This window comes from Nostoc sp. FACHB-190 (genome assembly GCF_014696905.1).
Classification (GTDB): domain Bacteria; phylum Cyanobacteriota; class Cyanobacteriia; order Cyanobacteriales; family Nostocaceae; genus Nostoc_B.
The window spans coordinates 1-57671 of record NZ_JACJQW010000003.1; the positions used below are offsets into that span (position 1 = coordinate 1).

The window sequence follows — 57671 nt, forward strand, 5'->3', positions numbered from 1 at the left end:
ACGCCAAACGATTCATCAGAGAGTTTTATTTTTTCTGTCATTCTTTTACTGTGGTGAAAGCGTTATTTGAACTAGCAATTCACGGTCAAATTTTTGACTTTCCCAAACTCCATACCTATGGTGTTTTCTCATAACTGATTTAGGATTGCTATACCAATCGGCTATTGTTGAACGGATATTATGCAATTTATCAGCTTGGGAAACTCGCCTGACTTCTGGGGAAGCAGAGCGCATTTTTTCGATATATGCTTGCTTGCGTTGTTGCCAAGGTGGTTTGGGCATAACCTCAGCATCAGTACATCCATTGACAATATTAACTACTCTGTCACCAAATAATTGCCGAATTTCGGCGCGAGTTTTTTCACCGCCTTGGTCTTCTATGGCATCATGTAATAAAGCTGCGATCGCTTCATCCTCATCACCACCATCTTCTAATACTAATGCCGCCACACTCAAGAGGTGACTAATATAAGGTGTGTTGCTACCTTTGCGGAGTTGCGTTGCATGAAGACGACTGGCATAAACTAAAGCTGACTCAAAACGTGAAGTTAATTTGGGTTGTTGATAAGTATTATGACTCATTGTTTTATTGCAGATATTGTGGTTATTAATTGTGATAAAGTTTGGCGGTTGCTTGAATATCTTGGATGATGCGATCGCGTAATGCTATTGGTAGTAACACCTCTACATTTGCGCCCCAAGCCCGTAAACGCATAATCACATTGTTATCATTGACGCGATATTTGGCGGTATAGTAAGCATCTTGAGGATATCGCTGTAGAACTTCTAACAAGTATTTTTCTTGTGCTGAATTACTTGCTGATTTTTTAACTAACTCAATTATTTGCTTGTTTGATTTAACCAAATTGAATGTTTCATGACGAAAGGTATCTTTGATATATGAATCATGAAAATCGCGGTTAAAGCGCAGTAACATTAAACCTGATGGCTGATAAAAATCAAAACCCCAAACTTGTTTAATTGCCTCTTGAACTTCTGCGGGTTTGGGTAGTGTATTGTGATGATATTTATCTAATAAAAACTGTGGAACACGAGCATCTGACCATTCTAAAAAATCTTCTGATTTAATGCGTTCCAGCCGATAGTTATACCATGTCACATTACCATCTGGATTTATGCCATAAGCACAAAGATACTTGGCACGCTGAACGTAGTAAACACAAACAGGATATACTAGACATTCTCTTGTGCCTAAACGCGCACTGTTGTAATTAAATAAAATTGGTTTAATGTCACCCGAACGCCAATTATCTTGAAGTTTCTCTTGTAAATTATCTGCGTCAAATTGAATATCTTCAGGCACAACATAATCAACGTGTAAGAAAACGCGCCGATTTCCAGTAACTTCCAAAGAAAGTTTATCAGCAATAGGAGATAATTTTGGGTCGAGAAAAGCAATCATATCTAAACCCTGGGCTAAATCAGCTAATTCAGTAGGATTTAAATTGATATTATTAGCATCTTGATTTTTGGATTGTGCTGAGTTTTTACTGATGACCCACTCAGGCAACTGCTCAACTTGCCGAATAACATTTTGTCTTTTAGACAAAGAATATTCAAAATCAAGACAACCTTTATCTTTTAAAAAGTTAATATCATTTTGCAGAGTTTTCCGAGTTTTGGCAAATAATCTTTCTTGGAATACCTGCTCCCAAACTTTTGGGGAAACATGAATATTATTTTCTAAATCTTCTTGTAACTGCGTGACAGAAAAACCATATAATGTTAGCCAATCTTTTGTTGTTTTATAACAAAGACATAGAGGGTTATGAGATTTGAGAATATCATCAACTTTTTCTAGTGACCTACCTTGAGGATGATGAGATTCCTGGGGTGGTTGCAACTGAAAAAACGTTTGACACCACTCACTAAATGTTAGACCTTCTTCTGATTGTATTTGCAGGCTTCGTTCGCCATCTTCATAAAACCAGTTAATTAATTGCGATCGCCGCATCGCAGTAATTAAATTTTGGCTTTGGTTAAGCGCACCATCGACTAGATTTTGTAAAAGTCGAAAGTTAGGAAATAAAGGAAAATGTTGCAAGTCAGGCATATAATACTTTTTTAAAGCTGCCATTTTAACTTAACAGCCCTTCGGAAACGGATGTTTCCACAGAAGTGACTCAAATTTTGTAAAGATTGCTGTGGAAAATGTCTAAATTGAGTCAAACTATTGCACCATATACACTTGAAGAAATCAGCAGGCATTTTCACAACTTCATCGACACACCTCGCCAAATCGCCGAAACCCTATATTTTTCGTTGAGGTGCGTCGATTGCTTACAGGGTAAGGGTTTGAGCTATGTGTTTTGGTCAATTTTCGCTGAGGATTTATAATAATTTCAGAGGTGCGTCGATTTGGCGGCTGAAACCCTTACTGGGTAAAGGCTCCTAGACGAACTCCCTACCGATTGGGTTAAATCGGAATTATTGGAAACCCAAGATCCGCACCTGCGGGGTTGGCGTTGGCCCTACCGATTGGGTTAAATCGGAATTATTGGAAACTTGCCATTGCGACATTCGGAAATGTCCTTAATATCAACCCTACCGATTGGGTTAAATCGGAATTATTGGAAACAGCACTTCGTACGGTTCAAGCTCCGAGATTCTCGAACCCTACCGATTGAGTTAAATCGGAATAGTTGGAAACGAGTTGCCATAGGTGCCGTCATCCTGAAGAATCTCACCCTACCGATTGGGTCAAATCGGAATAGTTGGAAATGCTTCATCGAGTGGTTCAGATCCCCGACTTCTTAAAGAAGTCGGGGATCTTTTAGTTTACGAACGATAAGAATGCTATGGCTAAAAACACTTATAAAAAAAATAAACACTGTCCGACCTAAATTTTTAGAAGGTTTGACAGTGTTTATTACTAAGAAATACGAAAGAACAATTAAGAAGCAAGCTTTAAATTTACATAGCGATTCAAGCTAATTTTTTCCTCAGCAGCTTCAATAGCAAGCTTACGATGAAGTTCTGGCGGAATACGAACTTGAAATTTGCCGCTATAGTCTTTTTCTGCAATGGGTTCGGGAATAGACTCGCCGTTAGCTTCCATATCAGCTACTACTGCTTTAACTAAAGATTCAATACCTTGAAATGCAGCTATTTTATCCTCATCAAGATAAGATAAGCTAGGAAATTCGGCGCACAAACCCACGTATTCTTGATCTTCAGACGACCAAGTAACTCTATAAGTGTAGTGGTCATAGTTCTTCATTTTCTATGTCCTCAATCTTATTAGCCGCCTCCAATTTGCTTATCGCCTCCAAAACTTGCCTAACTTGGTAAACCTTAGCTTTTCCATTCTTCTCTTGAATGTTGACGCGCGGATCTCCAGTCCAAGGAGTTTTGTAAATACAGTGACTTCCTTCTTGCCTTGGATTCCTAAAATAATGATTGCAGATTTTAACTAAATCGCTAAAGTTTACATCTTTAGGGTTGTTTTTAATCTGATACCAATTTGAAAAATGATTGCGACAAATGGGTTACTGAAAAGCTCACCAGTAAGCAATTTCCCAATCCAAAATCCAAAATCTAAAATCCAAAATGGTATGAGCAAGAAGTTTTTCAATTTTTGGCATATATCATACCAAATTTATGCCAAATAAGTAAAATTACTTACAAAAATGACATATTACAAAGACAATTTGGATTTTACTTAACCTAATCATAGTATCACTATTAATACTATGTCAATAAAATTATTATCATTTAAGGAAAAAAAATTATTTATACCAATTTAACGCGATGTGCAACTTATTCTTGAAACCCCTCTCCAAACCTCTCCCCTGCAAGGAGAGAGGCTTTGAATCTTGCCCCCCTTCCCTGTCTGCGACACGCTGCGCGAACGTAGGGAAGGGGTTGGGGGTTAGGTTTGAGAGAAAGTTGCACACCACGTAATTTAATATGAAGACGCATATAAAAGCCAATTACCCCCCTTCATCCTCCCGTGGAAAGGCTACGGTGTATACACAAGTCGAAAATAGGCACTATGAAACCCATCCCGCCTAGAACTAAAGTTCCAGGCTGATAGCGAAAGTCCACTCAAGTGGACTGGAAGACATTTTTGGTTGAGTCATCTTCAGATGACTTGCGCTATGAGACTCGGAATTGATTCCGAGGCGGGACAGATGCACTCAACGAACATTTATTTGTGTGTACACCGTAGCCTTTACAAGGGGAGGGGTAAAGTTAGGATAAAACCTGTTAGTCTTTCTATTCCTTAAAAAGGATTTTTATTCACTTCTTCTTCTTTACCATACCGATATAGTATTAACTTACCTTGCTCAGAACGGCAACTAACTCGAATACCTTGAGTCACACGAAAATGGTCAATATTTCCCATATTGGTATACTTATCATACTGCAATCCACCATGTTGTTTAAGGATGCTAGTATCACCATTTGACTCTTGTAAGAGACAAGCAACTTTAGCGAGAGTTTCTTGTAACTTGACTCTTGCTTCTTGCTCTTTTACCTTTTTATAATCAGCCTCAAATGAGTCTTGATAATCTAATCTAGGGAATAGAAGTAAATCTGCCGATAGCAAGTCATTTTTACACTGATTCCAAATTAGCTGTCCCCAAGTTGAGAGTGTGATTTTACCATCAATTTCTGCCAGCATCGCTTCAGAGATTCCCAGCGTTTCAGCTACAGCCAGCCCAACTCCAGTATCTAATAAGACTAATTGTTGTGTATATGGTTTAATTGCTGCAATATCTACAGTAATAGGTAAACGCGGGATAGTGATTAAATCAGATTTTTCACCTTCAAATATATAAATAATTTCATCGGCATAAAACATCCCAATTGTATTGAGATATCCCTGTAAACTCTTGAAACTACCCACTAAATTAAAATAAATTTTGTATTTATCTGCTTTGAGTGGTGGAATATTATCTTGTAACCACACAATTAGTGAGTCAATTCCCCAAGAAAAAGCTTCGGTACTAGCAGTTGATAGCCCAGGTGGAGAGTAAATACTAGTATTGTTTAGTCCTTGCTTTCTGAGAAATTCTGCCACAATTTTAGCAGTGGTTATTCCCTGAATTGTATCAGTTGCAATCAGAAAATGAATGTCTTCTTTCCCTTGAGTTAAATTCTCTTGATAAATGCCATAAATGCCATTTAATTCTGCACTAGCACGACGTATCTGAGCAGTTTTAGCGCCTGCAAGTTGTTCATCGGCTCTTTGTTTGAGAGTTGTAATAATTTCTTTGACATCTGCTGGTGTTTTATCTTCAGTTAAATTTGCTGTATCTCGCAACTGTGTATACCAATCTTTTTCGATTGGATTAGCTCGATTAATTTGATTGGTGAGTAAACTAGTGCCAATAGTGGAAATAATAACGCGACGCATAATAACTGGAAAGGTAGAGTTAGACTGAAACAGGACTTACGCACACAGTTTGTCTGTGGAGACTGGATGAAGGGGTGAAAGGGTATGGGGTACGAGATTAGAGTGAAATATTAGGGTGCGATCGCCCACATAATTTCTCTAACAAAATTTTGTCAAAATTATTCATCATCGTCATCAAAATTATCATCATCATCTGTATCTAATTCTTCATTATCTACTTCAGGTTCAGGACAATCTACTTTTTCAAATGTATAAGCACCTCAAAGAAATTCTTCGGTTTCTCTGTCGCATTGTTCTTCAATGCGTTGTAAGCTTTCTTCGGTGCTAGATTCACGGCTGTAATCAAAACCAAAAGATGTATCGATTTCCATTGTTTATTTCTCACTCATAATAAGTAGAAGGACTAAATTAAACCTAACTTAAATTTACCGGGTTTCGACTGCGCTCAACCCTCGTCTTCTCAAGGATTGAGCATTGAGCGTTCGCGTAGCGTCTCCCTTGGGGAGAAGTCGAAATGCGTCTTCTAAATAATTGTGTCTACCTACTTATTGATGTAAATCTTGCTCTTAAACCTAACCCTCAGCCCCTTCCCTACGTTCGCGCAGCGTGTCGCAGACAGGGAAGGGGAGTAAGATTTAATTCAAAACCCTTGTAGAGATGTTTCATGAAACGTCTCTACATTTAAATTCATACCTCGATTCAAACTATTGACCATTAACCAAAATTAATCTCGCCGTAGCACCCGTTTAATATCTTTATCATCATTGAAGGCTTTTCTAATTTTCTCAGCCACGCCCAAAGCGTTAGGAATAGCTAAAAGGAAAAGTTTAGCATGAGAATAATCACTAGAAAAAATGTGAATATCTCCTAACAACAGTGGTCTTTTACCGCACCAAGTTCTTACTAAATCGTACAACTGGTATAGTAAATTTCTTTCTACTTTAATATCCAGCACTCGATAAAGTTCTAGAAAATTCACCTCTTTTAAAAACACACCATTTTTAGTAATGAGTCGTTGATTAGTTAAGATATAACCTGTGGAACGAACTTGAAGATATTGCCAATAAAAATAAGGCAGGGGTAGAATTGTCCAAATCAGCAGAATGAGCAGCAAGTTCCAGAAAAAATTATCAGCGACTATTTTAAATAAGGAGGGATGAAAGTTTAAAATCCCCTCCTCTGCTGCTGATAAAATCATGTTGCCTTTAGTGACTTTCTTCACCATATATCCTCCAAATTTATGATGACAATTGGAGTATGACATAGCGGTGGAAAGCTGAAATTCCAAGGAATTTATGAAGGCGATCGCGGCCAGAGTTTCTGAAAACCTTTGGCTTGATTTTGCTGGGAATTTAGAAACTTGACAAACTGTTTTGATTCAGGAGAATCATCGGGAAACAGTGTCAGCAGTTCTAAATAGCCGGCGGTGGTTTTGGGCAGTGGTTTATTAGGATTTTTGGGATCTTTGACTAACCGAACAAGCGGGTACATTCGATGCCAAAGTCTACCGATTTGTCCCATCTGCCCGGTAATTGACGAACGGTAAATTGAACCTTCTGGCTGCGTTCTCGAAATTGCTTCTTGGTAAGGGCCATGCAGCCAAAAAATGGCTTCACTGTCTTCTCGGTCGTTGGCTTGTCGTCCCCAGACTTGCACGTTTTGGGGATGCCATGCTTCGCGCCAAGTAGTTGGCTGTTTGGGGTTGGGGGTAATGCCTTGCAACTGCATCCAATCTTGGGCAGTTTGCCGCACTTTATCGATAAATTCGCCCACCTGCTCTAGTTTACGCACTTGCACATCTCGAACAAGCGATCGCTCTCCCAACCATTGCCAGTGACAACCAATTAGCGGTTTGTATCCCTCTTCGTAGTATTCTTCATAAAATAGGCGATGATCTGCCCGTCGCCAAGATTTGCCAAAACCACCTAACACAACAGCGAACCGCGTTAAATCCGCTACTAATTTTTTCAAAGCTTCTTCTTGTTGAGAATCAGCCAGTTGACTAGCCAGTAACCAAACTAATTCACCCTCAACATTATAAGTAGGTTGAGCGTAAGAACCTCTACCAAAGCTGTCTATCTCTAAGTGAGAATCTCGAAAACTCATGCCCAAAAGCCCGATATTTCCCTTACCTTGGACACTACCAAACAGCTGATTGACAATTTGCTCTGTTATGTCTGCATTCGTCAAGCCGCCAAAAATTCGCAAAGCATGACCCCGCAAACCAGCCCGAAAAATATTAGCGCGAAACTCCCCTGTACCATCAATTAACTTCGCTGCTTGTCCCTGGCCTTTAATGCGTCCTTGGTAAAGAATATTGCCCTTGTGTTGTTCTGGTTGTCCGTAGCCAGCACAGACACGACAACCAATCCCTGTAGAAAGTGCCTTTTCCCATATTTCCCAGACTGTCTGCCAATCTACATTTTTAGCGTTACTAGAAATGCCAAATTGCAGTTCTGGTTTATACAAAGAAATCTGAATAAACGCCCCTGATTCTTTATTGCCATTCTTAACTTGCCAATTCTGCTGCGGATGCACAATGTCTACTAAATTTTCCGTCCAGGCGGTATCAGTAGGATAACCACCATGAAAACGTAAAATTCCTGGTTGCAATTCTCCATCAGCCGAAATTGTGCCGCAATACAATGCTGCTTGTTCCTTGGTGCAAGCGCGACGAAAAATCCCCTTCATACTGCTACCGGGATAAAACGGCCAGCCCCTCGCGCCAATCACCGGGCGAATTACACCCTCATCTTGACCGCTATTGGTAATAAATCGCCAAGTTAAAGTGTAAGTCCGAGTTTGAACTTCAGTCCCAGGTTCGGGAAGGTTGGGATAAGCTTTGTCTACCCATTCATCAGCCCAACGTGTAGCGTCTTGTTCTTCCGCACCAGGAATCAGCCTTTGGATTTGGCAACGTCCATTAATCTGCGCCCGAAACATCATCGGCACTTTTTTCGCGGGGTCGGGAATGACAGTCATGATTTTTCCCCTTTATAACGTTGCGTCCACCAAACAATACAGTCACATAGTTGCGTCAGCACTGCTAACGCTACCCGTTGGTCATTGATATCCAATTGCCAGAGTTTATCCGACATTTTTTGAATCTGCTCAACATTATTGAGGTTGACAGGATCGTTAGGAATTGTGACTCCCGCCTTTGCCATAATTTCAGCTAAAGCATTCCAGGTTGCTTTCCAATATTCAGCTTTCTCCGGTTCTTTAGCTTTTAAACGCAGATGTTCTCCCCAAAAACGTTCCAACCCGTAAGCAACAGACATCCGCATTTTGTAAGATTGGTTGAGAGACTTTTCATCTCGCTTTTTAGCATTTATTACCAATTGTTGTGCTATTCGGTCTAGTCCGTAAGATTTCCAACCGTTTTTTTCTTGTTTGTCAGATGTCTCAGTCATTATTTATATGCTCCCCCTAAAGTAACTTGACAACGACCAAAGCCAATTGACTCTAGTCCACCAAAATAAAGTTCATCAGACGCATCATTTCCAAAGGGTTGCCAACCTTTTTGTTTCAAGGCAATTGGGAAAATTAAGATACTTCCTTCTGGTAATGCTTCGACGTTAAAGAATGCACCGCCCTCTACTTTCTTTTCGTTGTCGGCAAGTTTGACTCGGCTTTGGCGGTAAAGTGCCATGTCGTGCAGCATAGCAATATCATTGTTATCAACTACAACTAAGTTGTTTGGATTCAAGTTAGATCCGGTTGGTATCCAATCTGAGAGGTCTTCATCTTTCTGGATTTCGATAAAGCCTAAGTTAAAAAACAAAACTTTACGGTTAGTGTCTACTTGACGACCTTGCAAAGCTTTGGGTGCTGTGTAAGGGTCTGGTAGATTTGCATTGATGCCAGTAATTTGCTTGTAACGTTTGAGTAACCAAGGACAAGTTACCCAAACAATCGGTTGTCCGGGACAGAAAACAGGTAGCCAGACTAAGGAGGCGTATTCAAACTTAACTAAGGCTTCGGTGGTGGTGTTTTCTTCACCTAATACAGCTTCGTGACCATACCATGTTCTTTCTGTACCTTGTTCGTGCGATCGCATATCTGCCCGAAATCTACCACGAATTGAACTACCAGGAATAATCCCAGTTTGGGTAAATTGGTCACGGAAAATTAAGTTCAAATTCCCGGTTTCTTCTCCCGCACTTGCACCAACGTGCAGAGGTGCTAAGGTTTCGATAATGCCGTAGGCTTTTTGGTACATTGATATGACTCCATATTGATAACTGTTAACTGATAACGCTGAAGGTGAAGTTGTAGTGAAGGTGTAGGTTGGGTGGAGGAACGGAACCCAACATTCACGCATACTCTGTTGGGTTATGCTATCGCTACACCCAACCTACTATTCTGATAACTGTTAACTGCTAACTGTTAAAGGGTAGGGCTAGTCCGCTTCCCCAGCGTTTGAAGGAAGGGCCTTCTTTGGGGAACCATTCAAGGTTCCATGTTTGCCAAGCTTTGAGGGGTGTTTTCATGACATAAACGGTTCCCGCCGGAATTGCATAGCGTCCTCGTGATAGGCGTTTGGTTTTGCCTTCACCACCGAGTCGATAGCGGGAAGGGTGGGGACGTTCAGTCAACAGGGTGTCTAAATACAGTTCGCTATCCCACGCCGCAGGGTAACGAGTTGATAGGCGATTTGACCCCCAAATTGCTGGGGTAATTAAGGCGAAACTCTTGCCAACATCCTGTGTGAGCAGATTTTTGATAGATTCATCCAATGGCAGACATCGCACATCTACTATATGTCCCTCACCGCCAAAGCGATACCAACCATCATTAACTTTGTCATTGCAGAGATAAACTAAGCAGTAATCGGGGTCTAGTTGAACTCCGTTTTCTAAAAATAAACTGCCTCTTTCGCTGCCGTCTTCTAGTTTTTCTATCTTGGCGCACCGTTCATCTTCTCTTAGTTGGGGGTGCAATTGTGGAACTGGTTTCCAAGGTACGCGGCGATTCTTCTTTTTGTTAATCCAGACTTTTTTACCTATCCAATTTTTTTCATCCCAGTCTTGAATAGCTAACCAAGTGCCATTTTCAAATTTACCCGATGGTGATTCCCCTTTTTGATTCTGCCATTTCTCTCCATTCCATCTTAATTGATATGCAATTTCTACTTCTCCTTTCTCAACTAAACAATTAAAAGGTGTCGGCACATAAAAGTTTTGTGGAGAATCACTTTTTGCCCAAAAAGGGCCAGCAAAATGTAAAGGTTCAATTTTGGCTTTGCGTTTAGCTTCGTCGGGTTCCTCTTGGGTATAGGTAGCAGAAAATAAACCAGATAAGCTGGCTGTGCTAGGAGGAAAGCTTGTCCCGGAACGTCCTACTAAGTTGTCTGGTGATAAGAATCTGCCAGCACTGCCATATACAAAACCTAATGGTTCAATTACTACCAAATACTTAAAAAGTGATTCTGTTGTTGAATTACTGCTAGAATTGCTATTTGCTATTTCTACTACTGACATAATTGAAATCCTATTTTTGCAAGATTAATAACCCAGTTATTTAGCGATTCAGTAACATCCTTGCAATCAGATTCTTTATTACCAAGAATCCCTGTTTTTTCTTCTACATCCCAAAGGTGTTGTTCTAAAAGATATTTTTGGTTGGGAAAATAAATACCAAATAGTTCTTTGGCTATCTCTGTTTGATTTTTAAAAGCGTGACGAGATTCTAATATTGCCACATCTGTGTAGATATGTCCCCAGTTGGCTTTTTCGTGTGTTTTTTTGTGGCGATCGCAATATCCTTGCAATACTTCTTGCAAACACCACCAAGGACAAACCCAATCTATATAGTTACCTCCATTAAACAAGATGCGAATAGCCAGGCGATCGCGTCCTTGATTTTTGGCGATTTTCTCTACATCTCTGCAATTTTGTAATACCTCTCGCTGCGGAACACCAGGCGCAGCCCAAACAAATCCCACACTCACGCCAATTGGTTGTTTATGTTGTTTCCATAAGGCGTTCTCGTTTGCGGAATTAAAGTTATAAAACCAATCAAGGCATTCTTGAGGTTTAAGTACAGGTTCTCTAAACAATATTTCTGCTTCTTGATGCTTAAGACCTGCGTCTGCTAGTGCTTCTTTTAAAATTCCATCGCTTTTATAATTATCTTTGATAATTTGAGCAAATTCATGTCTAAGTTCAACAGAAAGTTTTACGTCTTTATGTAAACCTCTACTGTCAAATTCTTGTCGGAAAGTAGTTATTTCTTTTGCTAATTTTGGTGCGGATTTTCCTGCTTTATCATTTAAGTATGTCACTAATTTTCCGAGAAATCTTTTGTCAGGAGGAGTGCGATATAAAACACCTAAAAAATCATCACCGCCTGCATAAACTATTCTACCACGACCTGTATTATTCAAGCTTTTTTTTAATATGTTTTCACCCCAAGTTATCATAGCAAGGCTAAAATTATTAGTCTCTATATCTGATAATTTTTTGAGATAGTCTCCGGCTTTATCCCCATCACCTTGAAACCAGCCAGTCCACCGATTGTCAGGTTCTAATTTGTCTTTTTTTCTCTTTGTATTCAGCCGATTTAAATCACGATATGTTTCAGGAATCTCTTGTGTAGGAATGCCTATAGGAGACGCGATCGCCTCTAAAGTAATCAGACGTTTAATCAGTTCAGCAATACTCAATTCCTCATCGGGGTCAATAATACCTGAACCATATTCCCTAATGAGTTCGTCCCGTTCTTGCTGACTAATTTTAGGAAATATTTCTTCAATAAATTTAATAAATCCTTGACCATATCTCTCAACTAACCTGCTATTTATTTCTGGATTCTTTTTCTTGAGTTCATTTCTAATATGCTCAATAAAATCATGACCAACTGCATAACTTAACTGCTGGTAAAACGCTTTAATTTCATTTTTTTGAGTTTCATATTTATAGGTTTTAGGATGATTACTACCCAGACTGGGAATTGCGATCGCATCTGCACCAGATAAGGTTGAACTTTCACCAGTCCAGTTAATCGCTGTCCAATTGCGCCGACGCTTGATTTGATCTAAATTACCTCGCGCGTTAGTAATTGATTCACCTTGTCCCCAAAAAAATTCCCAAGCGTAACTTGACCATAAATTCCATGTTCTTCGCCAATGATATTCACCAGGAACATGATCTTCAATCCATTGGCGACAAGCTTGTATAACTCCATCCCAAGCAGAGTTGAAAATCTCTTCAACCTCTTTTTTGGGAAAGTCACCTTTAATAATTATTTGGTTGGGAGTTCCTTGAGTCAAATTGATAGTAGCTGGAGAAACTACCCAAAATCCTTTTTCTCTGGCTTCACTACAAATGGTACTGGCTAGATAAGACAAGATAAAAGAACTACCGTACAAATCTCGTAACTTTCGAGATTTTTCGATAAACCCCTGAACGGGTGCAAAAGTAATTGCTGTATAGATTGTATCTGTCATTAATGATGATTGTAATTAGTAATGTTTCAGTAACACATAATCTAGCAGGTGGGTGGAAATCACCCTTTCCACCTACCCCTTGTATTGCAGATAATTGACCTTCAGATCCCCGACTTCTCTAAGAAGTCGGGGATCTTTTAATTTACGACAATCTGATTTAAGGCTTGAGCATCTGTTGTATAGATACCCAAATGACAGCAGCAACACCGACAAAGAGAGTAATAACAATATCTTCACCCAATAACTTCCTGAGTTGTTGTGAAGTAATTGTTTTGTGTATTATACTACCGCCTGATATGACTCCAAATGCACTAGTTGTTACATTTATAAACTGTTAAACTCTGTATAAAAGTTTGATTTGAATGATTGTGCTGTTAGGTGATGGCTGCACCAACGTCTTAGACGAACTCGCTACACCAGAACAACTTGAGCGCAAATTATAATTGAGTTCCTGGGAAATCTATGATTGAAGTGACACCACAACAGCAAATTTTTATGCAAGATGATATTCCTACCCGGTTGCATCATCTTGCTGCACACTTGTCACAAATTCAATGTTTATGGACTCAAGCATCATCCCCAGATATGATACTTGCTTTGGTCAATGAAAGCAGATATTTTATTGAGTGGACTGTACCAGATATGGTAAAGGCAGATGATATTAACCGAGCCGCAGAGTTAGTTGATTTAGGTCGTCTTCTGACTCGTTGGCTATTCCATTGGGATGATATCTGGTTTGATACTGAACAAAGGCAATCTGCGGCTATGCAAACCCAAGATTGGTTGCGTCGGGTTTTAGAAATTTCTGGTAGAGAACCGGAGATGAATTAACACTTCGTCAAATGAATTAATACCTCAGCTAAAATCTTTACCATTGGACGAGTTGATAAATTTTCGCCCCGCTTTAAACCATGCACACTACCTGTAAGTAATGGTGCTGTTTCTAACAGCTTATTTGTATTTTATTGCCAATTATGAGCTAGAAAAACTTCGTCCTGTGCTGCATCTAATTGGCTATGAATTTTGGCAATTACTTTTAATCCTAGTTTATGACAAAATTCTTCCCACTCAGCAAATTCGTCTATTTTTCCTGATAAGATAACTGCGTGGGTTGCTGGCTGCATAATTAGCTCATTTTCTGGTGTGATTTTACCACCAACGTCAATAATATTAATTAGCTGATTAGCACTTTTAACCCAATTAGCTGCTTTTTGGGTAAATTCTGGGGTAAAATCGGCTTTATTGATGTATTTGGTAGTTTTAGCTAGTTCTTCATCATTTTCATAAGCTTCTTGATGCCATGAACCTTCGCCATCAGGACAAGCTGTAATTATATATGGATAAGGTGCGCCTAAGTTTCCTAAAATAGTCTTTTTTAGTCCATCTCGCAAACATGATTTACCAGAATTCTGCGGGCCGCACAATACCACTTTGATAGTTGAACGCACGGGTTGGGGTTCTTTAGTTTCGATTAAATCACCAACTTTGTATTCTGTGGAACCGTGAGAAATGGTGACTATATAAGTTTTGTATCCTGGTGTGCCAATTTTGGGATCTAGAACAGCGATCGCCTGATATAAATGTGATAGTTTATGCGCCATCACATAAGCTACAGGTACAGATTGCGGCCCGTCAATTAACAGGCGATTTCCCCCAGGAATTTGCCCAGAGTCTATCATCTGTTCTAATAATTCTAGAGCGTCGCGCACAATGCGATCGCCCTGCGCGGGTAAAACTCGATTAAATCCCACCCGCAAAACTTCGCCTTCTAAACGGATTTGGTAGCTGTGCATAGATAATTGCGATCGTTCAACAACAGTTTTACTATTGCATACCTGTGGAAACAGTGTTTTCCCCAAAAATTCCGGCGCTAAAAATCAGGCGTAATCTTTAATCAAATCCCAAACGCCAAAATAGAGAAATAAAAGAGGTTAGATACTAATATATCTAACCTCTTTTTTAGTTATCAAAACTACAAAATTTAAGCTTCTAGTTTTGAGTTACAAACTATTCCAATTTAACCCAATCGGTAGGGATAATAAAAGAAAATGTAATAAGTTGCATCCTTGTGTTTCCAACTATTCCGATTTAACCCAATCGGTAGGGACAACCAAATTGCGGTAATCGGTGGCGGATTCAGGTTTCCAAATATTCCGATTTAACCCAATCGGTAGGGACTCGTAAACGCCTCATCATTCGTGATGACGGAGAGTTTCCAACTATTCCGATTTGACCCAATCGGTAGGGGGAATTATTGCCCCCAGGGTTAATAATGCAGCGTTTCCAACTATTCCGATTTGACCCAATCGGTAGGGTGTTCGGCGTTACGGCCGACGGCTTCAAGGTCACAATGTTTCCAACTATTCCGATTTGACCCAATCGGTAGGGTCCATCGTAGCATTTGTTTTTCTTCCACTTTATGTGGTTTCCAACTATTCCGATTTGACCCAATCGGTAGGGTATCTGCTACAATAATCCTAAAAAAAGGCGGAACATTCGTTTCCAACTATTCCGATTTGACCCAATCGGTAGGGAGTTCGTCTAGGAGCCTTTACCCAGTAAGGGTTTCAGCCGCCAAATCGACGCATCTCTGAAATTATTATAAATCATCAGTGAAAATTGACCAAAACACATAGCTCAAACCCTTGCCCTGTAAGCAATCGACACACCTCAACGAAAAATATAGGGTTTCAGCGATTTGGCGAGATGCGTCGATGAACAATAAAAAACTCTGTGAAAACGCCTCAAACCTAGTAGTCCACCAACCCAATATTGCTGTGTAGACCCTGTAAGGGAGCAAGGGAGCAGGGGAGCAGGGGAGAATGAAGGTACTCTCCCCTCTGCCCCGAAGCCCCTCTGCCCCGAAGCCTCTTCTCTCTCCTCTGCCCCTCTGCCCCTCTGCCAGCCACCACGCAAAGTTATCTTGGCAGACTACTAGATATAACAGTAATTATACAAAAATTTAGCTAATCTATTTGCGAAACTGCTGCTTGAGAGTAATTCCAATGGGGTTGAAAGAACGTCCTGTTACTTGTCCATCTTGTAATTCGGCTGGGGTGTATTGTAAGGGACTTTGCACAGACAACGAAGCAAGTACCATACCTACACTAGCTTGGGCAGTCATCCCTGTAAAATCTGCGATCGCATCTTCTATTGTCCATCCAGAGGGCAGGCTTTTATAAATCTTTCGCACAACGTGATAAAACTCTAGAGGGTCGTAGATATCGTTAACTACGATTGGTTCAGCAATTGTTAATTTAGAAAAGTCTTGTTTTAATTTTTTGGCAATATCAATTGACTGGGTAGAACAAATCAACCAGCAACATTCTAATTGTGGCAGATGATATTCTAAGGCCTTGCGACAAGGTTCATCTCGGCTGACTAATAACAAGAGTCCTTTGTGCTTTTTGGGTGGTAATTTGCCTAAATCAACTTCAGGCGATCGCATTTTAGCCAATGACTTAGCCAAAAACCACACCGAAAAAATAAAAATCAATACAGAACCCAAAGCAATTCCCACAGAGGCGTTTGTAGTCTCACCAAAAATGTTAAATAAAATTTGGGTGAGTGCATTACCCAGCACAGATAAAAACATTGTGCCGATCTAACTACAGCCTCATTTCCTACCGCAACTGTGCTACCAATTGTTTGGGGTTCCAATAGGCGCGGGTTGTTTGAATTTTGCCGTCTTGGTTAATCTCAAAAATTGTGATTCCTTCAAAGCTGACTGATTTACCAGTTTTACTTACTCCTTGCATTGTCCACTTGACGGCTGCTTCATTAGCAGCGACAAAAATATGTTCAGTTGTTGCGGCTAGTTTCTCAAATACAGCTTGCAATTGCCCGATAAATCGGTGATAATCTTCCCGAATCTTGACTGGGGGTTCACCAACTGGGTCATGACTCACTGCATCTTCAGCAAAGTTCTCGATCCAGCCTTCTGGATTCATGGCGGTAATGTTGCTAAAGTAGTCTGCAATGATGGTTTCAATAGCGGTGCTTGACATGGCTGAGTTTTAGTAATGGAGAGGAGAAACGGATAGTTGACAATGAAAAATAGAGACAAGGGAGAGAGTTTTTCCCCACTTAGGATTGCAATAGATTATACAACCTATTATTTGCTGAACTTTATTCATTCATTAAACGGCAACATCCAGCCAAGTAAGCTGTTAAATTAAATAAAGCAAAGAATTAACGTCTGAAGATGAAGTGTAGAATTTCATCCTTCTGCCTCCCCCATCGACGGGAACCGCCAAGACGGGGACTGCCTCACCTCCTGCCTTCTACTACAACTCTGTGATTAGTGGAATATTACAATACCTGCGAACTGCCTTAACCCGAAATCAAGATTATCGTGACACCTTGACGAAGATTCACTGGTGGCGAATGGTTGTCGTCACTGGTGTGGGAGTTACCGCTTTGGTGTGGGGAATGCGGGAACTGAAGTGGTTACAACCTTGGGAGTTAAAGGCTTATGACCAAATGTTGCGATCGCGCCCTCCAGAACCACCAGATCCGCGACTATTAATAGTTACAATTACTGAAGAGGATTTGGCAAAATTCAAATGGCCATTATCTGATGCCACAATCAATCAGTTATTAACGAAACTTGAATCTTATCAACCCCGCGTTATTGGTTTAAATATTTATCGCTCAGATCAAGAAAATCTAGCGGCTGGAATTGCTAATCAGAAGAATATTGTTGCTACTTGTTTGTTAAGCAGTCAAGGTAGATCAGAAATTTCGCCACCGCCCAATTTTCCTATCGATAATGTTGGTTATAATGATTTACTTTCTGATAACCAGGAAGACCAAATTGTTCGCCGGAGTTTATTATTTGCCGACCCGACTAATAGCAATAAATGTGCAACGCAATTTTCCTTTGCGGGTTTAATGGCAATTATTTATTTAGAAAAACAAGGGATAAATGTAGATTTTGCAGAAAAATATTTCCATCTTGGTAAAACCACTTTCCCTATCCTCACTGCTAATTCTGGTAGTTATGTAGGGACAGATGCGGCTGGTTATCAAACATTATTAAATTATCGCCACCCTAATCACCTAGCGCAAACAGTTACTCTTTCTCAAGTTTTCAACAATCAAATTAATCCCAACTGGGTCAAAGATAAGTTAGTCATTATTGGCACTACTGCTACTAGTATTTATCCTGGGGTATACACTCCCTACAGTGCTTCACCAGACCATCCCACTAGAACATCAAATTTATTTATTCATGCCCAAATAACCAGTCAAATTCTCAGTACGGTGTTAGATGGTAGACCATTAATTTGGTATTGGCCTGAGTGGCTGGAAATAATCTGGGTGTTGGCTTGGTCTTTGCTAGGTAGCTTTTTAGGCTGGCGGTGGGGACATCCCCTAATGCTGTTGGTTGTGGGAGGTGTAATCCTCACTTGTTTAATAGGAATTTGCGGGGGTTTATTTTTAATTGCTGCTTGGATACCCTTAATTCCCCCAGCGACGGCCTTTGTATTTAGTAGTGTGGGGATGTTGGTTTATACAGCGTACAACACCCAAAAGCAAACTAAATTAATTATTCAGCAAGTTGAACAACAACAAGAAGCGATCGCTCAATTAAATATTCTCTTACAAGAAACTACCTCCGCCGCAGAAGCGACTAAAATTATTGACCAACATACCCACGCCGCAGCCACAATTACACAACCCGAAAAAAGAACTGGTGATTTACTGTTGGGTGGACGTTACCAAATTTCCAGAGTGTTGGGCGCTGGTGGATTTGGACGTACTTATTTAGCCAAAGATACTCAACGTCCGGGTAGTCCTACTTGTGTTGTCAAACAATTAATGCCGGCACGCCGAGACCCAAAATTTTTAGAAGTCGCCCGCAGATTATTTAATACCGAAGCTGAAATTTTAGAGGCTTTAGGGAAACATCCGCAAATCCCCGCCTTGCTGGCTTATTTTGAAGACCAACAGGAATTTTATTTAGTCGAAGAATACATTGCTGGACATACACTCCACGAAGAATTAGCACCTGTATATGGCACAAAAACCGAAAATTTTGTGATTGAAATGCTCAAAGGTGTATTAGAAGTTTTAGCATTTGTCCATGAACATCGAGTAATTCACCGAGATATTAAACCCCACAATATTATTAGAAGTAATCAAGATAACCGCTTAGTTTTAATTGATTTTGGTGCAGTGAAATTAATGCAGCCACCAACTAGTGAACAAACAGAATTACCCACAGTTGCTATTGGTACAAGGGGCTATGCGCCACCAGAACAATTTGCCGGACATCCGCGCTTATCTAGTGATATTTATGCTTTGGGGATGATGGCAATTCAGGCGATTACTGGTATTTTGCCCCAAGAATTACAACCAGACCCAGACACAGGTAATATTATGTGGCAACCCAAAGCCCAAATCAGTGCTGAACTCAGAATAATTTTAGATAAAATGGTACGCTATCATTTTAGCGATCGCTATCAATCAGCCGCCGCCGTCCTCCAAGACTTAAACCAAATCACCGACAAATAAACTCTCTGTACCTCTCTGCATGACAGACACTTTGACGGCAGTTGCTTCAAGTCGGGGAACCCGCCCACGCAAGTGTCCTCCTCTGCGCCTCTGCGTCTCTGCGTGAGACAAAAAAATCCTGTTCCACCACCTTATTTTTGAATTAATATTATTTGGTTATATCTAAATTAAATTCACTATGACTCTAGAAAAAGAACCTAAAATAACAGGTATTTATGAAGTATGTATTGGTGTTCCCGACCCAATTTTTGCCATTCAATATTGGGAACAATTTGGTTATCGTATTGGACAAGTTGGTCAATTACCTGCGGCGATAGCCTATCAATTATATGGTGTAAATTCTGCTGTGCGTTCCATTCGCCTGTATCATCAAAATGCAGATCATGGATTGATTCGGTTGATGGTTTGGCAAAATCCCACTAATCAAGGTTTGGGGTTAGCATCCATGAAAACCAAGGGAAATCGTTGGGCAACTACCCTCACCTCTGATATTTTAACAATTTTAAATCATGCCGAAGAAGCCAAAGCGGCTGGTTTCTCAGTGCGTTATAGTATTCCCTACTGGGAAGTAATTTACAACAAAGAACGCAAAAGCCGCCCTTTTATTGACCAAACTGTCGGGGTGCGAGAAATGTTACTACTCCAACCCTTAACTCGACAAGTTTTATTTCAAAGATTTGGTTACACCATCCCAAATTACGGACATATCAACGAAGCATCGGTATTTAAAACCAGCCAGTTTACCCATATAGGGATTATTGTTCAAGACGATAGCAAAACTAGCCTGAAGTTTTATGAGGAAGTTTTAGGTTTGTTGCGTGTGCGCGATGATGTGGAAACTAGCTATGATTCTTCAGCCGCAGGTCGAGATTTATTCGACCTCAAGCCAGGGGAAAAATTTATCGTCACAACCTTTGATGATCCCCGTTCTTCCCAAACTGACTTAATGGCGGCGCGGAGTGGGAGACTTTATATAATTCGCTTTCCCGAAGCGATGAACGTAGAATCACGGTTTGAAGCCGCCCAACCAGGAAGTTTAGGAATGTCGTTGTATACTTACCGTGTGCAGCATATCGATGAATACTGCGATCGCATCAAATCCAGTCAGGTGCTAAACTTTACAAACATCATCGAAAATGAGTTTCGAGAAAAAAGTTTTTCTTTCACCGCACCAGACGGCTATTTCTGGAATTTAGTAGAGAATGTGTAGACAGGGAGTCGGAAAGAAGCCTGTTCTACGTGTACTGATTTTTTTCATAAATCCACTATGAGTTCTAGATGGTTTTTAAAATTACTATGAATTCTGAATTGTTCTTTGTAAAAAAACTGTTTTTTTCCGCCATTTTGGCAACTTGAAACTAGTCAATATTGCTATGCTAATAACAAGAAAAACATCCTAAATTAGAGCAATATTAATTTTTCCTCTGGTGACAACCGTAAAAACCAGGGGATTTTTTATAACAGGTGCAGGTTACATCTTAAAAAATGCTTCCTCCAAACCCGAATTTCTCACGTATGGGTAGCGGGTGTGGAGAGAGGGGAGTGTGGGGAGTGTGGGGGGAAAGATTTTTTCACCATCCTCCCACACTTCCCACCCCTCCCACACCCCTGGATTTCTCTCTTGTGAGAAATCCAGGCAAAGCCTGAGCCTATTTTATTAGCCCAAATTTTTGCCAAGCTTACTTGATTGGGACGTATTCATCCCATTGCTACAGGCTTGGAACCCTCGCAAATTGACAGAGGTATTGCTAATATAAATCATAAAGTATTCAATATCTTCATTCAAGCCAGCCAAATCTAAGTGAAATCAACACAAATGCTGCGCCTGATATCACTAAACATTTTTAAAAGACAGAGCTTCCCACCCGTCCTGTCTAATGAAGTGGAACTATTGAAGGCAGCAATCACTGACGCTAAACAAAGAGGACTCGATCCACAACATACGCCAGAAGTACAGAATATTGTTAGACGTATGATAACCTTGATGCCGTTTGTCGAGAAATTTCGAGAACTAGAACAGGTAGTATGCGTATACTCTTCTCTTAGGGAAACACAGCCATTCGATGCGCCTGAAGTTGAAGCAGCAGGGAAACGAATTAATTTAGTTAACAATGAATTGCTTACCGACAGGCGTTATCGGCGTTTTTACCAATCTCTTCAGTGTTTAGAAATATATGAGCTACCGTTTTCAAGAGAAAATAAGCTATTAAGCACTTAGTTTGCAGTTTAGACCGCAGGGGAGCAGAGGGGCAGAGGGGCAGAGGAGAGAGTTTAAGTCATTTATGTACAATTTCAATAGTGCAGCTTAAATGCTGATTAGCTTACCTCTCAATAATTACTTAAACAAAAATTCCGCCAAAATGTAGGCTAAATTAGCTTTAATAAGCGGCAAATGCTCTTATGTATGCAAGTTCAAAACGGCTACTTATCAGTCTGTACTGTCCAAAAATTTCTGTTACCAAAATTGTTACGAGCGTACAGCAAACTAGTTAGTTACCGTATCATGAGATTTAGTTAAGCTCCTCATACCACACCGAAAGCCGTGCAACTTAGAATTGCATCGGCTTTTTTCTTTTCGTTACACCCTCACACCCAATACGGTTCGGATAAGAAACTTACTTGTGTAGGCAAGCAAGGGTGCAGGGGTGCAGGGGTGAAAGGGGGAACGAAGGTACGCTCTCCCCTGCACCTGAAGCTCCTCCGCCCCCCTGCTCACCTCAACAGATACATTTGTTAACCGAACCGTATTGCCTTCACACCTCTACGTAAGTCTTGTTAACGACGAACACGAAACCCCTGTTGTCCATTAATTGCGTCAAAAAGAACATCGTATCGATCAAAAAATCCAATACCACTATTCACAAATACAGGCTGTTCAGCTTGGGTAGAAATCGCAATATTCCACAAATTAAACCCATCACGGTTGCCTGGAACTAAACTGTAGTCCAAAACTTGAGGAATAGCTATTTTAACAGTATTTTCCGGGCGTAACCTTCCGGGTTTAAGCTTGCCTGAGAGGTTTGGGGACTTCAACTCCACAAAACCACTTGTATTTCTAGAGTCAGTCACCATTCTGCTGTTACAGCTATTTTTCATCGCACTACCAGAGATAGTTAAACAGACGGCGTTAAGTCGAGAGTCCCATCTATTGCCAGGTATACCATCAATTGCAGGTTGCGCCTTCAGGGAAACCATCTTAAAACCTGCGCGATTTTTTTCGGTCAAGCCAAGGGTGAGATTACCACTATTATTAGTACCACCATTACCTGTGACGATCGCTCCGTTACTCAAATTTCCTGGTAATTTTCTCAACGGGTTATAAGGAAGTGACCGTTCAAAATAATTGACACCGATAATACCGGAAAACGCTGTACTACTTTTCGCCGAACAATTTGGTTTTTGGCTAGTACATTTGCGGCTAGTCACAACCTGTACCGGAACAGGTTCTTCAGTAGTCAGAAAACCAATTCGGAAATTGGTATAAACTAATTCTCCTTCTAAGATTGTCCCATCACTCAATACTTCCTTGACAACTTGACCTGTTTTGCGGATGGGAGCATTCCCGAAAAATTCTGGAGGTACTCTTAAACCTGCTGAACCTGTATCTAACAAAACACGTCTCGGTCGCCCGTTGGCTACAGATATTTCTAAAAAATAGCCTCGACTTGCTTGGCTAACAGAACCTTTAGTATATAAAGGGACTGATATCGTATCAAAAGTAGGCTTGCGACGGGTAATTTGAGAAGTATCCCGCAACGCAGGGTTAGCAAAAACTTCTAAAAATCCAGCTTGTCGCTGCGCCACAGGTTCAGGTGCAATATCCCACAGACTTTCATAGTAGAAAAACACAGCACCCAAACCGCGTTGTTGAGCCGCCCGGACTTGAGACTGAATTTGTTGTAGAGAAACTGGGCGATTTCGCAACCCTGTCATAATACCTATGCCAGTAGGTATATATTGTTGTGTTTCGATAATTTCTGGGCGAGTAATTTGGCTGATAAAAGCTTCTAAATCGTTACGGTAAACTTGCATCACTAGCTCGTCTACAATACCCAATCTCACCCAATTCAGCCAGTCTTGCAGTTGAAATTTATAAGCATAATCATAGTAATTCGGCGAAACAGAAATAATTGCATTAGGCTTGATTTGTTTCACCGCTTGATAAAGTTGGAGCATGAATGCTGTAATTTTATCCGCCCGCCATTGCACCCATGCTTGGGCTTGAGAGTTGGGGGGAGGTGGATTGCCAGTTTCTTCGGTATATAGTTTTATCGTGTAACTGTCGTAACCAAAATCCACAGGCAAACTCAGATGGTCATCAAATTGAATCCCATCAGCGTTGTATTTGGTAATGATTTCAACTACAAGGTCAGTAATAAATTTTTGGACTTCGGGATGGAAAGGATTAAACCAAGCTACTTCACCCGCCGCAGTAATTGAAGTTTGAGTTCCATCTTGCTTTTGTGTCAGCCAATTTGGGTGAGCGGATGCTAATTCTGAAGTTAAGGGAACCATAAACCCAAATTCAAACCAAGGTATAGTTACTAATCCTTGACGACGGCCTTGGTTAATAATGTCAGCAATGATATCTTGTCCTTCTGCACCTTTGAAGAAAAAGGGAATACCCTGCTGTTGTGCTACTGCACTGGGATATTTTGTATAACCATCATTCCAGACGACGGGATAGACTGTGTTAAAGTTCAGCCGCCGCAATTGAGCCATTGTATCCTGCACTTTGGCTTGATACTTCATAATATCGAAGTCGTTATTAGTCAGCCAAACACCGCGAATTTGTTGGCGGGGTGACTCAGATATTTGAGCATTTGTCGGTGTCCCATTGCCTAAAAATACCACGATGCTGAATGAGGTGATAAACAAAACTGGTAGAAGAGGCTGAATTGAGCGCCAGTTTAAAAATTGCCTAAATTTAGTCAATAACTGAGCTACCCAAGCATGAATTTTTAAGCTTTGGTATGGGAAAAATTGCAACATTAGTCAGCAGTTGTACTTAAGTTATGAAAGTTATTTATAACATTTAACTTGGATGCAGCAGTCAAATGACTGCACCAGTCAAACTAATGCACATTTGACGTAGTTAACAGTTTTTTTGTTCACGATTTATCTGGAATGGCTGTGGCGGGTAAAATTGCCAAACCCAACAACTTAATTCTTATTAGCAGTAATGATAAAAAGCATCAGTTGATGATTCATTTTTTTAGCTGATAAATTGATGGGTTATGGGCGGAATCAAATGATGATTATTCCTAGAGTATCATCAGCTTACATTTTACAAAATAAGAGTTAAAGTATTATCGATTAACGCCCTAACTGCATCATAATTACTATTCAAAAAAGGAGCAGCAAAATTATATGCGGATATTAATGCTATCGTCTACATTTCCCTACCCGCCCAGTCGTGGAGGAACAGAAATTAGAACTTTTAATTTACTGCGATATCTTCAATATAACCACGACATAACGTTAATTACACAGAGTAACAAGGAAACAACATCAGCCGAGATAGAGGAATTACGGAAATATGTGAGTGAATTGATTGTTTTTCCTTTACCGCCGGAACCCCAAGAAAAAAATGCGATCGCTCGTTTAGTCGGTAAAACAGTCCGGTTTTTAGAGTCGGTACTCAAAGCCACACCGCCAAATGTACTCCATCGCTATTCTCCAGAGATTCAAGCTTGGGTTGATGAATATGTCCGCGCCCGGAAGTGCGATGTAATTACTTGTGAACATAGCGTCAATGAAATTTATATTCAGCCAGACTACCGTCATCTAGTAAATACGGTGGTTGATGTTCACAGTTCTGTTTACGGCTGGATTCGTGATCATTTAGAAATGGGTGCGGCGCAAAATGCAACGCGCGATCGCCTTTATTTGTCTCTGGTTCTCAAACGCTACGAACAGCGTTATTGTAATAAGTTTTCTAACATTGTGGTGACAACCCAAGACGATCGCCAAGAATTTCTCAAACTGCGTCCTGATCTAGAAATTAAAGTGATTCCCAACGGCGTGGATTTAGAATTGTTTCCCTGTCGTCAACAAGACCCAGGCGGACATAAATTAATTTTTGTGGGTGCTATGGATGCTTCACATAATATTGATGCAGCATGTTTTTTTGCTGTTGAAGTTTTACCGCAATTACAAAAACATTATCCAGACACCACTTTTAGTATTGTTGGTGCTAGACCAACTCCCGAAGTTTTAGAGTTAAATAATCTTCCTGGTGTGATTGTGACTGGGCGTGTGGCTTCCATGACAGAATATTTACACCAGTCTACAGTGTGTGTAGTGCCGCTCCGCACTGGTTTTGGCATTAAAAATAAAACCTTGGAAGCAATGGCCGCAGGTGTACCTGTTGTAGCCAGCGATCGCGGTTTGGAAGGATTAGCTGTAGATATTGCAGATCAACCACTACGCGCTTTGAGAGCTAACACTCCAGCAGAATATGTCACAGCTATTAGTCAATTATTTGATCATCCCCAACTGCGTTCAGAATTATCTGAACAAGGTAGACAATTAGTAGAAACAGAATTCACCTGGGATATTGCTGGAAAACGTTATGAACAAGTTCTGCTACAGCAGTCTTAATACAGCGTTTTTCGATTGAGTGCAGGAACGGAACCCAACATTTTCAAGGCTTTGTTGGGTTACGCTATCGCTACACCCAACCTACTATTCTCTTAACTGAACCGTATTGTATTATAAATTAACGCGATGTGCGACTTATTCTTGAAACCCCTCTCCAAACCTCTCACGCCAGTCGCTACAACGGAGGGAACCTCCGCAACGCGCTGGCTCCCCGAAACGGAGAGAGGCTTTGAATCTTGCTCCCCTTCCCTGGTAGGGAAGGGGTTGGGGGTTAGGTTTGAGAGAAAGTCGCACACGGCGTAAATTATGTATAAATAAATAAATCCCCGACTTAATCACAAAGTCGGGGATTTGAGTTAATTAAATTCAACTTTAATTCTACTGCCGCATCGAAGGAGCCGCAAAAATTCTACTGTTGATGGGAACGCGAAATGTCGGCTGAGGCTTGGTAGGATTATTAGTTACCGCAACTGTATTCTCAGCAGTTTCAGATACAGTTGTTGATTTAACACTTGCAGAATTGTCTGCATTATCAACTAGCGATCGCTCATCATTATTCAATAATGTATTTTCAGATGAAACATTGCTATCTAATTCAGTTGCTTTAGCTTCTGTGTTAACTTGAGCGCGACAAGGAATGCAAATAAAACTAGAGACTACACTTAAAAGTAGTGCTAGTAAAGGACAAGTATATTGTTTCATTGCAGTGGTGTAGTGTTGGTTGGACTTCAGATTAGTGTTGCGTTGTGCTATTAAATTTCCGAGTTTTATCTTCATAAATAAGACAGAATAAGTGCTGCTATTTAAAAGCAATCTTTGAAATAAAACTCATCTAAAAAACAATTAGAAAATCAACTGATAGATGCACACTGATATAATAAATATGGGATTGATTCACAACGTGGAGCAACGCAACTATCAGCAATACTAAGAGAATAGCTAGTCATCTCTGAAGAGCAAAATTACGTATTTTACTACGTCTATTAATATTTATCAGGCTGCAATTTATTCGCATATTTAAGGATTGACATGGTATCAATATATAAAGTTTTTATCAATAATTATGTTGATTATGTTATCTACATCAAGTTTTTATTAACCATTAATCAATAGACGTATATCAGCTTGATCAAGTTTGATTAAAAGCAGAAACTTTAAAATTGGATATAAAGTCTTTATATTGAATAGCTAGGGAATAAAATTTACATTTGGCGATCGCAACCGGAGTTGAGTTATAAACATAACATCTGAATCTGCTGATTTAGACTCACAAAATAAATGTCTTTTAGTACTGCAATTTCTATTTATCTAGGAATATATGACATTGAAAAACTTCACAAAAGCCTTTGTTCTGAGTTTGGTGATTGTAAACTTTTGGTCAACCGCCCAAGCACAAACATCAACTAGTGAAACTGCTGCACTATCTCAAGAAGTGACTGTGCTGCGAAAACAGGGAAGCCAGGGATTGCAAAAATTCCTGAATACTCACAAAACTCAACTCAATACAAGTTCTTCCGGTGCAGTTGTGCCAAATCCGCAAATTCGCGCCGCCTTAGATCAACTTTGTCAACAGCGAGATTGCTATGCTTCGCGGTTGTATTGGTACACAGACTTAGAAGCTGCCAAAGCCGCCGCTAAGGCTAGTGGTAAACCTATTTTATCTCTGCGGTTGTTAGGCAGGCTAGATCAAGATTTAAGCTGTGCCAATAGTCGGTTTTTTCGTGTAGCACTATATCCCAATGCGGCAATTTCTCAAGCTTTACAAAATCGTTTTATTTTACATTGGCAATCAGTCAGACCTGTACCCAAAATTACCATTGATTTTGGAGATGGTCGCAAACTAGAGCGAACCATTACAGGCAACAGCATTCACTATATATTAGATGCTTCTGGTCGTCCGATTGATGCCATTCCGGGACTGTACGGCCCCAAAGCTTTTTTACGCCAGCTACAACAAGCTGAAGTTGCAGCCAAAGAATACAGTAAACTTCCTACTGCTCAACGTCAGACTTTTTTAAGGAAATACCATAGCGATCGCCTAAATGCAATCCAAACTCAATGGACTGCTGATTTATCCCGCTTGGGGATTCAAACTCCTCCGAGATTAGTAGATAACCCATCACCCACAGCAGAAGTCGCAGGTTCTTTGGCGGTAACAAAAATGGCCGTCGAAACTCCGATGCTGAGTGCTTTACGTCCTGGTGCGGAAGCAAATCGCAATAACTTAGCAGCAATTACCGACCAAGAAGCTTGGAATAAAATTGCTCAACTTTATGCCACTGATGCCAAACTCGATCAAAATAGCATCGCTTTAATCAGCGCCAAAAAATTCTCATCAACCAAAACTGAATCTGAAAATTTGCAAAAAATCGTCAATCAATTTGAAAATTTGATGGCTTTAGATTCCGTTAGAAATGAATATATGTTGCATAGCCAAATTCATCAATGGTTTACCCAAGAAGCCCAAACTAGTGATGTAGCCGAATTGAACGAGAAAGTTTACGCGCAACTTTTTTTGACTCCTAGTTCTGACCCCTGGTTAGGACTTTTAGCCAACGATAGCTATAGTGCTATTGATAATGATGGTTTACGGTAAGCTATTAAGCACTTAGTTTGCAGTTTAGACCGCAGGGGAGCAGAGGGGCAGAGGAGAGAGTTTAAGTCATTTATGTACAATTTCAATAGTGCAGCTTAAATCCTGATTAGCTTAGTATAAGCTTGGCTATTGGTAAAGCTATACCTGCGGTAGTAGTGTGTTTATTCTTTTGATAGAAGTTAGCGATAAGATTCACAACTATCGTTGAGCTAAAGCAGTTCTACATCATTTGTAAATTACAATCTCCCCGATTTATCCAAAGTCGGGGGATTATTTTAAATATTGAGAAATTATCTTATAGGTAGTAGTGCGATCGCAGTCTCAGTTTAGGCCTATTCTAAACTTTTGTCACAAAAGCAAAAGCAAACACTACTGGTAGGCTGTAAGATAACTTCAGACTGAATCTATATTCATAGATTCTTCTAAAGAGTGAATAATGCTCAATATTAAATATATAGAAGTTCTATCTGATAAAAAGCATCATTATGCAGTTTATCAGACCAACTATTTTTGTTAATAGAACCATTAAATTTTGATGTTTTTTATATATGCAAGCAGATATAGCCTTTCTCATTCTAGTAGCGCGGCAAGCCTTAAATGTTGCATGATAAATTTCTTGTGGGATGGGCTTCTAGCCCGTCCGGTGCGGGCAGGATGCCCACACCACAAGAGTTATTTTTATGCCCTATTTTAGCCTTGCCACGCCACTAGTGAAGTACAAGCAAGAATAATTAACCGCCGATGGACGCGGATGGACGCAGATAAATTTGTACCTCAGCAGACTAGGAAAGGCTACAGCACAATACGGTTCAGATAAGACAACTAAATCACCACCAAACAAAAATAATGACTCAACAAAAAACGAAAGAATAATTTTGGAGGGGGTTTGGGGGACGGTTGCGTCCCCCAATCGGGGGCTTGGGGGAGAATCCCCCAAATCTTGCTCATTATCTAATAGGTAGAGCAGAAATTGAGAAATCAAATCTCATCTCATTAACTGAACCGTATTGGCAAATAGCAGGACGAGAAGATGAATATAAAATTATTTATCAAACGTTTAGAAGCCTTGCACAAACCTCTAGCAGATTTGCACCAAACTGCTAGTATTTTACCTTGGATTCCTGCTGATATGCTACCCCAAGCTTATCAAGAACTTTATAGTAATTCCAAGATGTTACAGTTAGCAGCAAAAGAACTGTATCAGCAAAATGAAGCACTTAAAGAAACACAAATTTTACTGGAAACCGAACGCCAAAATTACCAAAATTTATTTGAGTATGCGCCAGATGGCTCTTTAGTCACTGATAAAGCGGGGATTATTCAAAACGCCAACATAGCTGCAACGAAATTACTGAACATTCCCAAAAAATTTCTCATCGGCAAAGCTATAATTCAATTTGTTTGTTTAGAAGAAAGACAGCACTTTCGCCAAGAACTCCATCAGCTATATCAAGCAGATAGAACAAAAGAGTTAATTATTCGCTTGCAACAACGTCATGGCGAGTATTTTGACGCAGCTTTCACAGTCAGAGTCATCCGTAACCCGGAAGGTAAGGCTATTAACTTACTCTGGTTACTGCGGAATATTAGCGATCGCCAGCAAACAGAATTACAATCAACTGAGAGTTACAGCGAGTTCATCCAAAATCGCCCTCGATACAAATATTCTAAAGGTGAAACGATTCCTCTTAATAACTCAGTGGTTTGGTATGTTGTCCAAGGTTTGGTCAAACTCAGTACATTTTGTGAAACTGGCGAAGAAATCTTGTTAGGATTGGCAAAAACGCAAATGGTGTTTGGTTCTGGGATGACTTCTCTATCCATTTACCAAGCTACTGCTTTATCAGATGTGGAGTTAGTACCAATTTATCTATCAGAATTATCAGTTACACCAGCATTGAGTCATAGTTTGTTACCCAAAATCAATCAACGGTTACAACAAACAGAATCATTTTTAGTCATCTCCAAAAAGCAATTAGTCGAAGAACGTTTACAACATTTATTAGAACTTCTCAAACAGGAAATTGGTGAACCAGTAGAAGAAGGGACTCGCTTAAGCGTCCGCTTGACTCATGAAGATATAGCCAGTGCTTGCGGTACTACCAGAGTCACCATTACAAGATTGTTAGGAAAATTGCAACAACAAGGTTTAATTAGTATTGATGCTAAAAAACATATTATTTTAAAAGTGTAGGGCGTGTACTTATTCAAAACCCTGATACCTTTCGGCTGACGCTCACGGCGACACCCCATACCCCTTTCACCCCCACACCCAGTCTTCATAAACAATCTTTGTGCAGAAGTCCTGTTTGTGATATCCTTACCCAAACAAGACTTCAGACTTCACACTTCATCAGTAACCTTGGATAGTAAATCTCCATCATCAGGCTATATTTTGGCTTTGGACTTGGGTACAACAGGCAACCGTGCTTTTGTGTTTAACAAAGCGGGTCAAATTGTTGGACAAGCATATAAAGAACTTACTCAGTATTATCCGCAGCCGGGTTGGTTAGAACATGACCCGGAAGAAATTTGGCGAGATACCTGCTGGGTAATGCAAAATGCGATCGCTAATGCTGAAATTGCGCCATCAGATATCGTCGCTTTGGGATTAACTGTACAACGGGAAACCTGCTTAATTTGGGATAAAACCACTGGTAAGCCGCTACATAAAGCCATTGTTTGGCAAGACCGCCGCACAGCACCCCTTTGCAATCAATTACAAGCCCAAGGTTACGCCGCCGAAATTTATGACCGCACTGGTTTGGTGATTGATGCTTATTTTTCGGCAACAAAGTTGAGATGGTTATTAGAAAATGTTGCAGAGATTGATTTAGACAATGTTTTGGCAGGCACAATTGATACTTGGGTATTGTGGAAATTAACAGGTGGGAAAGTCCACGCAACCGACCACAGCAACGCCAGCCGCACAATGTTAATGAACCTCAAAACCTGCACCTGGGATGAAACATTACTCGAAATCTTACAAATTCCGGCTCAAATTCTGCCCCAGATTCAACCCAGTTTAGGCAAATTTGGTGTGACTGATCAAACTTTGCTGGGTGTAGAAATTCCGATCACAGCGATTTTAGGCGACCAACAAGCAGCATTATTTGGTCATGGCTGCGATCGCCCTGGGTTAATGAAATGTACTTATGGCACTGGTAGCTTTTTGGTAGCCCATACAGGTGCAGAAATTGTGCGATCGCAACATCAACTCATTTCCACCTTGGCTTGGACACAAGCGCAAGACAACAGTAATTTAAAAATTGGTTACGCCTTAGAAGGCAGTATGTTTACTAGTGGCGCTTGTATCCAATGGTTGCGCGATGGCATCAAATTGATCAAAACTGCCGCCGAAACCGAAGCAATGGCTAACCAAGTGTCAGATAACGGCGGCGTGTATTTTGTCCCTGCCTTTAGTGGACTCGGTGCGCCGCACTGGGATATGAATGCTAGAGGAGCTTTTTTTGGCATTACCGCCAGCGTCCAACCCCAACATTTAGTGCGGGCTGTTTTAGAAGCGATCGCTTACCAAGTTGTGGAAGTTGTTCAAGCCATCAATGCTTGTTCTCCTACGCCAATGAAGCGGTTAATCGTCGATGGCGGTGCTTGTGAAAATAACTTTCTGATGCAATTTCAAGCCGATGTCTTGGGCATCCCCGTAGAACGCCCAAAAATGCGCGATACCACCGTACAAGGAGTAGCATTTGCCGCCGGTTTAGCCGTTGGATTTTGGGACAGCTACACCACATTAGTTAATCAACGGCAAATAGACCACATCTTTGAGCCTAATCCAGCCAGGAATAACGCCTTGGCTAACTTTAGCACTTGGCAAAAAGCAGTTCAGCGTAGTTTAGCCTGGGTAGATTAAGTACGTAGAGAGTAATGAGTGTTGAGTGTTGAGTGTTGAGTGCTGAGTGCTGAGTGCTGAGTGATGAGTGTTGAGTGCTGAGTGCTGAGTGCTGAGTGCTGAGTGCTGAGTGCTGAGTAATGAGTAAAAAAATTTTCCCCTACTCCCCACTCCCTACCCCCTACTCCCTACTCCCCACTCCCTACCCCCTACTCCCCACTCCCCACTCCCCACTCCCCACCCCCTACTCCCCACTCCCCTTACGAACTAACTTTGTATCCCAAGTGTAAAAGCCGACTGTATCAGGCATTCTAGAGAATCTTCCTATGCGATAACCGCGTGAGAGTTCATTTAGTACCTTGCTTTTCACTTCTCGCACTTCTTCTGCGTTCAGATTGCCATAAATTCCCGTGATGACTTCAGCCACGCTAAAAACTTTCCCTGGATGTTGCCTAAAGAAAATAGTTAAAGCATCAATCAAAAATTGTCCTTCATAGGCTTTGAGCATTGGAACAACTTTTGCTTGTGGTACGACAACCGGTTTCTTCTTAGTTTTCCCAGTCTTAGAGTTACTGGTGGTTTGATTGGTGGTGACTAAACTTAAATCTAGGGTGTAACAACCAGGTTCATTCGGTATACCAAACCAAGCTTGTCTTTCTCTACCTTGGGTGAGTGAAGATTGCACTCTACCTTTGACCACTTTAAAGACATGGGGGTCTAAGTCACCATAAAGCGATCGCACAATGAAATCTATGTGGCAAACAGTACCCAGATGTTGTTCTAATAGCTGTTTGATAGCTTCCATCCGAGTTAAAGAGTTATACTCACTCAACATCGGAATATCTACATTGTTCAGCGAGAAATCTCTGTTTGAGAAACTAAAGTCTGTAGCTGGGGACTCGTTGACGTTGGTTGTTGCAGCAGAACTATCTGTTTCTAATGCTTCTGTGTTTGGTTGTGGTGAATCTGGATGCGCCGCTAATTCGCCATCAGATTTTTGAGATGAAGGAGATAAAAGTAAATCTTCTTTAGAGGCCGAAAGCATTTCGTTCACAACTTCAACCGTCAGTAGCTTGTTGTTAGCTTCTGAAAGTGACGACCAACTAGATAACAAACCTTCAACATTATCGAGTTGCGATCGCGCCTGATTGTATAAAGTGCCATATTCTTCAACCAATCGCGCATAGTAGTCTCGTAACTCTAACAAAGGCGTGATTAATGATTGTGGGGGTGGTTCCAATTGCAATTGCGGTTTCATAAAGCGTTACATCAACCCAACGTGGTGTCACTTGTATAAGTCATTGGCCTTGGTTTGGCTTTTTGAGATGGCTGCGGAGATTTGCGTGGTGCTTGTGGGGGACGGCAGCTTTCGCAATATAAAGGACGGGGGCCAAACGTCTCGCGTTTAGTTGTCTGATTGCATTCTTTACAGACAAAGTGAAACACCCTGGTGTGAATTAGTCTTTTATGCGCTCTAACAGTGTATTCCTGCACGTCTATATATTTACTTGCCATAGTCCAGAAACGTGAATTTCAATTCTATCAATATAGCTATTCAAGCAAATGAAATTGAATCAGTGTGTGTTGATTTGTAAGTTTTATTCAAATCCATGATTCATTCTCAAACCTGAAGTTGCAAATATTGCATCAAGGTAAATCAACACTCACCAATTTACTCTCTTCAGACAGAGACATCCGTAATTCATCTAACTTAAATAGCATTGACGCATAAAAATGAACAATCAAGGGTCGAGGAGAGGGTGAAGGGGTGTAAAAGTCAAGGATTCCACACAAAAAATTGTTTGTTAACCCATCAGGTGAGCGATCGAGGAGTTGTTTGAATCTACTTTTTTGGCATCGCCATAAATATATAGGACTCATATTTGATTTGGGAAAAAAACCAGTACACTCAGATCAGGCTTCTGTCCTACTCCCGACTCCCCATTCCCTATTCCCTAACTACACAAATAAATTCAGAAATCAAACCGGATTCCTATAGGTGATGCTTAGAATGATTGATTCATCCGATGATGGTAGAAGTTGATGAAAGCTTACGAAATCCAAAGTGATGCCGGCATTGATGCTTTAAAATTAGTTGAACGCCCCCAACCAGAACCCATAGCCGGACAAGTCCTCATTAAGGTAAGAGCCACATCTTTAAATTACCGTGACTTGTTAGTAGCTGAGGGCAACTACGGTTCTAAATTGACATATCCGCTAATTCCTATGTCTGATGGTGCGGGGGAAGTTGTCGCCGTGGGTGAAGGTGTGACAAGGGTAAAAACAGGCGATCGCGTCGCCGGGATTTTCTTTCAAACTTGGATTGACGACTCCCCAACCAGACAGAAAATGAAGTCTGATTTAGGTGGCAGCATTGACGGAATGCTGGCTGAATACGTTGTGCTAGACCAAAATGGGCTAGTAATCTTACCTGATCACCTCTCCTACACCCAAGCAGCCACTTTACCCTGCGCTGCTGTCACTGCTTGGCACGCCTTAGTTACAAAAGGTCACATTCGCACCAATCACACTATATTATTGCTGGGTACTGGCGGAGTTTCGATATTTGCCCTTCAGTTTGCCAAACTCCACAATGCAAAAGTCATCATTACTTCTAGCAGCGATGAGAAATTAGCCCGCGCCAAACAACTAGGTGCTGATGAAATTATCAATTACAAAACCACACCAAATTGGCAACAGCAAGTTTATGAGTTAACAAATCGCCTTGGTGTAGATCACGTCATCGAAGTGGGTGGTGCAGGTACTTTACCACAATCACTCCAAGCCGCCAGAATTGGAGGACGTGTGAGCTTAATCGGTGTGCTGACAAGAGGCGGTGACATTGATCCTATGCCCATATTAGCTAAAAGTCTTACCTTACAAGGCATTTATGTAGGCAGTCGAGAAATGTTTGAAATGATGAATCAAGCAATATCTCACCATCAAATCTTTCCCATAATTGATTCTGTGTTTCCATTCACCGCCGCCCCAGAAGCATATCGCTACCTCGAAACTGCTGCCCACTTTGGTAAAGTCGTGATTGAAATTTAAATTCACACTACCCTTCTCCCAAAGGGAGACGCTATGCGAACGGGAAGCCGTGCGAAGCGCGTCTACATACTTCACACTTTATATTTCATACTTTCTCTCTCAGGATAAATTCATTTAGGCGATACTTGGTTATATTAGGATGCACAGAGTTGAGTATTCCTGAAAAAACCTAATATCCCGACTTTCATGACTTATTTAGAAACAGCAGCAGAATTTTACCGTGAAGTGGCAGAAACACCCGAAGTAGGACTTTGTTGTGTCCAAAGTTCACCCTTGCAATTCCCTGGCTTAAAAATTCCTTTGCCGATGCAAGAAATGAACTATGGTTGTGGTACAACGGTTCACCCAACAGAACTGATCAACCAACCAACTGTGCTGTATGTTGGCGTGGGCGGTGGATTAGAAGCGTTACAATTCGCTTATTTTTCTCGTTATGCTGGTGCGGTAATTGCTGTTGAACCTGTGGCTGCTATGCGAGAGGCTGCTACACGCAACCTGGAAATTGCCGCCACCGAAAACTCTTGGTTTAATCCTAATTTTGTCGAAATTCGCCCAGGTGATGCTTTTAATTTGCCTGTAGCTGATGCTTCGGTGGATATTGTCGCCCAGAATTGCCTGTTCAACATTTTTGAACCAGAAGATTTAACCAGAGCTTTAACAGAAGCATATCGTGTGCTGAAACCCGGTGGACGTTTGCAAATGAGTGACCCCATTGCAACCAGTCCAATTCCTACCCATCTTCAACAAGATGAGCAACTACGCGCTATGTGTTTGTCAGGCGCAATTACCTACGACGAGTATACTCAGCGCATAATTGATGCTGGTTTCGGACAAATTGAAATTCGCGCCCGTCGCCCTTATCGTTTACTGGATGCTCAAACTTACAACTTAGAAGCAAACCTATTACTAGAAAGTCTTGATTCAGTGGCTTTTAAAGTTGCAATTCCAGAAGATGGCGCTTGTATTTTTACTGGCAAAACAGCCATTTACTTTGGTACAGCAGCTTTATTTGATGATGGCGCAGGACATCTGCTTCAGCGTGGGATTCCCGCCGCAGTCTGTGACAAAACGGCTGCTAAACTGGCGACTTTAGAGCCGCAGCAAATCATAATTACTGATTCAACCTGGCACTATAACGGTGGTGGTTGCTGTTAAAATTAAAACCCAAAATGTTAATTATTAGTTTATTTTTGGCTACGTTATTTCTGGCATACTCTCATGGAGCAAATGATAATTTTAAGGGTGTAGCAACACTGTTTGGTAGTGGCACAACTAGCTACCAAACGGCGATTGTCTGGGCAACTATTATGACCTTTGCTGGTGCAGTTGTTTCGATATTTATGGCTGGTACATTAGTCCAAAACTTTTCGGGACAAGGTATTTTTCCCGATGAAATTGCTAATGTGCCAGAAATTCATTTAGCCGTGGCGATCGCATCTGGTGTTACAGTGTTAATGGCTGCTTTGACAGGGTTTCCAATTTCGACAACTCACAGTTTAACAGGTGGGTTATTAGGGGCGGGATTAGTTGCGATCGGTCTCAAGGTTAATTTTAGTGTATTACTTAGATATTTTGTTTTACCTTTAGTATTGAGTCCCATAATTGCAATTTTATTAGCAGCAGGTCTTTATAAATTATTTGTATATACTGATTCTAAGTTTAACTTATTGTCTAATCAAAAGCTCGTAGATACACTGCATTTTATCAGTGCAGCAGTTGTCAGTTTTGCCAGAGGCTTCAGTCAAACTCCCAAGTTAGTTTCGATTATTCTGATTATTGAATATTTTTCCATTCAAGGTGGAATGTTAACCATTGCAATGGCGATGGGATTAGGTGGGTTACTCAATTCTCAAAGAATTGCTGCCACCATGAGTACAAGACTGGCTACTATAGATTCTACTCAAGGTTTGTCTGCAAATTTCGTGACCGGATTTTTAGCGATCGCAGCAACTTATTTTGGTTTACCTATTTCTACAACTCATGTTGCAGTTAGTTCCATTGTTGGCGCTGGCTTAACCGCAAAACAAGTATATTTACGTGTTTTCTGGCAAATAATTTTTGCTTGGATTTTTACTTTACCCGCCACAGCAATTATTAGTGGTATAGCTTATAGATTATTACAAGGCTAAAGATATTAATAATTCAGAAGTCAGAATCCAGCATGATTAACCAGCTTTGCTGAGGCAAAAATTTTAACTAGTTTAGACTTATGATTTATTAAACCCTGCTCAATTCCGAAGTATAGATTATGTATTCAAAAAAACATTTATCGACAGCGTTTTTCACTCCAATAAGGTACATTCATCTAGTCTCTAGCCCCTATTAACTTGTACTGCACTCAACCGAAAAACGCTGTTAGCTGTATTTTTTCTAGTTTAAATTAGGAATATCAACTCATGCAAACTACCTCAAAATGTACTACCTTTAACCAGAAATTAAATACACCATTAACTAAAAAGCCAATTACTGTTTTGCAAATTAACCTGGGTAAACGTTGCAACCTTGCTTGCAACCATTGTCATGTTGAAGCCAGCCCAAAACGTACAGAAGAACTGTCTCCAGAAATTTGCACACAGTTAATTGAATTAATCCATAAATTTCCCGAAATTGAAATTGTTGATTTGACTGGTGGCGCACCAGAAATGAATTATGGATTTAAATTATTAGTAGAAGCTGCTAGAGCAACTAATAAACAAGTAATCGTCCGCTCTAACTTGACTATTTACTTTGTCGAAGGCTTTGGTGATTTACCAGAATATTTTGCCCAAAATCAAGTGAGAATAGTTGCGTCTCTGCCTTGTTATTTAGCCGATAATGTTGATAAAATGCGCGGCGCTGGTGTTTTTGATGATTCTATCAAAGCTTTGCAGTGGCTGAACCGCGTTGGCTATGGTCATGAACCTAACTTAATTTTAGATTTAGTTTACAATCCCCAGTTACCTACAGGGGAAAAATTTGCTTTAGCACCTGAACAACAGCAGTTGGAGCAAGATTATAAAAAATTTCTAACAGATAATTTTAATATTCAATTTAATAATTTATTTACAATTACAAATCTACCAGTTGGTAGAACTAAGCTGTATTTAGAGCGTAAACAACTCTACATCCCCTATCTCCAATTTTTAGAATCCCATTTTAACGTCGGTACTGTTGAGTATTTAATGTGTCGAAATGAACTTTCGATTGATTATTTAGGAAATGTATATGATTGTGATTTCAACCAAATGATGAATCTACCCGCCAAAAATACCAACGGGGAAAACTTAACAGTAGCTAAATTGTTAGCAGCTAGTAATTTAGACTTAATTTCTGAAGTCCAAACAGCCGCCTATTGCTATGGCTGTACAGCAGGGAGTGGTTCTAGCTGTGGTGGAGCTTTAGTTTAAAATTAACTACAGAAAGCATAAAAAACCTAAGAATTTAGGTTTATGTCATCAAACGATAATCTTGCTGCAAATTTTATTAAGTATGGGTCAATAATCTTCTGATGGGTTATATGATGAGATCAGTTAAGTCTCCTCACACCACACTATAAAACCGTAGAAATTATATTTTTCTACGGTTTTTATTTTGTCTCAAAAGGGTATAGCCTAAATTCATCCTAAGTTGCTTTCAGAAATAGTATTTCTACTCCCACCCAAAGTGGAGGCTTTGAAGCTAAAACAGTTTGCTGATAATACAGCTAAATCCTGATAACAAAGGACTAGTTAATTCATCTTGACTGTATAACGTGGCGACAAGTTTTAAAACTCCCTTTTCTCGTCGGTATACTTCCACCTTCTGCTCCCGACGGTCAAAAATCCAATATTCCAAGACTCCTTGTACTGAATATAACTTGAGTTTTGCTTGGCGATCGCGTTTCTCATTCTTGTCACCATCAGACAACACCTCCACTACCAATTCTGGTGCGGCTGTCAAATGTCCAGCTTCATCTAAAACTTTCGCTAGGCGCTCATGACTTGCCCAAACTACATCAGGAATCACATTATCTGCATCCGCAAAAATAATCCCTGGAGTAATTGCTACTTCTCCCAGCCCACTTTCCTCTGACCAAAGCTTCAGCACTGTGCCGATGTTAATACAAATTGCTTGATGCTTCCAGTGCGGCGCTCTTGTCACAAATAATTCCCCATCAATGATTTCATAGCGATGATTGCGATCGCTCTCAAAGAGTGCTAAATCTGCTATTGTCCATCGCACTTGACTGACTGGTGTGCTGTTCATCAAAATTTTCCAGCAGATAATTATTTAACAGTTCCCAGTGACCAGTGACCAGTTATCAGTTTCTTTTACACCTGGGTTGAAGTCCCCCACCCATTAGTGGAGTGCGTTGGCGGCGGGTTTAAATCCCCCACCATACGCCTAGTAACTGATAGCTGATAACTGATAACTGATTTAATTAGGTACAGCCATTGTCGCCTCATCAGCTATTGGTTGACTTTGATATTCAGCGACAATTTGACGGAATTGTTCTCCTTCAATGGTCTCTTGTTCAATCAAAATCTCTACTAAATGGTCAACTAATGTGCGGTTTTCTTGAATCAGGCGTTTTGCGGTGTCGTAGGATTGATTGACAATTTCCCGCACTTTGCGATCAATTTGGGCGGCAATTTCCTCAGAATATTCGGATTTGTTCATCCAATCACGCCCCAAAAATACCTCACTATTGGGCGCTTCTAAGCAAAATTGCCCAATTTCGGACATACCATACTGTGTGACCATCTGCCGGGCTATGGCTGTCGCTAATTCTAATTTACGGTTTTCGCGCATTCCACCAGTGACTTCTGGTAAACCAAAAATTACTTCTTCGGCGGCTCTACCAGCCAATCTAGCGGTAATTCTGGCTAATAGCTGCGATCGCGACATGAGAAAATGTTCTTCGTCTGGAGTGAACCAAGTTAAACCCCGTGACTGTCCGCGCGGAATCAAAGAGACTTTTTGCACTGGGTCATGGTCTTTAAGCAAGGTGCCAACGATGGCGTAACCAATTTCGTGATAAGCAATTAAGCGTTTGACTTTGCTATCTACTAAGGGTGTACCTTCCATCCCCGCTACTACGCGGTCAACTGCATCATTAATTTCTAAGATGGTGATGGCATCTTTGCGCCTTCTGGCGGTGAGAATGGCGGCTTCGTTGAGTAAGTTGGCTAAATCTGCACCTGTAAAACCCGGTGTCCGCCGGGCGATCGCTTCTAATGACACACTCTCATCAATTTTCTTATTCCGGGCATGAACTTGCAAGATTTCTAATCGCCCTTTTAAATCTGGCGCATCGACAATTACTTGTCTATCAAAACGTCCAGGACGTAACAAGGCTGCGTCTAAAACATCAGGACGGTTGGTAGCCGCAATAATAATGATGCCTGTATTACCTTCAAAACCATCCATTTCGGTCAGCAACTGGTTGAGAGTTTGTTCCCTCTCATCGTTACCGCCACCAATACCCGCACCCCGTTGTCTACCTACCGCGTCGATTTCATCAATAAATATCAAACAAGGGGCATTTTCTTTGGCTTTTTTAAACAAGTCCCGCACACGAGAAGCACCGACACCGACGAACATTTCCACAAATTCCGAGCCGGAAATGCTAAAAAATGGTACGCCCGCTTCCCCGGCGATCGCTTTTGCCAGTAATGTTTTACCTGTACCTGGCGGCCCGACTAACAACACGCCTTTAGGAATGCGTGCGCCGACAGCCGTAAATCTTTCTGGCTGCTTCAAAAAGGTGACAACTTCTTGGAGTTCTTCTTTGGCTTCTTCTACACCTGCCACATCGTCAAATTTTACCCCTGTTTTGGCTTCCATTTGGAAACGCGCTCTGGATTTGCCAAAGTTCATCGCTTGGTTAGAAGCATTGGTGGAGCGACGCAAAAACAGTAACATTAATGCTACTAGTGGCAAAATCCACATCAAGTTGATTAACAACCCAACCGCAGCCCGACTGTTAGCAGAAGAAACTTCCCCAAACTCGACGTTTTTGGCTTTGAGTTTATTAATTAACTCTGTATTTTGATTTAAAAGTCTGACTTGTAGCGGTGGTGTATCTGGACTCTGCCCTTGTAAATATACTTTGGCGGTTTGTTCTGTTTCGTCTAACTCAACTTTTCTAACTTCGCCTTTTTCGGTTTTTTCAATCAACTTGCCATAACTAATTTCGCGATCAGCTCTTTGTGCCAGGGCTGGTGTACCGCCCACAATATTTGGCAACATCATTAAACTGGCGATTAACGCCCCAGACCAAGCCACAGATTTTGGCGTTCGCTTTTGGCGGGTTTTGCTTAACTCTGAGTTGGCCTTAGTTGGTTTGATTATGGGCGATCGCTGTTGCATCAATGCCTGTCTCCTAAAATTTTTCATATCATTTACCCTTTTTTTGCTGGCATGAGCTTCGCGCTGATTTTATGCCTCTTTTTCTAGCAAAAATTGTAATAACTGGAAATCACGGTTTTTTATCTAGTCTAACTTCTACACCAAACTATTCCCTACTCTCTTTACCTATGCTACTCAAGGAATTTTATTTTAGTAGGATAAATTATACTCCTGGTCTGTGGGGAGTGTGGGGGGTGTGGGGAGTTTGGGAGGAGTGGGGGGTGTGGGGAGTGTGGGAGGTGTGGGGAGTGTGGGGGGTGTGGGGAGTGTGGGGGGTGTGGGAGGTGTGGGAGGTGTGGGGAGTGTGGGAGGTGTGGGGAGTTTGGGAAGTGAACCAACCTTGACTGACTATTTGCTTTAGTACAGTTTTTCGTGACTTCTCATATCTACTGCTGCGACAAATTTGACTACAAAACCATAACTCGCTAAGATAAGCATAGTCGTAATGATTATGACTTGTAATCATAAGTCTGTACAAGTAGTTCATCTCATTAATTAAAAGAAGTGGGAGTGGTCAGATCCTCGACTTCTTTAAGAAGTCGGGAATATAGCAGCCTATATAAATTGCTAAAAGCCTATAAACTCTTTCTTCATTTCAGACTTCAGACTTCTTATTTGTAATAGATGAGGAAATTATGGTAAAAATTGTTGGCATTGGTGGTAGTTTAAGACCTAAATCCTATACACAGTTGGCCTTAGAAGTTGCAGCCCAAAGATTACAAGCCATAGGTGCAGATGTAGAAATTTTGGATTTGCGACAATTACAGCTACCATTTTGCAACGGTGAAAAAGAATATCCCGAATATCCTGATGTTAAACGCTTGCGTGATAGTGTCAGTGGTGCAGATGGATTGATTTTGGCAACACCAGAGTATCACGGCGGCGTGAGTGGCGTATTGAAAAACGCTCTAGATTTAATGAGTTTTGAAGAACTATCAGGAAAAGTCACAGGACTTATTAGCGTTTTGGGAGGTCAATCTAATAGCAACGCCCTGAATGATTTACGGATAATTGTGCGCTGGGTACATGGTTGGGTGATTCCAGAACAAATCGCCATCGGCCAAGCCTGGGGTGCTTTTAACCCAGAAGGTAAGTTATTAGATGAAAAACTTTCCCAAAGATTTGATGATTTTGCTCAAAGTTTAGTTGATAGCACTCGCAAACTCAAAGGCATCAATTAAATTTGTAGTGTGGGCAAATATTTGCCCACACTACTGGCTCAATCTTTTTTGTATACCTAAATTGCCTTGTAAACCACCAGTGTGAATTAGGAGAATGCGATCGCCTTTACTAAAAAACCCCTGTTGTAATAAATCCATCACGCCATAAAACATCTTGGCAGTGTATACATAATCTAAAGGTATACCGTGGATTTGCTGAAATTGTTTGCTAAACTTTAGTAATTCATCGTTAACTTTGGCATAACCGCCGAAGTGATAATCACAAATTAATTCCCACGCACCCACAGATTTATTTGATATCGGTAAATCAGCCGCCAGATAATTCTGCAATAGCATTTCGATTTCTTGTTGCAGAAATCCACCATTTTTGAGAACAGGAAAAGCAATTGCTTTTTGTTGTGGAGTGAGAGAAAGTAAAATCCCGGCAAAAGTAGTACCCGTCCCACAAGCAACGCAAACAATATCAAAATTTTTTGCTTGTTGGAGAATTTCTGTACAGCCAAGCACACCATTTAAATTACATCCACCTTCAGGAATAATAAACACTTCACCGTAACGTTCTTGGAGTTCTGCTTGTAATTCTGAAGAATTGCGTTGTTTATAACTATTGCGACTCATGTAGACAAGCTGCATCCCCTGTTCTACAGCAAAACTCAACGTCGGATTTAGTGGTAGCGTTTCTTCACCGCGAATGACACCGATTGTCTGCAAACCAAATAACTTACCTGCGGCGGCGGTGGCAAAAATGTGATTTGAATAAGCACCGCCAAATGTTAACAGTGTGGTGAAATTTCTGGCTTTTGCCTCTAACAAGTTGTATTTCAGCTTATACCACTTATTACCGTTAACCCAAGGGTGCATCATATCAAGACGTAGTACCGATATTTCCACACCAGCACTTTCGATGATATCGCTATGAATTTGTTGTGTCGGTGGAGGAAGAAAGATTGAGGACATGAAGAACTATAAGACACAAGAACATTTAAATGTTTTAATGATTTCTGGCAAGATGGCGGGTATCTTGAGGAAGTTGTATTTCACTAGTACAGGTCGGCGTAAATAAACAGACCATAAGAAATTGCTAAAAAGCTTGTGGTATTAATGTTCTTTCTTTTTACTTTTGCCTTGTTGAACTAACATTCTCCCTCACAGTTTCTCGCAATCGCTCCACATCGCGCATTGGTGGTGCGCCAAACAGCCGCTTATACTCCCGGTTGAAGTGCGACGCATCATCATAACCCACAAGGTAAGCTGCACTGGTAGCGTCTAGGTTTTCCGCCAGCATTAGACGGCGAGCCTCTTGGAGTCGTAGTTGCTTCTGGAACTGCAAGGGACTCATAGCGGTGACAGCCTTGAAGTGATGGTGAAAGCCGGAAACACTCATTCCCAAATCTCGTGCGATGCTTTCAATCTTGATCGGCTCCTTAAAGTCTTTACGAAGTCGCTCGACGGCTCTGGCGATGTTGTGGGTGTAGCCTCCCAGAACAGCAATATGACGGAGCCTATTACCTTGTTCGCCCATCAGGAGCCGATAAACGATTTCCCGCTTAATCAGTGGTGCAAGAACATGAGCTTCAGCTGGGGAATCTAAAAGTCTGACAAGCCGCACCACAGCGTCCAACAGATTTGCATCCAATGGACTGACATCGATCGCTTTCACATCAGCACGGCTACGAGATGAGCCATACCCAGCCTCAACCATAACTGAGCTAACGAGAGTGGGGTCGAGGTCGAGGCGGAGGCTCAGGTGCGGTTTTTCCTTGGATGCTTCCAGAATTTGACTGACAATCGGCAGTTCCACCGTAGCCAGCAGATAATGTATCGGGTCATATAAATAGCGATCGCACCCCAAAAGCACTTCTTTACTGCCTTGGGCAATTACACAAAAGGCAGGAACAGAAAGACCATGAGTACATTCCCCAGGGGCGGAGGAGCGTTTGAAGTGCAATCCTGTCAGTGGCTCAATCATCCCATCCTGATGAATAGCCTGGGCAATCCGCTCAGTCAGTTCGTCTCTGTTGGCTTGCGCTCTATCTGCCTCACGCTTTGCCTGGGAGTCGTTGATTAAATCTAGATCAGACTTTTCTCTAGTTTTGGCAGCGTTCATTTCTAAGTTTGCAGAATTGTACAACGATTTTAGACGATTGTTCTATTGCTTGCCTTTGAGGATTCTTACAATAAAGCTAAAGCAATGAAAAACGATTCCGACTTTTTGTCAACATTCTAGATTTTTATTCAAGATAAAACTCAGTTTTTATGGGGCAATAGACTTTTTACTGGCAAGGCTCATCTTGTTTTTTAAATAATCTCATCTCCACTGTCATAGAGGAGGCAATAAATGTTGAATCTCTACGATTGGGATCAGCAGTATGGAGGAGTATCTGAATGCTTTTGAAATGGTTTCCCATCAAGGGGAAAAACTACCAACAGAAAATGCTGATTTTGGTTCTCGCCCTGGTGATGTCCCTGAGTTACTCAGCCTGTCGTGCCGATAACAGTATGACTAGCAGTGCCTCATCAAAGATGCCGACTGAAATATCAACCAAGCAGGCAGACAGTATGAAGATCAACATCAAGGTTAAAGACAAAGTAATTACAGCTACTTTGATCAACAGCAAAACCACTCAAGATTTTGTTTCCCTACTGCCATTAACGCTGACTTTGGAAGATTACGCGAAAACCGAAAAAATCAGTTATCTGTCAAGAAAATTATCTACAGAAGATGCACCCCCAGGCAGTGATCCGGCTGTTGGAGATATTGCTTATTACGCTCCTTGGGGGAATTTGGCGATGTTTTATCAAGATTCTGGATACGCCAACGGACTAATTATCCTCGGAAAAATGGATGGTGACATCGACGCATTTAATGTCTCTGGCTCTGTAAAAGTGACAATCGAGCTTGGGCGATCGCAATAAATAAATCTGCTGGGTTCTGCAACTCAGAACATTTCGCCTCGTACCCACATATATGGAGAACTCAATGAAATACCTCGTTCTCATACCAACCGTCTTGATTGGTGCAATCTACGCAACGGTGGCATTTTCCCTCGACAAAACACAAGTCTCCCATAAAATTTCCCAAGCATCCGTAAAGCAGTCCACTATCGTCGAGGGGGCGGACAACTTCTACAAGAGCGACAAGGTAACTATGCAGAAAGTTACTTTCAAAAACCAATACAACATGAAGGTTGCGGGAAATCTCTTCATTCCCAAAGCCTTGAATCGGAACACTAAGAATTCCGCAATCATTGTCGGACACCCAATGGGCGCAGTCAAAGAACAAAGTGCAAACCTGTATGCCCAAAAATTAGCTGAACAAGGATTCGTCACCTTGTCCCTCGATTTGTCCTTCTGGGGCGAGAGTGAAGGGCAGCCCCGCAACGTTGTTTCGCCGGATATTTATGCCGAAGATTTCAGTGCGGCGGTAGATTTTCTAGGTACTCAGTCATTCGTTGACAGGAACAGAATCGGCGTGCTGGGGATTTGCGGTAGCGGGAGTTTTGCCATCAGTGCTGCCAAAATCGACCCGCGCTTGAAGGCCATTGCAACGGTCAGTATGTACGATATGGGTGCAGCCAACCGTAACGGTTTGAGAAATTCTACAACCCTCGAACAGAGAAAGAAAGCGATCGCACAGGCGGCGGAACAACGCTATACGGAGTTTACGGGCGGCGAAACCAAATATACAAGCGGAACTGTACATGAACTGAATGAGAACTCCACCCCTATTGAGCGTGAGTTTTATGACTTCTACCGCACTCCCAGAGGCGAGTACACCCCCAAAGGTTCATCCCCGAAACTGACAACTCACCCGACACTTACCAGCAACGTCAAATTCATGAATTTCTACCCGTTCAACGACATTGAGACGATTTCGCCTCGTCCTATGCTGTTCATCACGGGGGCAGATGCACATTCCAGGGAGTTCAGCGAAGATGCTTACAAACGCGCCGCCGAGCCAAAGGATCTTTACATCGTTCCCAACGCGGGACACGTCGATTTGTATGACCGAGTAAATCTGATTCCGTGGGAAAAACTTACATCCTTTTTCCATCAGCATCTCAGCAGTTGACACACTCCCCCATTTAAAAAAGCAATAAAAAAAGGAAGAAGATGATTAAAGACAAAGTTGTAATTATTACTGGCGCATCATCAGGGATTGGTGAAGCAAGTGCGAAATTGCTTGCCAGCAAAGGAGCTAAAGTTGTATTGGGTGCGCGACGTGAGCAGCTACCGAGCGATCGCGCAGCGTCTCCGTCAGGAGAAGTCGAGGTAAGTCGAGGCGCTACTTTAATTTTATTAAACCGCCAAGTCGCCAAGAAATCGTAGAGTCTGCGTAAGTTTTAATGCTATGGGACTAATATTTGATTTCTGAAATGTACGTAGGATGTGTTCTCGGCGAGAGTACGGCATCTACCGCAAAGTTTTCGGTGCGTTACGGCTTACGCCTAACACACCCTACTTGCGTGTCTAGCCTTAAATGTTGCATTAAAAAACCTATTTTATCCGCGTTTATCCGCGTTCATCTGCGGTTAATTTTATACTTTATAATGCACTATTTTAGTCTAGACAGTCCACTACACATACTGAGATTTTTTCAGAAATCGAATTGGATTCCTATATTAAATACCTTACTTCTATCAGAAGTTGGGTATTTTTTCATTCAAAACTAATGATACACATTGATATAAATCAATGGTAAACAAAATTGAGCCATGAATAAAACTTACTAATGAGTGTCTTTAGAAATTGGCATTTTACTAATTGAAGATAACAGTCCAACATAATAGTAAGCAGATTCACTCCAGATAAATTGATTTTTGGAGAAACCCAATGGTTGCACTTACAGAAAATACTTCAATTCTTGCTAATCCATCACGTTTAACTATCCAAACTATTAAAATAGCCACTCAAACTACTGCAATTCGTTGCCTTGATTGGGATAGAGAACGTTTTGATGTTGAATTTGGTTTACGCAACGGAACAACATATAATTCTTTTTTAATTCAAGGTGAAAAAATTGCTTTAGTTGATACTTCTCATCGCAAATTTGAGCAACTGTATCTAGAAATATTAACGGGATTAATTGAGCCAACCAAGATAGATTATTTAGTTATTAGTCACACAGAACCCGACCATAGTGGACTAGTCAGAGATATCTTGCAATTAGCACCAGATATTACGGTTGTGGGTGCAAAGGTGGCGATTCAATTTTTAGAGAATATGGTTCACCAGCCATTTAAATCGATTACGGTTAAAAGTGGCGATCGCTTAGATTTAGGTAATGGTCATGAATTAGAATTTATCTCAGCGCCTAACTTGCATTGGCCGGATACAATCTTTACTTATGACCACAAAACAGGTATTCTCTTTACCTGTGATGTGTTTGGAATGCACTACTGTGATGACCATACCTTTGATGAAAATTTAGCAATCATTGAAGAAGATTTTCATTATTACTATGATTGCTTAATGGGGCCAAATGCTCGCTCAGTTTTGGCAGCATTAAAACGCATTGAAAAATTAGAAATATTTACAATTGCCACAGGTCACGGGCCATTATTAAAGCATCACATTTCTGAATGGCTAGACCGCTATCAAAATTGGAGCTTAGAACAAACGAAAACTGAGCAATTTGTTGCTTTATGCTACACAGAAGATTACGGTGATAGCGAAACGATCGCACGTTACATTGCACATGGCATTACCAGAACTGGAGTAGTAGTTGAGTTAATTCCTCTGAATAACACTGAACCGCAAGAAATTCGGGAATTAGTTTCACAAGCTGCGGGTTTAGTCATTGGAATGCCACCCCAATCTGCTACACTTGCCCAAACAGCATTGAGTACAATATTAGCTGCGGCTCATCATAAACAAGCAATTGGTTTATTTGAGTCGGGTGGTGGGGAAGATGAACCAGTTTATCCATTGCGTAACAAGTTTCAAGAAATTGGCTTAACTGAAGCTTTTCCACCAATTTTAATTAAAGAAACTCCCACCAGAGTGACAGAACAATTGTGTGATGAAGCGGGAACAGATATCGGACTTTGGTTAAACCGCGATCGCGCCATCAAACAAATCAAATCCATCAACACTGATTTAGAAAAAGCTCTCGGACGCATTAGCACAGGCTTATATATCATCACCGCCAAAAAAGCAGAAATTCAAAGCGCCATGTTTGCGTCTTGGGTGACACAAGCCAGCGCCAGTCCGTTTGGTGTAGCTATTGCTGTGGCGAAAGAACGCGCCATTGAATCCTTAATGCACGTAGGCGATCGCTTTGTGTTAAACGTCCTGGAAGAAGGGAAGTACCAAGGCTATATGAAACACTTCCTCAAGCGTTTCCCTCCTGGTGGCGATCGCTTTGCTGGCGTGAAAACCTATCCTGCGGCTAATGATTGTCCAATTCTGGCTGACGCTTTAGCTTACATGGAATGTGAAATCACCAGCCGCATGGATTGTGGTGATCATTGGGTGATTTACAGCACTGTGAAAACTGGAAGAGTCGCAAACATCAACGGACTCACCGCCGTTCATCACCGCAAAATTGGTAATCACTACTAAATCAAGTCAAAAGTAAAAAGGTAAAAGGCAAAAGTATAAAGAAAAGATTCTTTTACCTTTTTACTTAATTAATACCCACTCCACAAAAGAAGTCATGTATAAGCCTGTTGATAATAACCCAATTACTACCTACGAACTCAATCGGGGTCGCATTGTTCGCAGTCTAGAACTTATTCAAGATGTAATTGTAATTTCTCTATGTATTGGCTTATTTAGCTTCATGGTGATTCAGGTAAGAGATATGTTTCTCTCCTTACTTCCCCCTCTGAATTTCCAAGTTGTTACCGCCGATATTTTATTTCTGCTGATTTTGGTTGAGTTGTTCCGACTGCTGATTATTTACTTACAAGAACAACGCATATCTATTGGGGTAGCAGTAGAAGTTTCGATTGTTTCTGCCTTGCGAGAAGTGATTGTTAAAGGCGTACTTGAAACTAATTGGACTCAAGTTTTAGCGACTTGTGCATTCTTATTAGTTCTAGGAATATTATTAGTCTTGCGAGTTTGGCTACCCCCAACCTTTGAAGGCATTGATCCAGAACAACAAGTATCACAACGCTACAAACAAATGCACAAATAAAAAGGAAAAAGGCAAGAAAAAGGGTTTGTTGTAAATAGTAAATTCATTTACACCATGCTGTACTAAAAACTTTAAAAGATAAATTTTCAGACTCCAGACTTTTTTTAAGAGGTTATTATGTCTACTGCTACTATCACACCCAGCCGTCCTAGAGATGTCCAGGTTGCTGAAATTGGACAAAATACAATTATTTTGCGATCGCGCACATGGGACAGACTAAAATTTGAGGTTGAATATTCCCGCCAAAAAGGCACTACAGCCAACTCTTATCTAATTCAAGCTGATAAAAAAGCTGTAATTGACCCGCCTGGTGAATCGTTTACCGAAATCTACATTCACGAATTAACACAACATTTAGATTTAGCAACCTTAGATTACATCATTCTCCACCACGTCAACCCCAACCGCCGCGCTACCCTGAAAGTATTGCTATCTCATGCACCACAAGCAACAATAATTTGTTCTCGTCCGGCGGTTAATGCTTTAAAATCCACCTTTCCCGAATTAGAGTCACACATTCAAGCAGTACGTTCAGAAGATACTTTAGATTTGGGACAAGGCCATTTGTTGTCATTCGTGACTGTACCGACTCCCCGTTGGGCAGATGGACTCTGTACTTATGATTCTGCCAGTAAAATTCTGTATACAGACAAATTTTTTGGCGCACATATCTGCGAAGACACCTTTTTTGACGAAGACTGGAAAAAATTAGACGCAGAACGCCGTTACTATTTTGAATGTCTTCATGCACCCCAAGCTAAACAAGTCGAAGTTGCTTTAGATAAATTGGCTACATTAGGTGCAAGATATTATGCACCAGCACATGGCCCGGTTGTGCGTTACAGTTTGAGCCGCTTTACTTATGATTACCGCCAATGGTGTCAAGGGCAGAAAGCTCAGGAATTTAGCGTTGCCTTATTATATGCTTCCGCTTATGGGAATACGGCAATTGTAGCGAATGCGATCGCTCAAGGATTAATTCAAAACGGCATTAATGTAGAATCAATTGACTGCGAACTAGTAGACACAGCCGAAATTACTCGCATTATCGAAGCCTGCGACGGCTTTATTATCGGTTCCCCCACTTTAGGCGGTCATGCACCCACCCAAATTCAAACAGCCTTGGGGATAATTTTATCAACAGCCACCAAAACAAAATTAGCAGGTGTCTTTGGTTCCTACGGTTGGAGTGGTGAAGCCATTGATTTATTAGAAAGCAAACTCACAGATGCAAATTATCGCTTAGGTTTTGAAACCATTAGAGTGCGCTTTAGTCCCACGGCTGAGACTCTGCAACAGTGTAAAGATGCAGGTGCTACTTTTGCTCAAACCTTGAAAAAAACCAAAAAACTGCGTGTTCCCCGCCAAGCCGTTACAGAAGCACAAGTAGACCGCACAGAACAAGCCGTCGGGAGAATAATTGGGTCTTTGTGCGTTGTAACAACTCGTGACCAAAACAGTCACAAAGGAATTTTAACTTCTTGGGTATCACAAGCCACCTTTAACCCACCCGGAATTATGATTGCCATTTCTCCAGAACAAAATGCTGACTTAATGCGTCATCCCGGTGATAAATTTGTGTTAAATATTCTCAAAGAAGGTAGAAATGTGCGCCGCTATTTTTCCCGCCAAAGCACTTCCGGCGATAACCCATTTGCGAATCTTTCTACCCAAACTGCTACTAATGGTTGTTTGGTTCTTGATGACGCATTAGCCTATTTAGAATGCACAGTCCAAAATCAACTCGAATGTGGCGATCGATGGCTGATTTATGCTGTTGTAGATAAAGGTGAAATGTTAACTAATGATGGCATAACCGCGATTGAACATCGCAAGTCTGGTAGTTTTTATTAATCAAAACCTAATTAACGTCCTGTGTAACTTTCTTTTAAACCTAACCCCCAACCCCTTCCCTACGAGGGAAAGGGCGCAAGACTCAAAGCCTCTCCCCGAAGCGGGGAGAGGTTTGGAGAGGGGTTTTTAGTATCTTTCATGACTTTCCAAACATCCTCTGAGGGTTTTATTTAATTGAGATCATTGCGATTAGGTTTGGGTAATTGCAGTACTTCAGAAAAACGAGAATATTTAACCATATCCGTAGGTGGATAATCTGCCGAGACTGCAATTAACCCTACTTTGATATCCTCGAAATAAATCACACCTCCAATCCGCCGTTCAACAAAGAAAGCTCCATGAAATAAATGATGTTCGGCAATATAAATTAAGAAAAGGTCAGTAATCTTGATTTCTCTGCCAAACATTTGCTGACAAGTTTTGCTAATAACATTATCGAGGTATTGATTATAAGCAGGCTCACCCAAATCAGTAAATTCTGGATGATCTGCAAAATTATCCATATAAAATACCCAGATATTGGATAAGTCTGCTTCATCAGTCAGTTTTTGTTTGAGTGTCTGCCATTGATCGTTTTTCATAGTATAGATATTAAAGACAGTACTTTTAAAAATAAGTGTTACATAAATATGAAATAAGTCATACAAATACAGGTGTTTTCCTATACTTTAAAGATAGAAGTAATAATCGAATAGGATTACTGTATCACTATGCAACTACCTTTTGTATTTAAAACCTTAACATTACTTGGCTTTTTCTTATCTATACCCTTGAGTATGGTTACAAGCCTGCAAGTTGTAGCAGATACATCTTCTGTTGCTACAAAGGCTGATAAACCGCAGCGTTTAAAATTAACTTTATCAGGACATACTGAACCTGTTCGGGCATTAGCTCTTGCACCCAATGGTCAACTTCTTGCTAGTGGTAGCGATGATAAAACAATCAAGCTTTGGAATCCCAAGACAGGTGCATTACTTCGGACTTTAACTGGGCATAAAGAGCAGATTAAATCAATAGTAATTACTCCAGACGCTCAAACTTTGATTAGTACTAGTTTCGATAACACTATCAAATTTTGGAATACGCAAACAGGCGAGCAAATTCGCACAATTGGCGAAAAAACAGGGGTGAGAGCCATGTTATTGACCCCAGATGGACAAACTTTAATTAGTGGTAGTGGCGATACAACCATCAAATTTCGGAATCTCAAAACTCGCAAAATTGATCGTATCTTGAAAGTAGAAGCAACAGCACTTGCGATTAGTCGTGACGGGAAAACTCTCTATAGTGGTGGTGAAACCGGTGGTAAAATTCGAGTTTGGAATATGCTAACAGGTAAAGAATTACGCAGTTTTACCCCACCCCTACCTAAAAAAGAAGAACTGATTACTGGTTCAGAAAAAGCATCATCTCCAATTACTCTTGCTGTTAGCAATGATGGGAAAATGCTACTGAGTGGTGGCTATGATGATAGTTTTCAATCTGCTGGGGTTAGGACTACAGATGGCAAAAGTTTCAAAGCTTGGAACTTGAACACAGGAAAGTTAATTCATAATTTTTCGTTGGGTTCAAGTATTGATGCCTTAGTTATCAGTCCCGATAGCAAGACATTTGTTAGTGGCGGTTTAGGTAGATCAATTATAGTGCGTGATATCATCACTGGAAAATCAGTCTTGGAGTTGATTGGACATGGCGGCGGCATTTATGGACTTGCCTTGAGTAGTGATGGTCAGACTTTATATAGTGGTAGTGGTGATAAATCTGTTAAAGTTTGGCAAATCAAACCTTAGTTTATCAATTTTGTCTCTTGTAAGGGTGTCAGGGCTTTGCAGTTAGTATCAGCCAAATGGTGTAAGTGTTCAAAATCCTCACACCCATTCTTAACAGTAGTCAGAGATGTTAGGACAATTTCACAGCTTGAGTGACAGGAATAGTAAGACTTTCCCTCCTGCCTTCTGCTATATTCCATTCAAATAGTAATAAATCTATATATTTATAGAGTTAGCAATCATAAATTACTAAAATTTATGCTGCTTTTTCCAAAATTCTGTAGCCAGAATTTTGACTCTGGAATTATAATCAGCCAAAAAAGACTGAAATTATCAAGCTAAAATTGGTATGATGCCAGCGATGGGACTTTAAGGAAAATAATTCAGTGACCTTATTTTTGGACTCAGCGATCGCAGCCGAAGCAGAAGCTGCTAAAAAGTTAGGTTGGGTAAAAGGCATCACTACTAACCCAACATTATTAGCCAAAAGCCCGTTACCGGTTGAGACGACGTTAAAACAACTGGCACAATTAACTACAGGGCCAGTGTTTTATCAATTGATGGCTGCTGAATTTGAAGAAATGGTAGCAGAAGGCAGAGCCGCCTTTGAGTTAATTGGACAGCAAACAGTCTTAAAAATTCCCGCGTCGTTAGTTGGTTTTCAGGTGGTGGCTGAACTAGCACCAGAAATTCCCTGTGCAGTCACAGCTATATACAGTGCAGCCCAAGCCGCAGTCTCTCAAGAAGCTGGGGCAAAATATGCGATCGCCTATGTCAATCGAGCCACTAGACTATTAGGTGATGGGGTGGCATTAGTCCGGGAAATGGCAAGTGTTTTAAAGGGAAGCAACACAGAAATTATGGCAGCCAGCATCAAATCTCCCCAAGAAGCCGTCGCATCCCTACAAGCTGGCGCTCACCATCTCACCTTACCCTTAGCAATGTTGCAGTCGATGACAAATCACGAATTGTCAGTGCAAACCATTGATGAATTTGCCGAAAATGGACGCGGGATTTTACAGGCGTAGGAGTGGTGTTTTAGCAACTTGCTGGAAATGTTGAGGTGAGCAGGGGGGCGGAGGAGCTTCAGGTGCAGGGGAGAGCGTACCTTCGTTCCCCCTTTCACCTCTGCACCCTTGCTTGCCTACACAAGTAAGTTTCTTATCCGAACCGTATTGGGGGTTTAGGTATGAAACAACCCCCACACCAATTCTGAGAAACCTGATATTTTCAATATTACTAAATAATGCTTGGTTTATCACTGCTTTAAGGGCATACTACCATAGCTCTGAAAATCCCTATAAAATCTATGTAAAGATGCCTGAAAATATACTAATTTTCAGTATTTGTGTTATTTGATATGAACGGCAAGGGAATAATAAATTTTGATGTTTCAGCTTTATCTATCTAGATAGGCAAACGCTAACTGAAATAAAGGCGTACATACATGACTACTGAATATTGCATTCCTCTGATTCCTGGATATCAAATTAGCGAATTACTATATGCAGGTTCTCGCAGCATAGTATATCGAGCTATGCGTCAATTTGATCAGATGCCAGTAGTAATTAAAGTTTTAACTTCCGAACATCCAACCTTACAAGAATTATTGCAATTTCGCCATCAATATAATATTAGTAAAAATATTGATATTCCGGGAATTATTCATCCCTTAGCTTTAGAAACTTATAAAAATAGTTATATCTTGGTCATGGCGGATACTGGGGGAATTGCTTTAAGAGAGTATGCCAAAACCAAATATATCAGTATAGGAGAATTTTTAGAGATTGCTCTCCAATTAACGCAAATTATCCACGATTTACACCAAAATCGCGTTATTCACAAAGATATTAAACCTGCCAATATTTTAATTCATCCCCAAACCAAACAAATTCAGCTTATTGATTTTAGTATTGCTTCATTACTGCCTAAAGAAACCCAAGAAATTAAAAATCCGAATGTCTTAGAAGGGACACTTGCTTATATTTCTCCTGAACAAACGGGGAGAATGAATCGAGGTATTGATTACCGCAGTGATTTTTATTCTTTGGGTGTGACATTTTATGAATTACTCACAGGGAATTTACCTTTTATCTGTGATGATCCAATGGAGTTAGTGCATTGTCATATTGCTAAACAACCAGATGAATTGAACAATGCAAAAATCCCCCAAGTCATTGCCGAGATTGTGATGAAATTGATGGCGAAAAATGCTGAAGACCGTTATCAAACAGCTTTAGGTTTAAAATTTGATTTAGAAAAATGTCTGACAGAATATCAATTAACTGGTAGATTAGACTATTTTACAATTGGTGAGTGGGATATTTGCGATCGCTTCCTCATTCCCGAAAAACTCTATGGACGAAAAGCCGAAGTTGGCGCATTATTAAGCTCTTTTAAACGTGTATCAGCAGGTACGGCAGAATTAACGCTAGTTGCTGGTTTTTCCGGGATTGGTAAAACCGCCGTGATCAATGAAGTGCATAAACCAATTCTCCAACAACGAGGCTATTTTATTAAAGGGAAATTTGACCAATTTAGTCGTAACATTCCCTTGGGTGGTTTTGTGCAAGCCTGCCGCGACTTGATGGGACAGTTACTATCAGAATCTGACATCAAACTTCAGCGATGGCAAGCAAAAATTTTGGCAGTTTTAGGCGATAATGCTCAAGTTTTGATTGACGTAATACCCGAATTAGAATTAATTATTGGTCAACAACCACCTGTAGCAGAGTTAGCCGCTAGTGCGGCACAAAATCGGTTTAATTTGTTATTTCAAAAGTTTATTAATATATTTACCATTGCCGAGCATCCTTTAGTAATATTTTTAGATGATTTACAGTGGGCAGATTTAGCTTCTTTGGAGTTGATTAAAACCCTAATCAAAACAAGTCATTATCTGTTGGTGTTAGGTGCATATCGAGATAATGAAATATCAGCAACTCACCCATTACTGTTATTGCTGGAAGAACTCAACAAAACACAGGCAAGGATTAATAAAATCACCCTGAAACCTTTAGCAGTTGATGATATTAATCATTTGCTGGCAGACACATTAAACTGCTCTTTAGAACTGGCTAAACCACTTACAGAATTAATCAACCGCAAAACTCAAGGTAATCCTTTTTTTACCACTCAGTTTCTCAAAGCATTACATGAAGAAAAATATATTACCTTTAATCGCGATCGCCGCTTTTGGGAGTGTGATCTTGTCCAAGTCAATACACTATCACTCACTGATGATATAGTCCAGTTCATGGCGTTGCAATTACAGAAATTGCCAGATGTCACGCAAAAAGTGTTGAAGTTAGCTGCTTGTATTGGTAACACTTTTGATTTAGCAACCTTAATGCTGATCTCAGAATTATCGCCACAGGAGACAGCAAAAGCATTATGGAAAGCTTTGCAAGCAGGGTTTATTTTACCTAACAGCCAAGTTTATCAGTTATTACAGTCTGATGAGATTGGTGGTTATGAGGTAGAAAATAGCATTAATCCTACATATCAATTTCTACACGATCGCATTCAACAAGCTGCCTATTCTCTTATTTCCGATGACCAAAAGCAAATCACCCATTATCAAATCGGAAAACAATTATTATGCAATACTCCGCTAGAGCAACAGGAAAATAGAATTTTTGATATTGTCAATCATCTGTATCGCGGCATTAATTATATCACTCAGCAACTAGAGAAAGATGAATTTGCTCAATTAAACTTCATAGCAGGTAAAAAGGCTAAAACTTCTACTGCTTATAAAGCGGCTATAAAATATTTTCAAACAGGACTTAGTGTGTTATCAGATGATAGTTGGCAAAATAATTATCAATTTATATTTTCTCTGTACAAAGAACAGGCAGAGTGTGAATATTTTCTAGGAGAATTTTCTGGGTCTGAGG

At 40.7% G+C, this 57671-nt stretch carries 44 protein-coding genes, 3 pseudogenes and 2 CRISPR repeat arrays (1 of these 49 running past the window's edge); of the genes and pseudogenes, 25 read left to right on the forward strand and 22 right to left on the reverse strand.

Going from position 1 to position 57671, the window contains the following annotated elements:
• A pseudogene (locus H6G28_RS36710) lies at positions 1–134 on the forward strand (IS630 family transposase); the annotation flags it as partial.
• A gap of 19 nt (positions 135–153) precedes the next feature.
• Here H6G28_RS36710 and H6G28_RS04775 read toward each other — a convergent pair.
• The 10 genes and pseudogenes from H6G28_RS04775 to H6G28_RS36420 all read right to left on the reverse strand — a co-directional run.
• A pseudogene (locus tag H6G28_RS04775) lies at positions 154–582 on the reverse strand (HD domain-containing protein); the annotation flags it as partial.
• Between the two features lie 25 nt (positions 583–607).
• The gene (locus H6G28_RS04780) at positions 608–2098 is read right to left on the reverse strand and encodes a TIGR03985 family CRISPR-associated protein (RefSeq protein WP_242054450.1); all 1491 of its coding nucleotides are present in this window, start codon (positions 2096–2098) and stop codon (positions 608–610) included.
• A gap of 325 nt (positions 2099–2423) precedes the next feature.
• Positions 2424–2743: a CRISPR direct-repeat array (repeat unit 36 nt; unit sequence CCCTACCGATTGGGTTAAATCGGAATTATTGGAAAC).
• 171 nt (positions 2744–2914) lie between these two features.
• The gene (locus tag H6G28_RS04785) at positions 2915–3241 is read right to left on the reverse strand and encodes a type II toxin-antitoxin system HicB family antitoxin (RefSeq protein ID WP_190669314.1); all 327 of its coding nucleotides are present in this window, start codon (positions 3239–3241) and stop codon (positions 2915–2917) included.
• Positions 3242–4246: 1005 nt separating this feature from the next.
• A complete protein-coding gene (locus H6G28_RS04790) occupies positions 4247–5383 on the reverse strand; it encodes a CRISPR-associated protein (protein WP_190669316.1) in 1137 nt (378 codons plus the stop codon).
• Between the two features lie 724 nt (positions 5384–6107).
• On the reverse strand, positions 6108–6608 hold the full coding sequence (locus H6G28_RS04800) for a PH domain-containing protein (RefSeq protein WP_190669318.1): 501 nt from the start codon (positions 6606–6608) through the stop codon (positions 6108–6110).
• Between the two features lie 68 nt (positions 6609–6676).
• The gene (locus tag H6G28_RS04805) at positions 6677–8365 is read right to left on the reverse strand and encodes an RAMP superfamily protein (protein WP_190669320.1); all 1689 of its coding nucleotides are present in this window, start codon (positions 8363–8365) and stop codon (positions 6677–6679) included.
• Positions 8362–8796, reverse strand: coding sequence for a hypothetical protein (locus H6G28_RS04810; RefSeq protein ID WP_190593457.1), 435 nt, complete (start codon positions 8794–8796; stop codon positions 8362–8364). The genes H6G28_RS04805 and H6G28_RS04810 overlap by 4 nt, the downstream gene beginning before the upstream one ends.
• Positions 8796–9605, reverse strand: coding sequence for an RAMP superfamily CRISPR-associated protein (locus H6G28_RS04815; RefSeq protein ID WP_190669734.1), 810 nt, complete (start codon positions 9603–9605; stop codon positions 8796–8798). The genes H6G28_RS04810 and H6G28_RS04815 overlap by 1 nt, the downstream gene beginning before the upstream one ends.
• A gap of 160 nt (positions 9606–9765) precedes the next feature.
• Complete coding sequence (locus tag H6G28_RS04820; RefSeq protein WP_190669322.1) at positions 9766–10866, reverse strand: type III-B CRISPR module-associated Cmr3 family protein; 1101 nt, start codon at positions 10864–10866, stop codon at positions 9766–9768.
• Positions 10857–12833 (reverse strand): type III-B CRISPR-associated protein Cas10/Cmr2, encoded by a 1977-nt coding sequence (locus H6G28_RS36420; protein ID WP_199332782.1) that lies wholly within the window; start codon positions 12831–12833, stop codon positions 10857–10859. Before H6G28_RS36420 ends, H6G28_RS04820 begins: the two co-directional genes overlap by 10 nt.
• 462 nt (positions 12834–13295) lie before the next feature.
• Here H6G28_RS36420 and H6G28_RS04830 point away from each other — a divergent pair, with 462 nt between their 5' ends.
• Positions 13296–13664, forward strand: coding sequence for a hypothetical protein (locus tag H6G28_RS04830; RefSeq protein WP_190669324.1), 369 nt, complete (start codon positions 13296–13298; stop codon positions 13662–13664).
• 131 nt (positions 13665–13795) lie between these two features.
• On the opposite strand, the gene H6G28_RS04835 is transcribed toward H6G28_RS04830, so the two are convergent.
• The 3 genes from H6G28_RS04835 to H6G28_RS04845 all read right to left on the reverse strand — a co-directional run bounded on the left by H6G28_RS04835 (position 13796) and on the right by H6G28_RS04845 (position 16840).
• Positions 13796–14626 carry a CRISPR-associated protein Csx3 gene (locus tag H6G28_RS04835; RefSeq protein WP_313949890.1) on the reverse strand — a complete coding sequence of 277 codons (831 nt, stop codon included), beginning with the start codon at positions 14624–14626 and terminating at the stop codon, positions 13796–13798.
• 206 nt (positions 14627–14832) lie between these two features.
• Positions 14833–15367: direct repeats of the CRISPR family, unit length 36 nt; unit sequence GTTTCCAACTATTCCGATTTGACCCAATCGGTAGGG.
• A gap of 437 nt (positions 15368–15804) precedes the next feature.
• Positions 15805–16428 carry a CRISPR-associated protein gene (locus tag H6G28_RS04840; RefSeq protein WP_190669326.1) on the reverse strand — a complete coding sequence of 208 codons (624 nt, stop codon included), beginning with the start codon at positions 16426–16428 and terminating at the stop codon, positions 15805–15807.
• A 28-nt stretch (positions 16429–16456) separates the two neighbouring features.
• The gene (locus H6G28_RS04845; protein ID WP_190593446.1) at positions 16457–16840 is read right to left on the reverse strand and encodes a nuclear transport factor 2 family protein; all 384 of its coding nucleotides are present in this window, start codon (positions 16838–16840) and stop codon (positions 16457–16459) included.
• A 289-nt stretch (positions 16841–17129) separates the two neighbouring features.
• On the opposite strand from H6G28_RS04845, the gene H6G28_RS04850 reads away from it, so the two are divergent.
• The 3 genes from H6G28_RS04850 to H6G28_RS04860 all read left to right on the forward strand — a co-directional run bounded on the left by H6G28_RS04850 (position 17130) and on the right by H6G28_RS04860 (position 21570).
• Entirely contained in the window at positions 17130–19352 is a 2223-nt protein-coding gene (locus H6G28_RS04850) for a CHASE2 domain-containing protein (protein WP_190669327.1), read from the forward strand.
• Positions 19353–19530: 178 nt separating this feature from the next.
• Entirely contained in the window at positions 19531–20562 is a 1032-nt protein-coding gene (locus tag H6G28_RS04855; protein ID WP_190593442.1) for a VOC family protein, read from the forward strand.
• Positions 20563–21153: 591 nt separating this feature from the next.
• On the forward strand, positions 21154–21570 hold the full coding sequence (locus tag H6G28_RS04860) for a hypothetical protein (RefSeq protein ID WP_190669329.1): 417 nt from the start codon (positions 21154–21156) through the stop codon (positions 21568–21570).
• 557 nt (positions 21571–22127) lie between these two features.
• Here H6G28_RS04860 and H6G28_RS04865 read toward each other — a convergent pair.
• Positions 22128–24344 (reverse strand): family 10 glycosylhydrolase, encoded by a 2217-nt coding sequence (locus tag H6G28_RS04865; RefSeq protein ID WP_190669331.1) that lies wholly within the window; start codon positions 24342–24344, stop codon positions 22128–22130.
• Positions 24345–24722: 378 nt separating this feature from the next.
• Here H6G28_RS04865 and H6G28_RS04870 point away from each other — a divergent pair, with 378 nt between their 5' ends.
• The gene (locus H6G28_RS04870; protein ID WP_190669333.1) at positions 24723–25955 is read left to right on the forward strand and encodes a glycosyltransferase family 4 protein; all 1233 of its coding nucleotides are present in this window, start codon (positions 24723–24725) and stop codon (positions 25953–25955) included.
• A gap of 378 nt (positions 25956–26333) precedes the next feature.
• Here the strand turns inward: H6G28_RS04870 and H6G28_RS04875 are convergent, their stop codons facing one another.
• The gene (locus H6G28_RS04875; RefSeq protein WP_190669335.1) at positions 26334–26732 is read right to left on the reverse strand and encodes a hypothetical protein; all 399 of its coding nucleotides are present in this window, start codon (positions 26730–26732) and stop codon (positions 26334–26336) included.
• A gap of 541 nt (positions 26733–27273) precedes the next feature.
• Between H6G28_RS04875 and H6G28_RS04880 the strand changes: the two genes are divergently transcribed.
• The 3 genes from H6G28_RS04880 (at position 27274) to glpK (ending at position 32425) form a co-directional block, all read left to right on the forward strand.
• Positions 27274–28551, forward strand: coding sequence for a hypothetical protein (locus tag H6G28_RS04880; RefSeq protein ID WP_190669337.1), 1278 nt, complete (start codon positions 27274–27276; stop codon positions 28549–28551).
• 1030 nt (positions 28552–29581) lie between these two features.
• Positions 29582–30745: a helix-turn-helix domain-containing protein gene (locus tag H6G28_RS04885; RefSeq protein WP_190669339.1), complete on the forward strand. Its 1164-nt coding sequence runs from the start codon at positions 29582–29584 to the stop codon at positions 30743–30745.
• Between the two features lie 168 nt (positions 30746–30913).
• A complete protein-coding gene (gene glpK, locus H6G28_RS04890) occupies positions 30914–32425 on the forward strand; it encodes a glycerol kinase GlpK (protein ID WP_190669341.1) in 1512 nt (503 codons plus the stop codon).
• A 223-nt stretch (positions 32426–32648) separates the two neighbouring features.
• On the opposite strand, the gene H6G28_RS04895 is transcribed toward glpK, so the two are convergent.
• A complete protein-coding gene (locus H6G28_RS04895) occupies positions 32649–33662 on the reverse strand; it encodes a hypothetical protein (protein WP_190669343.1) in 1014 nt (337 codons plus the stop codon).
• An 11-nt stretch (positions 33663–33673) separates the two neighbouring features.
• Positions 33674–33919: a hypothetical protein gene (locus H6G28_RS04900; protein ID WP_190589697.1), complete on the reverse strand. Its 246-nt coding sequence runs from the start codon at positions 33917–33919 to the stop codon at positions 33674–33676.
• 528 nt (positions 33920–34447) lie between these two features.
• Between H6G28_RS04900 and H6G28_RS04905 the strand changes: the two genes are divergently transcribed.
• The 4 genes from H6G28_RS04905 (at position 34448) to arsS (ending at position 38841) form a co-directional block, all read left to right on the forward strand.
• Positions 34448–35455 (forward strand): zinc-dependent alcohol dehydrogenase family protein, encoded by a 1008-nt coding sequence (locus tag H6G28_RS04905; RefSeq protein ID WP_190669345.1) that lies wholly within the window; start codon positions 34448–34450, stop codon positions 35453–35455.
• 186 nt (positions 35456–35641) lie between these two features.
• A complete protein-coding gene (gene arsM, locus H6G28_RS04910; RefSeq protein ID WP_190669347.1) occupies positions 35642–36610 on the forward strand; it encodes an arsenosugar biosynthesis arsenite methyltransferase ArsM in 969 nt (322 codons plus the stop codon).
• 14 nt (positions 36611–36624) lie between these two features.
• Positions 36625–37584: an inorganic phosphate transporter gene (locus H6G28_RS04915; protein WP_190669350.1), complete on the forward strand. Its 960-nt coding sequence runs from the start codon at positions 36625–36627 to the stop codon at positions 37582–37584.
• A 267-nt stretch (positions 37585–37851) separates the two neighbouring features.
• The gene (gene arsS, locus H6G28_RS04920) at positions 37852–38841 is read left to right on the forward strand and encodes an arsenosugar biosynthesis radical SAM (seleno)protein ArsS (protein ID WP_190589693.1); all 990 of its coding nucleotides are present in this window, start codon (positions 37852–37854) and stop codon (positions 38839–38841) included.
• 271 nt (positions 38842–39112) lie between these two features.
• Here the strand turns inward: arsS and H6G28_RS04925 are convergent, their stop codons facing one another.
• Both H6G28_RS04925 and ftsH read right to left on the reverse strand, forming a co-directional pair.
• Positions 39113–39679: a Uma2 family endonuclease gene (locus tag H6G28_RS04925; RefSeq protein ID WP_190669352.1), complete on the reverse strand. Its 567-nt coding sequence runs from the start codon at positions 39677–39679 to the stop codon at positions 39113–39115.
• A 171-nt stretch (positions 39680–39850) separates the two neighbouring features.
• Positions 39851–41812 (reverse strand): ATP-dependent zinc metalloprotease FtsH, encoded by a 1962-nt coding sequence (ftsH, locus tag H6G28_RS04930; RefSeq protein WP_277883219.1) that lies wholly within the window; start codon positions 41810–41812, stop codon positions 39851–39853.
• 190 nt (positions 41813–42002) lie between these two features.
• Between ftsH and H6G28_RS04935 the strand changes: the two genes are divergently transcribed.
• Positions 42003–42185 carry a hypothetical protein gene (locus tag H6G28_RS04935; RefSeq protein ID WP_190669354.1) on the forward strand — a complete coding sequence of 61 codons (183 nt, stop codon included), beginning with the start codon at positions 42003–42005 and terminating at the stop codon, positions 42183–42185.
• 274 nt (positions 42186–42459) lie between these two features.
• The gene (locus H6G28_RS04940) at positions 42460–43005 is read left to right on the forward strand and encodes an NADPH-dependent FMN reductase (RefSeq protein ID WP_190589690.1); all 546 of its coding nucleotides are present in this window, start codon (positions 42460–42462) and stop codon (positions 43003–43005) included.
• Between the two features lie 30 nt (positions 43006–43035).
• On the opposite strand, the gene H6G28_RS04945 is transcribed toward H6G28_RS04940, so the two are convergent.
• Positions 43036–43962: a 1-aminocyclopropane-1-carboxylate deaminase/D-cysteine desulfhydrase gene (locus H6G28_RS04945; RefSeq protein WP_190669356.1), complete on the reverse strand. Its 927-nt coding sequence runs from the start codon at positions 43960–43962 to the stop codon at positions 43036–43038.
• Between the two features lie 157 nt (positions 43963–44119).
• Complete coding sequence (locus tag H6G28_RS04950) at positions 44120–45112, reverse strand: AraC family transcriptional regulator (protein WP_190589688.1); 993 nt, start codon at positions 45110–45112, stop codon at positions 44120–44122.
• Positions 45113–45374: 262 nt separating this feature from the next.
• Here H6G28_RS04950 and H6G28_RS37280 point away from each other — a divergent pair, with 262 nt between their 5' ends.
• The 7 genes and pseudogenes from H6G28_RS37280 (at position 45375) to H6G28_RS04980 (ending at position 52003) form a co-directional block, all read left to right on the forward strand.
• Entirely contained in the window at positions 45375–45500 is a 126-nt protein-coding gene (locus H6G28_RS37280) for a hypothetical protein (RefSeq protein WP_277883220.1), read from the forward strand.
• Between the two features lie 64 nt (positions 45501–45564).
• On the forward strand, positions 45565–45921 hold the full coding sequence (locus tag H6G28_RS04955) for a cyclophilin-like fold protein (protein ID WP_242054451.1): 357 nt from the start codon (positions 45565–45567) through the stop codon (positions 45919–45921).
• Positions 45922–45985: 64 nt separating this feature from the next.
• Complete coding sequence (locus H6G28_RS04960; RefSeq protein ID WP_190669361.1) at positions 45986–47077, forward strand: alpha/beta hydrolase; 1092 nt, start codon at positions 45986–45988, stop codon at positions 47075–47077.
• A 41-nt stretch (positions 47078–47118) separates the two neighbouring features.
• Positions 47119–47235, forward strand: a pseudogene (locus H6G28_RS37600) (SDR family NAD(P)-dependent oxidoreductase); the annotation flags it as partial.
• A gap of 603 nt (positions 47236–47838) precedes the next feature.
• On the forward strand, positions 47839–49569 hold the full coding sequence (locus H6G28_RS04970) for a diflavin flavoprotein (protein WP_190669362.1): 1731 nt from the start codon (positions 47839–47841) through the stop codon (positions 49567–49569).
• A 94-nt stretch (positions 49570–49663) separates the two neighbouring features.
• Positions 49664–50149 (forward strand): phosphate-starvation-inducible PsiE family protein, encoded by a 486-nt coding sequence (locus tag H6G28_RS04975; RefSeq protein ID WP_190589682.1) that lies wholly within the window; start codon positions 49664–49666, stop codon positions 50147–50149.
• A 117-nt stretch (positions 50150–50266) separates the two neighbouring features.
• On the forward strand, positions 50267–52003 hold the full coding sequence (locus H6G28_RS04980; RefSeq protein WP_190669364.1) for a diflavin flavoprotein: 1737 nt from the start codon (positions 50267–50269) through the stop codon (positions 52001–52003).
• A gap of 170 nt (positions 52004–52173) precedes the next feature.
• Here the strand turns inward: H6G28_RS04980 and H6G28_RS04985 are convergent, their stop codons facing one another.
• Positions 52174–52584, reverse strand: a complete 411-nt coding sequence (locus tag H6G28_RS04985; protein ID WP_190589680.1) for a hypothetical protein — start codon at positions 52582–52584, stop codon at positions 52174–52176.
• Between the two features lie 129 nt (positions 52585–52713).
• On the opposite strand from H6G28_RS04985, the gene H6G28_RS04990 reads away from it, so the two are divergent.
• The 3 genes from H6G28_RS04990 to H6G28_RS05000 all read left to right on the forward strand — a co-directional run.
• On the forward strand, positions 52714–53793 hold the full coding sequence (locus H6G28_RS04990) for a WD40 repeat domain-containing protein (protein WP_190669367.1): 1080 nt from the start codon (positions 52714–52716) through the stop codon (positions 53791–53793).
• 365 nt (positions 53794–54158) lie between these two features.
• The gene (locus H6G28_RS04995; protein WP_190589678.1) at positions 54159–54800 is read left to right on the forward strand and encodes a transaldolase family protein; all 642 of its coding nucleotides are present in this window, start codon (positions 54159–54161) and stop codon (positions 54798–54800) included.
• Positions 54801–55219: 419 nt separating this feature from the next.
• Positions 55220–57671, forward strand: the 5' portion of a protein-coding gene (locus H6G28_RS05000; protein ID WP_190669369.1) for an AAA family ATPase. 3359 nt of this gene lie beyond the right edge of the window; only the first 2452 of its 5811 coding nucleotides appear in the window; it begins with the start codon at positions 55220–55222; its stop codon lies off the right edge, out of view.

What these genes read in the sequence shown, in the direction of transcription:
- H6G28_RS04885 (WP_190669339.1), top strand. Translation starts at nt 29,582, where the DNA reads ATGAATATAAAATTATTTATCAAACGTTTAGAAGCCTTGCACAAACCT.
- H6G28_RS04990 (WP_190669367.1), top strand. Translation starts at nt 52,714, where the DNA reads ATGCAACTACCTTTTGTATTTAAAACCTTAACATTACTTGGCTTTTTC.
- H6G28_RS04960 (WP_190669361.1), top strand. Translation starts at nt 45,986, where the DNA reads ATGAAATACCTCGTTCTCATACCAACCGTCTTGATTGGTGCAATCTAC.
- H6G28_RS37280 (WP_277883220.1), top strand. Translation starts at nt 45,375, where the DNA reads ATGGAGGAGTATCTGAATGCTTTTGAAATGGTTTCCCATCAAGGGGAA.
- H6G28_RS04950 (WP_190589688.1), bottom strand. Translation starts at nt 45,112, where the DNA reads ATGAACGCTGCCAAAACTAGAGAAAAGTCTGATCTAGATTTAATCAAC.
- ftsH (WP_277883219.1), bottom strand. Translation starts at nt 41,812, where the DNA reads ATGAAAAATTTTAGGAGACAGGCATTGATGCAACAGCGATCGCCCATA.
- H6G28_RS04940 (WP_190589690.1), top strand. Translation starts at nt 42,460, where the DNA reads ATGGTAAAAATTGTTGGCATTGGTGGTAGTTTAAGACCTAAATCCTAT.
- H6G28_RS04800 (WP_190669318.1), bottom strand. Translation starts at nt 6,608, where the DNA reads ATGGTGAAGAAAGTCACTAAAGGCAACATGATTTTATCAGCAGCAGAG.
- H6G28_RS04840 (WP_190669326.1), bottom strand. Translation starts at nt 16,428, where the DNA reads ATGTTTTTATCTGTGCTGGGTAATGCACTCACCCAAATTTTATTTAAC.
- arsS (WP_190589693.1), top strand. Translation starts at nt 37,852, where the DNA reads ATGCAAACTACCTCAAAATGTACTACCTTTAACCAGAAATTAAATACA.
- H6G28_RS04780 (WP_242054450.1), bottom strand. Translation starts at nt 2,098, where the DNA reads ATGGCAGCTTTAAAAAAGTATTATATGCCTGACTTGCAACATTTTCCT.
- H6G28_RS04835 (WP_313949890.1), bottom strand. Translation starts at nt 14,626, where the DNA reads ATGCACAGCTACCAAATCCGTTTAGAAGGCGAAGTTTTGCGGGTGGGA.
- H6G28_RS04975 (WP_190589682.1), top strand. Translation starts at nt 49,664, where the DNA reads ATGTATAAGCCTGTTGATAATAACCCAATTACTACCTACGAACTCAAT.
- H6G28_RS04845 (WP_190593446.1), bottom strand. Translation starts at nt 16,840, where the DNA reads ATGTCAAGCACCGCTATTGAAACCATCATTGCAGACTACTTTAGCAAC.
- H6G28_RS04945 (WP_190669356.1), bottom strand. Translation starts at nt 43,962, where the DNA reads ATGTCCTCAATCTTTCTTCCTCCACCGACACAACAAATTCATAGCGAT.
- H6G28_RS04810 (WP_190593457.1), bottom strand. Translation starts at nt 8,796, where the DNA reads ATGACTGAGACATCTGACAAACAAGAAAAAAACGGTTGGAAATCTTAC.
- H6G28_RS04955 (WP_242054451.1), top strand. Translation starts at nt 45,565, where the DNA reads ATGAAGATCAACATCAAGGTTAAAGACAAAGTAATTACAGCTACTTTG.
- H6G28_RS04805 (WP_190669320.1), bottom strand. Translation starts at nt 8,365, where the DNA reads ATGACTGTCATTCCCGACCCCGCGAAAAAAGTGCCGATGATGTTTCGG.
- H6G28_RS04790 (WP_190669316.1), bottom strand. Translation starts at nt 5,383, where the DNA reads ATGCGTCGCGTTATTATTTCCACTATTGGCACTAGTTTACTCACCAAT.
- H6G28_RS04915 (WP_190669350.1), top strand. Translation starts at nt 36,625, where the DNA reads ATGTTAATTATTAGTTTATTTTTGGCTACGTTATTTCTGGCATACTCT.
- H6G28_RS04815 (WP_190669734.1), bottom strand. Translation starts at nt 9,605, where the DNA reads ATGTACCAAAAAGCCTACGGCATTATCGAAACCTTAGCACCTCTGCAC.
- arsM (WP_190669347.1), top strand. Translation starts at nt 35,642, where the DNA reads ATGACTTATTTAGAAACAGCAGCAGAATTTTACCGTGAAGTGGCAGAA.
- H6G28_RS04905 (WP_190669345.1), top strand. Translation starts at nt 34,448, where the DNA reads ATGAAAGCTTACGAAATCCAAAGTGATGCCGGCATTGATGCTTTAAAA.
- H6G28_RS04870 (WP_190669333.1), top strand. Translation starts at nt 24,723, where the DNA reads ATGCGGATATTAATGCTATCGTCTACATTTCCCTACCCGCCCAGTCGT.
- H6G28_RS04855 (WP_190593442.1), top strand. Translation starts at nt 19,531, where the DNA reads ATGACTCTAGAAAAAGAACCTAAAATAACAGGTATTTATGAAGTATGT.
- H6G28_RS04830 (WP_190669324.1), top strand. Translation starts at nt 13,296, where the DNA reads ATGATTGAAGTGACACCACAACAGCAAATTTTTATGCAAGATGATATT.
- H6G28_RS04895 (WP_190669343.1), bottom strand. Translation starts at nt 33,662, where the DNA reads ATGAAACCGCAATTGCAATTGGAACCACCCCCACAATCATTAATCACG.
- H6G28_RS04875 (WP_190669335.1), bottom strand. Translation starts at nt 26,732, where the DNA reads ATGAAGATAAAACTCGGAAATTTAATAGCACAACGCAACACTAATCTG.
- H6G28_RS04985 (WP_190589680.1), bottom strand. Translation starts at nt 52,584, where the DNA reads ATGAAAAACGATCAATGGCAGACACTCAAACAAAAACTGACTGATGAA.
- H6G28_RS04925 (WP_190669352.1), bottom strand. Translation starts at nt 39,679, where the DNA reads ATGAACAGCACACCAGTCAGTCAAGTGCGATGGACAATAGCAGATTTA.
- H6G28_RS04865 (WP_190669331.1), bottom strand. Translation starts at nt 24,344, where the DNA reads ATGTTGCAATTTTTCCCATACCAAAGCTTAAAAATTCATGCTTGGGTA.
- H6G28_RS04980 (WP_190669364.1), top strand. Translation starts at nt 50,267, where the DNA reads ATGTCTACTGCTACTATCACACCCAGCCGTCCTAGAGATGTCCAGGTT.
- H6G28_RS04820 (WP_190669322.1), bottom strand. Translation starts at nt 10,866, where the DNA reads ATGTCAGTAGTAGAAATAGCAAATAGCAATTCTAGCAGTAATTCAACA.
- H6G28_RS04970 (WP_190669362.1), top strand. Translation starts at nt 47,839, where the DNA reads ATGGTTGCACTTACAGAAAATACTTCAATTCTTGCTAATCCATCACGT.
- H6G28_RS04900 (WP_190589697.1), bottom strand. Translation starts at nt 33,919, where the DNA reads ATGGCAAGTAAATATATAGACGTGCAGGAATACACTGTTAGAGCGCAT.
- H6G28_RS36420 (WP_199332782.1), bottom strand. Translation starts at nt 12,833, where the DNA reads ATGACAGATACAATCTATACAGCAATTACTTTTGCACCCGTTCAGGGG.
- H6G28_RS04880 (WP_190669337.1), top strand. Translation starts at nt 27,274, where the DNA reads ATGACATTGAAAAACTTCACAAAAGCCTTTGTTCTGAGTTTGGTGATT.
- H6G28_RS04785 (WP_190669314.1), bottom strand. Translation starts at nt 3,241, where the DNA reads ATGAAGAACTATGACCACTACACTTATAGAGTTACTTGGTCGTCTGAA.